Consider the following 56,298-nt stretch of genomic DNA (forward strand, 5'->3'; position numbering starts at 1 on the left):
CTTATCGGTGACTGGGTGCCAGCTGATTTGTATTCAGACATAGTAATTTCTATTTCAAAGGAAGATGACCAATATATAGTGTCAGTTTTTGATTTAGATGATCACGAAGAAGCTGAAGTATATGAAGTCAAATATGATAATTCAGAGTTATCATTCAATGTGCATTGGGCATCAAATGGCAGATTTATAAAGTACGGATTATTGTTGTCATCAGACACTACCGTCAGGCTAATTTATACATACAGTGGCCAAGAAACCTGGATAAGAAAAGAACCTTAACAAAACGCTCAAGAGTGACAAAGCGCATTAGCTACCTACAGGGTATGAAAACCTGACGTCCAAACTGTCTCGCGGCATTTTGGGCGCAGGTGTTTGCGTCCTTGTAATCAACATACGAAATTAGCGAGGTTTTGAGCTGGTATGACGAAAAATCGATTAAAGCTGGTGCTCAGAGTAGTACTACTTGCTGGGACAGCAATTTCCATGTTCTTTGTGCCTTGGATCTTGGTAAAGGCTTGGATATTGCCGTTACCTGATGGGGTTCAAGATCAATTGGACGAAGCTATTGGTCATGGATTTGATGGAGTGATTGTCTATGTCGGGCAGGCTGGCAAGCCGGCAGAGCTTTACGCCTCTGGGTGGCATGATAGGAAAAGCAGAATACCTGCTGATCCTAAGGCCTTATTTAAAATCGCTAGTATTAGCAAGCTATATGTCGCCGTTGCCGTCACCAAATTGGCTAGTGAAGGACGTTTGTCTTTAGATGAAACGCTTGCTGATTACTTTCCAGAACTTGTGGGGAGAATTGAGCATGCCGATAAGATCACCTTGAGATTTATGGCGCAGCACAGAAGTGGAATTCCCAATTTCACCGACAATCCTGGGTTTTGGCAAAACCCACCTGATAGTGGTGATCAAGCACTTGAATACGCACTTGATTTGCCTGCCAACTTTGAGCCTGATAAGGATTATGGCTATTCAAACACCAATTATTTTTTGCTTTCCAGAATCATTGAGGAAGTCGTGGGTTATAGCCGTCAGCAATATTTCAAGGAGGAGATCTTGCTGCCACTGGGGCTGAAAAATACCTTCGGTTCGCTCAGTGAAGTGAATATGGACGATGTGATGAGTGGCTACTATGTTGGTATTGAGTCAGACTTCAAGAGTGAGCACCAGGGAATGCTAGCTACAGCAGAGGACGTGGGTATATTTCTGCGGGCCTTGAACGATGGCAGATTGCTGAATGATGAAGAACAGGCGCTCTATTCCTCCATTTATGTGTATGAGCATACTGGTTTGGTTCCTGGTTATCAGAGTTTAGCCAAGTACCACAAAGACATTGATACCGTTGTTATTCAATTTAATAATACAACTGATTTCAATGGGTATGATTGGAATTTGGCGGAGATAATATACAGTCGGATTATCAAAATACTGAAAAATAGAGAAGACTCATAGCAAGGATTTTGATTAGTTTAATGCCGCTGAAAAATAGCCTGACACAGTAAGTGATTTTTATGCAACCCTTTGACACTCAGTTTACTCTTTCTCGACATTACCTCGCTGAGTGTTTTGATGAGTCTTTACCTTATGGTAAGAACCCGAATCCTAATTATCTGTTTCCGGCGTCATTTCTAGCTACCGGTGCGGGGTTACTGTTTTTTACCGAGCAACCTAAAGTATTCGGTGGCATGTTAATCGCTTTGGCTGTTTTGGAGCTCATTCATATACGGTTTCGCCGAGCCTGGTGGTTAAGGCGGCAGATGTGGGGGAGGAGTGCCGATAGCGAAGTGACATTGAACATCGATGAAGATGGAGTCCGAACCCAGAGCGCCTATGCGCAAACAGCGCTATTGTGGTCTGATATAGAGCGCGTCATAGAAACAGATTTAGGACTTATTCTGACAACACAATCCGGAGGTCAGCAGTACCTGTCCAAATCGCTATTTTCTACTGAATTGATAATCGAGATTGTTGCGAAAAGTGGTGATTAGGGTTCATTTTCAAAAATGGAGTCGCCAACCACCAGCAGGCTTTCATAAACTATATAGCCCAACCCGTGTTTAGCTAGACCTGAAACCAAGACTAGACACGCTTTTTCTTACCACCGCCGTCGCATCTGGAAATAGTCTGAAAGGGAAATAGTTATGAACTGGTAAATGCTGGGCACCTCTGCAGATATGGTTGCGGCCGTCGCTGTTGTGGTGTCTGTTGTTTATCTTGCGAAACTAATTGAGCAAAGTACCATAGCATCAAATAGTGAAACGGCCGTCGCATTGAGCGACGGTTCGACTATAGAACTCGGCGTTTGAGAGATAAGAGGTTAAATATAATGGCCTATAGTCATGAACAGTTATCTGATATTGAGTTAATTCGAGACGCGACTAAACACTATTCGCGAGGTGTCGACAGGCTAGACGCTGACATTATGAAGCTGGCCTATTGGCCGGAAGCCACCGACGAACATGGCGTGTTCAATGGCAATGCTTGGGATTTTTGTGATTTTTGTATGGAAGCGCACGTGGGCTGGCGCTCTACAATGCACTGCGTCTTTAACCACACGATCGAGTTGGATACAGATGGTATTCATGCTCGTGGTGAGTCATATAACGTTGCGTATCTGTTTAAGGCGGATACATCCCTGTTAGATACCTGGTACGGACGTTACCTGGATGAATACGAAAAACGTGGTGATGAGTGGCGTATTATCAGGAGAGTGTGTGTCCATGAGGGCTCCACCTCCAGCGAGAGCCCGAAGATGGAAATCGAGACGCAGGGATTCCGGCAAGGCTCGTTTGATCGTCCCTCTTCTAACAGGCCGGTTGGGCCCTAGTACACGCTAATCAAAAACGACGATCAATCCATCATAAGAGAGGCTGCATGAGTAGAAAACCCGCGTTTACTTCTTTCTCTGAAACAACTGCAGAGGATTGGGAGAATATATTCTCTGAACAAGCTTCAATGTATACAGAATTGCCGAATCGGATTATCGATCATCTGAAACTTTTGAAGGGTGACTTTTCCGGGTTCCCTGTAGATCGTCTGAACCATTGCCTGCAGACTGCGACACTGGCTCAAGAGGCCGATGAGAGTGAAGAGCACGTTGTCTGCGCGCTGCTTCATGATATTGGCGACACCCTGGCCAGTTTGAATCATGCGGATTTGGCCGCCACAATTTTGCAACCGTTCGTTTCTGAAGAGAATCACTGGATGGTTAAGCATCATGGTATTTTTCAGGGCTATCATTTCTTTCATCACATTGGCCTGGACCGAAATATGCGGGATCAGTTTAGGGGCAGCCCGAATTAACAGAGAACCGCGCATTTCGTGGAGAAGTATGATAACCCTGCCTTTGACCCGGGTAAAAAGGTACTGCCACTGGAGTTCTTTCAACCTTTAGTAACAAACGTTTTTAGTTCACCAAAGCATAGTCTTTACCCTACGGGAGTCGGCACGAACACATCAGGATCATGAGAGGATTCGTCAGTTTCTTTTGCTTTATCAAGGTGTCCTTGAAAGCAGAAATACTGTCGTTGTGCAGTGTGCTTCAACTTTCTCCCAAGCTCTATGCACTTGAAGAGCGCGATACTATTTTTCCTCAAAAGCTCTGGACGGAAATTCGAGTATTGAGAAGCATATTAGGTGGCCGTCTTTTAGTGCTGGTTGACGGCCAGTGGCAGCATTTGGACTCAAATACCTTGAAGCCTCAGACGCCACCAACAGAGCAGCAACAAACCCTGCTTTTGAGCGATGCTGTCAGCAATAATCCGGAAAGGTATGGGCGTATCGTGGGGCGAGAGGGCGAGGTCTACATAACTTCAACTGGAGTTGAGCTAACGCTTGACTGGAATACCTTGAAGATTACCCAATCCGGCACTGATACTAAATTCATTGGCCTCTTGTACAAAATCCACTATTTGCAATGGCTGGGTAACAAGCAGATTAACACTGGCCTTGGCATTGTTGGCCTGTTGGCTCTTTCATTGCTGGCCTACCATGGGTTTATCCTTTATACAAGAAGGCGGAGAGAGGCATCCTAACCAGCTTCCATTCTCGCTTGCAGATGTCCAACAAAACGCGGGCAGGTCAGGTTAGGCATGCTACAGTGCGCTGGGGTGTCAGGAATCGGAGCGCGTCTTCATATGAGTAACGAGCAACCCAACAATCCGTTGCATGGATTAACGTTGGAGATGGTTGTAACGAGCCTGCAAGAGCGCTATGGCTGGGACGGTCTGGCCCAGAGGATTGACATTAATTGCTTTAAAAATGACCCTTCCATTAAGTCATCACTGAAGTTTCTTAGAAAAACCCAATGGGCGAGGGATAAGGTTGAAAGTTTGTATATTTCGACACTTGAACAAAAGTCTCCTTGGGAAAGGGCGAAATAGCCGGATGTGCCTTCGCGCACTCACACCATATTATTGGGCAAGAGCCTGCTGTTGGGAGAAGTATGAAAGTATTGGTACGTAACCTGGATCGTGCAACGACCGAAAAAGAATTGAGTGAGCTGTTTCAAACCTTTGGCAGCGTTCAATCTTGTGATTTGATAATCGATAAAGTCAGTGGTGAATCCAAAGGCTTTGGCTTTATCGAAATGCCAAAGGTGGGGGAGGCAAAGAGCGCTATGAAAGCCCTTAATAACTCCACGTTGGGTAGTAACAAGATTCGGGTCAAAAAGGCGGAAGGCAAGGTTGATTAACAAGGTATCAGAAGCCAAAGTTAGTTGCTCCAATTGCAAGGCTTGTTGCTGCCGTTTAGAGGTCATGATTGTCACTGACACCGGCGTTCCTGATGTTCATGTTGCCGTCGACGAATGGGGTGCAGAAACTATGCTGCGTTTGGATGATGGCTGGTGCTCCGCTATAGATCGTGAAACCTTTTTGTGCACAATCTATGAGAACAGGCCTTTGATCTGCCGAGAATTTGAAATGGGCTCCTATGAATGTATTAGCGAAAGAAAGGAGCAGGGAGTCACTTCATGCTGATAGCAATTTACTCAAACCTGGACATACAAACGTTGGTAGGCAGAGTAGCTGAGTGCTGTGAGGTCAAAAATGCTGCCGATCAATAAGATATTTGGGCTGACTCTGGCGCTCATCGCTTGCTACGCCTGTTACCAAACACTGAGCCAAACCGGGATGATCTATCAGAATTTCACGGCGTTCTTCGAGTCAAGCGTCGCCATGGCCATTTTGGCTACCGCTGCTGTTTTGTTAGTACCCGTGTCGGTTTTGGCGCTGGCGTATCTGGTGAATTTAAATCAACGTAAGTACCTGATACTGCTGCCGCTCTCGCATGCTGCTATTTTGCTACCGGGATTTCTGTCTATCGTTGTAGTGGCTATCGTTCTCGTCTGGTGGTTTTCAAAATACGGCTCGACCGCAGGCTAAAGCGCTCCCAAGAAGCCTGTCAGAGGCGCCACGCGGCCTTCTGTGCCGGTTTCTGCAACATCAAGGCTCGTTAGCAGGGGTTCGCCGTTGCTGGCTTCGGCAATGGTTTTTTTACCTGTCGTGCGGCATGCGTAATGGCAACAGGCGAGTGGGTCTTTGTTTCAGGGGAACTATGTACATACCGAAGCATTTTGAAGTAACTGAACAGCAAGCTACGGCCGGACACTATTCATGACAGATCCAGTTTACAGTAGGCCCCTGATGGCGCCGACAAAGATTCGTGCAATCCTGTTTTTGCAGCCGATGAGCGTGGACCAATGCTAGATAAATATCCAGGCTATGCGGCGCTGGCGGAATGCGAGCAGGAAGGCAAAGACTTTGTAATTAAGTACCAGGATCGCGGGAGTGATGTCTTGCTTATGGCGCCTCATGCGGGCTCTATAGAGCCTAAAACCAGTGAAGTAGTATTGGCAATAGCCGGAGAGGAGATTTCTTACTATCTGTTCGAGGGCATAAAGCCATGCGGTAACTGGGATTTGCATATCACCAGCACTAACTTTGATGAGCCTCAAGCTGTGCGTCTGGCCCAGAACTGCCAGTCGGTGGTCACGATTCATGGCGAAGGTAGCGAGAGTATCGTGGCATTTCTTGGCGGACGGAATGTTGTTCTCAGAGATTCTATCGCCAACTCCCTTAACGATGCTGGCTTCGTCACCGGTCGGCACGACAATCCCCGTCTTCAGGGCGAATCGAAAAACAATATCTGCAATCGCTCCGCTAACGGTGCTGGTGTGCAGTTGGAGCTAGGCAGAGGCCTGCGCAGGCTGTTGTTTGGCTCTGACACGCTGGAAGGTCATTCAACAAGCACCGTGCAGCTCAAAAAATTTGCCGCTGCAGTAAGAAAGGGATTGAGACCGCCGCAAGCTACCTAGTCACCTACTGGTATCAAATTGGTTTGTACGCCCACGCCGTCATTACTTCCTACTCCGTGATCAATATAGCTTATTGCGTCATGAATAGTGGCAAACATGGTCTGCGGTGTAATGTAGATTTTTAGTGGCGAATTGAACAATGAATCCCTGACAGGACCAATAGCATTGGTAATGTAAAAGCACACATCCTGCTTGGACAGTGTCTCTATCAATTTTTGCATAGCGCGGATGGCAGTAGTGTCGATGCTGTTGACCGCCTCCGCATCGAAAATCACTGCCCTTAAAGCGTCAGGATTTTCACGCTGCTGCATCCAGCGGTAGATGCTCTGCACAAAATAGTCGGCATTTGCGAAAAAAAGCGGCGCGTCAAATCTAAAAATCAGAACGTCTTCGCGAATGATGACTTCGTCAAAACGGTCTACATTCCGAAACAGTTTGCCGTCCATGATGGCGCCCAATTCCGCCATATGAGGGCGCGCACTGTTGTATATGAGCTTGGCAATCGACAGGATAACGCCTGCCAGCAGCCCTTGCTGTACGCCCAGTAAAATTGTCAGCGCAAAGGTCACCAGCATCACAATAGCTTCGTTTCGGTTTTGAGACAGTAGCGACTTCATGTCATGGTATTTGAAAAGCCCATAAACCGAAATGACAATAATGCCTGCAAGCAGAGGTTTGGGTAGCGGGTAACTGGCGAATAGCGGAGTACAAAATAGCACGATGATGATGATCATAAACGACGAGACGACCGCGGATACCTGGGTGAGTGCCCCGGCTTTGACGAAAGCAGCGCTGCGCGAAAAACTTGCCGATACCGGAAATGCTTTGAAAAATGCGCCGACAAAGTTAGCAGCTCCCATGGCTATCAGTTCCTGATTGGGCTTTACAAAGAATTTGTCGGTAGGTTTTTCTTGCGCCTTACAAATCGACATGCTGCCGACATAACCCATTAAAGACACCGTAAACGCAGTGGGGATGAGCGCAACAAGTTGCTCCAGCGTAGGGGAGGGTACGCGGGGTAATGGCAGGCCTTGTGGGATGAAAGCAATGACCTCTATACCGTTGGCTTGCGCATTCCATATACCGGAACACAGCATGCCCACTATCAAGAGCAGCAGCGCACTGGGGAGTTTCGGAAACCAGCGCTGAAAGACCCACAGGAACGCAATGCCACAAGCGCTAACGGCAACAGTAAGCCAGTGCCAGCTTTCGTATGCGCCGACAAACTGCATAAGGCGGGTGACGGTATTTCGTCCCTCCACACTTACTCCCAATAAGCTCTCGAACTGACTGACGGTGATCACCACTGCAGCCGCGCAGGTGTATCCGAGAATGACCGGGTAAGACAGGAAGCTGGCTATAAAGCCGAATCTGATAAAGCCGAAGAAGGCCTGTATCAGTCCCACCATCAGGGTTAGTGAGATGGCCATTTCCAGGTACTGGTCACTACCCGGTTCAGCTAACAAGCTTAGGCCGGTAAGAATGAGTATCGAGTCTAGCGCGACAGGTCCGATAGAGAGTTTGTTTGAGGTGCCCAAAAGAGCGTAAATAATGGGCGGGATAATACAGGCGTAGAGGCCGTATTCAACTGGCAGGCCGGCAACCAGGGCGTAGGCCATGCTCTGGGGGATGAGCATGGCTGCGATAGTGATACCTGAGAGCAGATCTCCGCTAAAGGAACGTCGATTGTAACCCTCGAGCCAGCGCAGGCCTGGCAAATAGCGGTCGTTTAGTCGCATGGTGTTCTTGACGCTCCGGGCTCAGTTTTAGTCGCTTTACTGACGCCTGCTCGGTCAGCCTTACAGGGAAGCGACGTAATTGTAGCGCTGTGGTAGCCACCGCAGCAAATAGCTCGAAACATCGATCTTGTGACGGCCGAGAAATCTGTATACCGAATAGCAAAGTGGTAGAATTTTAGCAGCAGATGAACCACTGCAACGATACGTTTTGGGGAACAACGCTATGCCTAACTATAACTCGCTGGCTCAACGACGGAAGCGGTATTTGCCAGTTTTAGGTCTGGTGGTTGCTGTACTCGCCGTACCGGGAAAATCACAAAACAAGCTGGCAGAGCTTGACGGGCTGCCCGTGCAGCTGTCAGGTCAGGAGATATTGGAGGCCTTTGCCAATGTGCGCGATGATGCCACAGTGCAAGATGCAGCGGAAACGCGTGCTGTCAATTATTGGTACGCCGACGGCCGATTTGTTAATCGCTGGAGCAATGACAAGGACTCGGGCAGCGTAATCGGGTCTTGGCGTGTAAAGGGCGATCTGCGCTGTATTACTATTATCTCCGGGCTCCCCGACCGGTTGGGCCAGGAAAGCTGTAATCCGGTTTTTCGCAGAGGCAATGATTATATGTCATTTAACGCCGATGGCAGCGTGCACGGTATCCATGCCTTATCGGCGTTGCCGCTAGTCCCTAAATAGCGGAACATGATGCTTGGGTATCTGGCGAACAATGAGGAACGATGATTGTGTTAACTGGAGAATGCTTTTGCGGAGCCGTTAAGTACAAGATTGAGGGTGACCTCAACGCCATGTACTACTGCCATTGCTCTCAGTGTCGCAAACTGACAGGGTCATCATTTGCAACCAATGGATCGGTAGACGCCAGTCTTTTTACCGTAACCCGCGGGCAAACGCATTTGGATAAAGTGCCGTGGGCTGAGCATTTTCGCCACCATTGCAAAAAATGCCACAGTTGGGTTTACGGCGAATCTGAGTCTTATCCGGGTTTGATATTTATACCCTGCGGGACATTAAACGAAGCTCCTAATAGGCCAGTAGATCATCATGTGTGTGTCGCCTCAAAGGCGCAGTGGGTCACTATAAACGACGACTTGCCGCAATATGAAGGCCAGCAACCCACTCAGAGCCTGGCAGGTGATTGACGTCATGCCAACTTGCACTAGTGCTAATGAATAAAATAAACCCCAAGAAGCTATTGGGCAGTAAGTGGACTGCAGTGACGCCTATTAATCGGGAGAAGCACTTCATCGTAACCGAGGTTGAGTGTGATGAAGAGGATACGGTCATAGCCTGCTGTATAGAAGCCGTGATGTCTAAGCGGTCGATGATTATTGACTGGCATGATTTGAAGGATGAGGGGCAGTGGGCCCATGGCTGGTAGAGCTCAGAGGTATCAAAGTTCGAGGCAATAGAGGACCCTGCGCGTGAGCGGACAGTCTTTTCAAGACTAGAAAACGCTGACGCTTTTGGCGTGGTCATTAAGTTGGTTCAGATGGTGTTGACCTCACCAGGACAGCGCCCCAGAAAGAGTAATACTCGCCAGCCTTATCGAGGTCGTTGTTGTGGGGTGGGGGCGAGGTGTATAAGGCCGTTCCATAGGTTAGTCTGCGACGGGAGCGCTCAAGAGAGTGTACCTCTTGTACTCATTGTTTCATCGACGAGGATTGTTATGTTGTCCAGAAATGTCAGTATTTATCCACTGTTAGCGGCCGCTTTATTGCTGGCAGCAGGGTGCCAGGAGGATGCCTCAGTAGGCCCAGCTGCAGGTAGTTTTGATGAGGTTGGTTACGTCAATGTGCGACATGAACCTCAGCACCGGCACGAATTCGAAAATGAGGCGATAAGAATCTACGATGTGCTTTTACCGCCCGGATACGTAACCCTGCATCATGCTCATACCGAGGATACGATTTACCTTGTGGTGCGTGGTTCTACGTTGAGGACCAAGGCACTTATCGGGTCATCTTCGCTACCCATAGCGCTGCCGGTTCCTAGCGGGACTGTGCTTTGGAGCGCACATAAGGCAGAGCCAGTTGTTCACGAAGTGACCAACGAAGGCGACGGCGCTGCCAGGTTGGTTGGCGTAGAGCTGAAGTACGAACAGTCGGGGTTTACGCGTCCGGTTTTATCAAGTCAGGGTCTGCAGTTGGACGATACCTATGCCAAGGTTAGGGTGTATGACCTGACGCTCGAGCCCGGGGAGAGTACCGCTGAATTGGATATAGACTTCTCTGGGTTAATGATCGCTAAAACAGAAGCTTCTGTTACGATCAGTGGGGGGCAGCAATCCCGAACCGGCTCTTACGAGCCTGCGTCATGGGAGTTGCTGGAGGCACCGGGCAAGCTGATGATTACCAACGTGGGAATCTCCACATTTAATGCAATGCTGTATGAATACCCGTGAAGCTTCTGCCGGTCTGGAATCGAGAGCTTAGATGTGAGAGTAACACTTCGCACAATTTGGGTTTTGCTGGTTAGCCTGCCAAGAGTGTCTACTGCACAACAGAGCACTGCCCAATCTGATGCCCAAACCCAAATAGCTTGGCAAGCAGTTTTCGACGTAGTGGCATTCTGGCTTGAATAGGCAGGTTCCAAAGGTGGGCTTACCCGGGTTCCGTCAGACGCCTACCCTGAATACGGGCACGTGCAGGAGGGTGACACGCTGATGGTACAGCGACAACACGGCTTATGTCTGATGGAGTCGTTTTATAACCGCTGGCACAGCGCGCTAATGATGGCAGGCGTGGGGATGATGCCATGAACGACTATGGGGCCTGTCCCTGCGTTTTTCATGGAAACACCTCGTAGTCACCGGTGAGCAAGCAATGTGTTTCAAGGGGTGATCTATCGCTATAATAGGTGAGTGTTTTTGTGGTCAGGTGCAGTATCGCATTGACGGTACGTTGCGTGATGCCCGCTCCTGTCATTGCTCACGCTGCAGAAAGGCTTTTAGTTCTCAGGCGTCGGCATACGCGTTGGTGGATCCTGCCGATTTCAGCTGGCTCAGCGGTGAAGAACTGCTGACCTCCTATGCCAGTGAGCAGGGCTTTGGGCTGCAGTTCTGCAAGCTATGTGGGTCGACGCTCTGCGGCATCTATAACGATGAAGTCCATGGGGTCACCTTGGGGTGTTTGAACGGTGACCCGGATGTGGAGCTGGGCCGACATATTTATGTGGGGTCCAAGGCTTCATGGGAAGTCATCGCCACGGGCGTGCCTCAGTACATAGAAGATGCTGAATAGTGGTGGAATTTGGCAGAGCATCCGGTCTTGGATGAATTCCTGGCCGCTATGTTGGCCAGCGGTTAGCATTGTTATTACAGACTAAGGAGCAGCTTTACCCATGATCGACCATGTTTCGGTAGGCGTTATTGACCTGCACAAGGCAGCAGAGTTTTATCGTGCAGTATTTGCGCCATTGGGGGTTTCGCAGGTGATTGAAAAACCCGGCAGTATTGGGTTTGGCAAGAAATACCCGGAGTTCTGGATTAATGAACGCTCAAGCCTTGCTGTTCCAGGCTCTGACAATGGGACCCATGTTTGTCTGCGCGCTGCCTCAAAAGAGGTCGTGATCGAGTTCTACAATATTGCTATGGCTAACGGAGCGAGCAGCAGTGGGGAGCCCGGTTATCGCGAGGAGTATCGGGCGCCGGATTACCGCGATGCAACCCATCCCGGTTACTACGCAGCGTTCATTCGCGATCCGTATGAAAATCATGTAGAAGTGGTCACGTTTGTCACCCAGTAATACTGGGTGACAAATTTTCAACATAATGTGTTTGGACGTTTAATTGATGGAATTCTTGGCAGAGGAAACGGTGGCTTGTCCTTACTGTGGCGAGCAAATAGAGGTACTGATTGATGCGCAGGAGGCTGGCCAGAATTACATTGAAGATTGTCAGGTCTGCTGCCGACCGATTGTGTTTGTTGTTGCTGCCTGCGCGGATGGGTCTTTGGCCGTCTCTGTGCATAGCGAGGACGAGGCTGTCTGAAGTGATGTCAGGAATGCCGCAGTGCTAACAATAGAACCCTATACCGGTGCAGTGACAGATGCGCTCTGGCAGCTGTTGCTGGAGGCTGATCCTGACAGGGCGGCGGTTAGTCGCTATTTGGCAAGTGGTGAGATAGTGATTGCCTATTGGGAGCACGCCATTGTCGGGGTCGCCGTGCTTACCGCGCTTGACGGTGAGTATGAGTTGAGAAATATCTCGGTTGCAGGCTCTCACCAAGGCCGCGGTATTGCCAAAGCGCTTATCGCAGCAGTAAAGGCAAGAGCAACATCCCTGGGAGCCAATCGCCTGCTGGTAGGTACCGGTAACTCCAGTCTGGATCAGTTCGCGCTCTATCAAAAATCAGGTTTTCGGTTTGAGCGGATAGAGCGCGACTATTTTGCCGGCTATCAGCCGCCTATTTGTGAAAATGGCATTCGGTGTCTGGACAGAATTTGCCTATACGCTGACCTGAGCCAGTAGGCCGGAGCTGGAGGTCAGTTAGACTTTCAGTGCTGTGCACTGCGGTCCAGCACTAACTGCCAGCCCGCTTCGCCGGCGTGGAGTTGATACTCAAGTTGGCGTATGCCGCCACTGGGTGCGCTGTTGGTGTCACCCTGGTTATACACCGGATAGCGTCGCACCAGACGATTTCCCACGAGAGCAAATTCGTCATGGCCCATATAGCCTTGCGCCTCGGCCTCTTTGTTGCTCAACTCCGGTAGATAAATAGGGCTAAGGCTTTTGCCTGCATTGACCGCATAAGCGACCAGTGAGCCGTAACTGCCGCTGCCAGCTGAACTTATAGAGGTGTAAATTTCGGGCCAGCCATTGCCATCCAAATCTGCCATTTCCGTTTTGTTGGCAGTGCCATCGATGATGTCGCTAAAACTCGCTGGCCCATTGGCCAGACCATTAACTTGCAGCGCCAGGGTGTTGATGGAACCGGTAGCGGATGCCTTTACTGTGAAGCGCAACGATCCCCAGGTTAGGGTGCAGCCATCGCCTTTGGTGAGTGCGGTGGCATCGCAGCCAAGCGCTGGCATAGACCAATAGACGTAGAGGAACTGCTTGCCACTTTGAAAGATAAGGCCGTCCTTACCCAGACCGCGACGGCGATAGACGCGGCTGCCGTCCTGATCTGTGTAGTTACCCGGCGCGCTGTCTTCTGGCGACAAGTCTAGCAAGGGTATGTCGGTCTCGGACTCTATGGTGATATAGCCCTGACGTTGGGAGAAGCTGCATGGTGTAGTGCTGTTACGCGGTGCGCCGTATTCACTGACGAGCTCGCAGTGTGCCTGCACAGTGTCTGCTGTTGCCGTTTGATGTAGTGCTGTGATGAGCAGGGTGAGCAGTATCCTGCCGAGAGCTAGAGGGGATAGCTTAATAGGGTGTCTCCTGTGGTGTGTTACTGGCTTCGGCACCATAAGCTTAGTCCAGCGAGGACCATTGCCGCTCTGGATACAGCGCGACTGCCGGTGCAAACAGCCATTCGTCGCGGTAGGTCTTGCGGGCCAGATACTGTAGTAGTTTCTCGTCATTCAATTGCTCTGCTTCTATAGCGCTTACCAATGCTGTTTGTGCGCTATTGAGGTCGGCATAGACATGCCCCATCAGTTCGCCTATTTCCTCGGTCTCGATGCTGGCGAGAGCGGGGCCAAAGCGTTGCTGCCGGTCCATGCATTCGATCAGGCGTACAGCGTCACCGGCGCGCGATTTTGCAAAAGCGTTGTCAGTGCGCGTTAGCACATCACGGCGCAGGCTACCTATGGCCGCGCTGGCCAGTAAGTCAGGCGCCGTGTTGTTGGTCGGCATAGTTGGGCGCTCTATAGCAATACCCATCGCGTCAGCAATACCTTCACAGGTAGATCGGTCGGTGACATAGCGGTAGCACAGATACCATGCCAGTGATTCCTGCTCCGGCGGGTTTGCGCATACCGCATGTATGGGGATCATGCCGCGCACGTTTTGCTGGATGCGGTAGTACTGGGCTGAAAAACGTTGGTAGGGCAGGCCGGATTCCTGTTCGTAGAGTTTGAATAGTCCGTCCAGGCCGCCGCTGGGGTTCCAGAACTCGCGCACACAGATATTGCCCAGATCCTCCATGGGGTCGCCCCAATGCCCCCACTCCCAGTCGACCACGACGCTGACTTTGTCTTGCTGAAACATAAAGTTGACCGGTCCGGTATCGCCTTGCACCAGTGCCATATGCGGGACATCGGTTGGAATGTGCCGACGCAGCCACTGCACGCCATAGGTCAGTAGTGGGTCGGTATAGTTACTCAGAAAGCGTTTGAAGTTGCGCAGTTGCAGATCAAGGTCGCCCAGTGCCAGCTCCGCCGCGGTCTGAGGCTTTGGGCCCAGGACATCGCCAAGCCGGAGCTTGTCCACGTCCAGGCGGTGTAGGCGGGCGATCACGGTAATAAAGTCTTCCATGATGGCGCGCTGACGTTGCTGGTCTTCCAGCTTGTCGATATCCGAGCGGCCGCCATCGCGCGATAGCAGTGCGGCGCAGTGGACGTCGCTCCAGGCCAGTAATTGCGGCACAGGAATAGTCGTTTTGCTCAGGCTCTCGCAGATGCGGGCCTCCTTATGAAGCGAGGTGGCGCTACCGGCTATAGGATTGCGGTCGAGCCGCAGAAAGCCCTCGGTGACGGCTCCGTCGGGCGCCGTGATATCGACTACCCAGGCCTCGCGTCTGGCGATATGCCGCTCCAGGCGGGTAATAGAGCCACCTGCAGTTTGCTCTACCCATTGATATAGCCCGTCCGGTAGATCATGGAAAAATTCGCTCATGGGCAGGTCCGTCTATCGATCGTTGGTAAACGGATATATAGCCCCAGCGAGTTGGCAAGAACAACCCCAGAAGCGAAAATTGGCTTCCGCAGCGCATTCTTTAAGCGCTCTGGTTGGCATATTCAACCAATCGCGACTCTCAGCGCTGGCGTAGGGTGGTTACGTGGTAATCCTGTGGTCAAGCGAGTAGGCTTTCGTTCCCTCACGTACAGCATGGTCCGGGTGCCTTATGAACGAAGAACAACAGCAAGCCTTTGAAGACTTGATATACAGTTATGTCGGCAAGGTGGTGTGTCAGCGCATGCCAGCCAAGGACGCCGTTAATGAACCGATGATTCGTCATTGGGCGGAAGCCATTGGCGACAATAATCCAGCCTATTCAGACCCGCAGTGGGCGGCCGACAGCCAGCGTGGCAAGATGATTGCCCCGCCGGCCATGATGTATAGCTGGGGACAGGAAGGCTTTCCAGTGGTTGCACAGGGGCGTACGCCTGATGCGCAAAGTGAACTGGTAGAAAGGTTCAATGAAAACGGTTTCTTTGGCACTCTGGGTACCAATGTCAAGCAGGAGTACTTCAAGGAAGTCGGCATTGGTGACACGGTTTACATGGAAATGGTGGTGGATAATATTTCTGAACAAAAAGCGACCGGGCGCGGTATCGGCTACTTTTTTGAGACGCTGGCGACCTTCAGCGACCAGCATGGCGACCCGATTGGAACTCAGCGCTTCAGGGTTCTCAAGTTTATTCCGCCTGCAGAGCAGGCCGCGGCCAGTAGCAGTGATAACGACGAGGCGCTGGAAGTACCAACCCGCATAGCGTCGCCGCGAGGGCATGACAACAAGTGGTGGTGGGACGCCTGTGACGAAGGCAAAGTGCTGATTCAGCGCTGTAAGAACTGCCAGACTCTGCGGCATCCGCCGCGGCCCATGTGTGGTGAGTGCCAGTCTATGGAATGGGATTCCATAGAGTCGACCTTAGCAGGTGAGGTGCTCAGTTTCACCGAGCTGCACCACCCCAAGATTCCCGGCTACCAGTATCCGCTGGTATGCGCGGTGATCAAGTTGGCTGAAGGTACTAACCTGGTGGCCAATGTAGTGGGCTGTGAGCCTGAGGCGGTGCACATCGGCATGCAGCTGCAGGGTAAAGTCGAGCAGATAGACGCCAAGACCATGTTGCCGCAGTTTTACCCGGCCTGAGCCACAACGGAGAATCGAAATGAGTGAATACAACACACGCAATTACGACGAGGTCTCTGTAGGCGATAAGCTGGAGCCCCTGAATATAGATATCACTACTGGCCTGATTGTCAGCACTGCGCTGGCGACCCGCGACTATGAACCCGTGCATCATGACAAGGGAGTCGCGCAGTCCACTGGACTGCCCGATGTGTTTATGAACATCCTCACCAGTCAGAGTTTTATGACTCGCTTTGCCACTGACTGGAGCGGGCCTGAAGCAGTGGTCAAGTCACTTGATATACGTCTGGGTGCGCCTAATGTGCCGGGCATGGTAATGACTGTGACCGGCGAGATAACTGCCAAGGATGATGCCAGTGGCATCGTCGACGTTGCCATCGTCGGCGAAAACAATATTTGGGGCATGCATATGCAGGGCACCGTTCAACTGGCATTGCCACAGGGAGCCTGAGTCATGGTTGCGAACATAAAAGATAAGGCGGTTATTGTTGGCGTTGGTAACACTGAGTTCAGCAAGAATTCTGGTGTGTCAGAGTTGTCGCTTGCGGTGCAGGCGATTAAAACAGCGCTGGATGATGCCGGTCTGACGCCGGCTGACGTGGACGGCATGGCGACTTTTACGATGGACACCAGCGATGAAATTGAAGTCGCCCGCGCGCTGGGCGTCGGCAATATGAGTTTCTACGGTCGCGCTCACTACGGTGGTGGTGCAGCAACGTCGACGTTGCATCAGGCGACGATGGCAGTGGCTACCGGCATGGCAGAGACAGTGGTGTGCTACCGGGCTCTAAACGGCCGCTCCGGACACCGCTTTTCCGGCGGTGTGTCAGGCGATATTACGACTGCTGATGCAATTCACTGGGGTTGGTATATGCCCTATGGTTTGCTGACTCCAGCCAGTTGGGTAGGCATGTTTACCCAGCGTTGGATGCACAACACCGGCATTGGTAAGGACGCGTTGTATGAAGTGGCCAAGAGCGCTCGTGATTACGGCGCCAATAACCCGGCCGCCTTCTTCCACGGCCAGACGTTTGATCGCGCCGAGTATGATGCCCAGCGCATGATTAGCACGCCGTTGCAGCTGTTTGATTGCTGTCAGGAGAGCGATGGGGGCTCTGCAGTCATTGTTACCACCCCTGAGCGCGCTCGTGATCTGAAGCAGCCTGGTGTCGCTATACGCGGCGTGGCGCAGTGCGCTGCCAAGGATCAGGAGCAAATGACGTCCTTTTATCGGGACGAGTTTGCGGCAATTCCAGAAATGGAGATCGCGGCGAGTGATGCTTATGCTCAGAGCGGTCTGACGGCGGCTGATATCGACGCGGCGGTGATCTACGATGCTTTCAGCCCTATTGTGCTTTGGCAGCTGGAGGCCTGGGGCTTTTGTGGCGCCGGTGAATCTGGCGACTTCGTCAAGGACGGCGCTCTGCGCAGGGACGGTCGGTTGCCGACTAACACCCACGGTGGTCAGCTCAGCGAAGCCTATATCCATGGCGTCAATGGGATTGTAGAAGCCACGCGTTTGGTGCGCGGTACCTCGGTTAACCAACCGGACAAAACCGTAAACCATGCTTTGGTTACCTCTGGCGTGGGTATTCCCACCGGTGGTGCAGTGCTGGGTAAGCTGGACCTGTAGTCCGGCTCCAAAACGCTTTCGCAGCTGCTAAAACTGTTCAATCGGTCTATGCTGTTACTTTGCATTAACGGGGGTAGATAGCAGTGGCGACAGTAACAGGCAAGGTAGTAGTACTGACCGGTGGTGCGGGAGATATTGCCCGGGTCGCGGCCAAGCGCTTTTTGGCCGGCGGTGCCAGCGTTATGCTGGTGGACCTGGACGCAGACAAGCTCGCGGCTGTGTGCAGCGAACTGGATTCAAAAGATGTGGCTCATTGCGCTGCCGATGTAACAGACCTGGCCGACACCCAGCGTTATATCAAGGCGGCGGTAGAACGCTTTGGCCGCATCGATGTTTTACTGGCTAACGCGGGTATAGAAGGGCAGGTCGCTCCTGTTTCGGAATACGACCCCGACGTTTTCCGCAAAGTTCTGGACGTTAATGTGACGGGCCCGTTTCTGGGTATTCGTGAGGTGTTTCCGGTAATGGCCGCTAATGGCGGCGGCAGTATTGTCATTACTTCTTCTATAGCTGGCCTGCGTGGGTCCCCCGGTCTGTCTGCCTATAACGCCAGTAAGCACGCGGTTATTGGTCTGATGCGCTCCACGGCTGTAGAGGGCGGACCGCTAAACATCCGCGTCAATACCATCAATCCGTCCCCCGTAGAAGGTCGCATGATACGGTCGCTGGAAGAGGGCAATATGCCTGATGCGCCTGAAGCCGTGCGCGAAATTATGGAGGCGAGTATTCCCCTGCGTCGTTATGCAGTGCCGGAAGACGTGGTTAACCTGATGATGTTTCTTGCAGGGGATGAGAGTCAGTTTCTGACCGGTGCTGTGTATCCGGTCGATGGCGGCATGAGTGCCTGATTATCACGTGGCGACAAGTCGGGGGTTAGGTTGAGCATGAGTCGGCGCAGCTTTATGAATCTGGTAGGTGCAGCGGCGCTGAGCTCTGGCACTTTGGCTGCAGGGGCGGGTGGTTTCAGAGTGCGTACGATTACAGCGGGGGTGGAGCTGGGCGGCCGTGACGACCTTCCGCGTTTGGATCAGGCAGCGGCCTTTCTGGAACGCGGCAAAGCGCTATTTGGTGAACAGTGGGAAGTGCAAACCACACGTATCGCCACCCAACCGCTGGCGCAATACTTACCCGACTGGCGGCAACCACAGGCTATGGCGAAGCTGGTAGAGCTGGATAACTGGGCGCAGGCGCGCAACAACATGCTGAGCGTGGGGCCGGTTTTGACCGGCACTGAGAACGCGCAGGGTTTTGGTGAGTGGGCTGCTGAGTTAGTAACGCGGACCGCCAATACCAGCTTTTCCTGTTTTGCAGCAGCTCCCGGCGCAGGTCCACAGCCTGAGACTATCAATGCCAGCGCAGAAGCGATCGTTGCCATCGCTGCCAATACCCCCGGTGGTGAAGGCAACTTCAGATTTTGTGCCACGGCCAATTGTCCATCGGGAACACCGTTTTTCCCCGCCGCCTGGCACAGCGGCGAGCCAGCGTTTACGATTGGGCTGGAGTCGCCTTTGGTGTTGCTGGCCGCATTGCAGGATGCAGAGTCTCCAATTGGGATGGACCAGCGGCTACGTGCGGCTCTTAACCGGTCGCTGGCGCCAGTGGACGCTCTGGCACGGCAATTGGCCAGCGATACCGGCTGGCACTACCGTGGCATCGACACATCGCCGGCACCCGGGTTGCAATCGAGTATTGGTGCGGTGATTGAGCGCGTGAGCGGTGTCCCTTTTGGTGCGCCGGGCACGCTGCAGGCCTGCGCCAAAATTACCGCGGTACTCAAGGATCTTGATGTGATGACTAGTGGCTACTGTGGGCTGATGTTGCCGGTGCTGGAAGATACAGTGTTGGCGCAACGCGCAGATGAAGGCCGCTATAGTGTGCAGGAATTACTTTTGTATTCCAGCGTTTGCGGCACCGGCCTTGATGTAGTGCCGGTACCTGGTGACAGCTCGGTAAGCACTATCGCTGCCATCATAACGGATATGGCGGCATTGTCGGTAAGATACACCAAGCCATTATCGGTCAGGTTGTTTCCCGTGCCGGGTAAAGCGGCGGGGGAGCGGGTCGAGTTTAACAACCCGCACCTTACCGCGTGTAATGTGATGCCTTTGGGATAGTCTTGCTGAAACGACGCCTAGCGATGCTGGGGCATGCCCAGGCCGTGAGTGGCAACCAGTCCGCGCAGTACTTCAACGACGCCGCCACCGAAGGTGTTAATCAGCGCACGGCGATGCTCATGCTCCAGGTCGCCCTGCAATACGGTACCTTCGCTGTCAGCATTAATGGACGCATGCGGTCCGATGACATCCATCATTAATTTGGCCAATTCCAGCATGACTTCAGTGCCGTAGACCTTCAGCGCAGAAGGGAAAACAGGGTCAATTTCACCGTTATCCAACTGCCAGGACATGCGAGCATTCATCACGCGTATCGCTTCCAGGTGCGAGTAAACTTCGGCCAGGTTGCGTTGCACAGTTTTGTCGTCTATGACTCGCTCACCATTGGGTCCGCGCGCTTCGCGAGCCCAGTCCAGGCAGCGATCAAATAGCTTCCAGCCCTGAATGGCCCATGCTGCCAGTCCCACGCGCTCGTGGTTTAGTTGGCTGGTGATCAAGCGCCAGCCACCGTTCTCACTGCCGATGATCATATCTTCTGGGACTATGACATCGGTGTAGTAAGACACGTTGGTGCGCACGCTGCCGATGGTGTGGATTGGGCTGTAGGAAAAGCCAGGATCTTTGGTGTCTACCACCAGGATAGAGATACCTTTGTGCTTGCGGACAGTGGTGTCGGTGCGCGCCGCCAGAAATACATAGTCGGCGGCTTCGGCTGAACTGGTATAGACCTTGTTGCCGTTAACCACATAGTGATCACCGGTTTTCACGGCTGCTGTTGCCAGTGAGGCGAGGTCGGTTCCAGCTGCAGGTTCGGTATAACCAATACAGAAATGCGTTTCTCCTGCGGCGATGCCTGGCAGAAAGCGGTTTTTCTGCGCTTCGGTGCCGTGATCCATAATGGCGGGGCCGACAGTGTTAAGAGTTACAAAGGGAGTGGGTGCACCGGCTAGCAGAGATTCTTCAAATCGAATCAGCTGTTCGCTCTGGGTCAAGCCACGCCCGCCATACTGCTCTGGCCAGCCAATGGCCAGCATGCCGTCTTTACCCTGCTGCCGTATTAGATCTTTGTAGAGGTCGCCGCCTTCGGCGCTGCGCAGTCCCTCGCGATATTCTGGCTTAATGAGCTGGGTGAAGTAGCTGCGCAGTTCGCGACGCAGTTCTCTCTGGCTCTCTGTGTAGTCTACAAACATGTGGCTTTCCTGTGGGCCTAGTGGCCTGCTGTTTCCAAGATGTGGATATTCTTATTGATTTTGAATTCAAATTCAACTATTTTTACGTCCCATGAGTCAAAGTACTGCCACCGAGTTCGACACCAGCCAGACGCGCAGTGCGCGGGGTGCCGCCGCGCGAGCCAATATCAAGCGTGCGGCATTGAATGTGCTGGAGCAGGTCGGCTATCACAAAATGCGTATCGCAGACGTTACCCGTGAAGCCGGTGTTGCTCAGGGTTTGTTCTATCACTACTTCAAAGACCTCAAGACGCTGACGATTGAGGTGCTGACTGACTTTGCGAACCCCGCCACAGATGTGGAGACGATTGAAAAAGACGTGCCGCGCGGTGACTGGTATGCCCGCATTTATGCGCACAACCACTTGGTGGTTAGCAGTTATGCCAACCGGCCGGGGGTGATGCGTTGCCTGTTGCAGATGGCGGACGAAGACGCAGAATTCTCTGACCTGCTGCGCACCGCTTATCGCGAACAGCTGATGTGGCTGGTTAAGTTAATGCCGCGCATGTTCCCCGGGGTTCGCTTCAAGCGCGGCCAGGCACTGATGGTTGTTTATAGCCTGGCCGGTATTGGTGAAGGCCTGCTGCGCGAATATTTTGTCAATAACAGCGCTACTTTGCACAACAGTAAACTGCAGGTGGACGATATTACCGAATTACTGACGACTATGTTTTACCGCGCCCTGTTTCTGGAGCATCCTCCGGCCAAGGCGCTAAAATACACCCGAAACCTGGCTGCTATGGCGGGCCATGATGAGAAGAGAGAACTATGAACTTTGATTTCAGCGAAGACCAGTTAGCGATTCGTGAGCTGGCGTATCAAATATTTACCGATAGCGCCACGGACGAGTCGTTACTCAAACTTGCACGCAGCGGCGGCACATACGACGACTCACTCTGGAGCACTCTGGCAGAGCAGGGGTTACTGGGTATTGCCATCCCCGAGGCTTTCGGCGGCAGTGGCTTAGGTTTTGTCGAGCTGTGCCTGATACTCGAAGAGCAGGGGCGCCGTGTGGCGCCTACGCCGCTATTCAGCAGCCTGGTGCTGGGTGGCCTGCCGCTGGCCAACTATGGCAGCGACGAGCAACAGCAGCAGTGGCTGGGCGCGCTGGCTACCGGCAGCGTCAAGCTGACTGCGGCGATTGCTGAGGTGGGTATGAACCCGGCATTGGCAACCGCGGTAACAGCCACCGCAGAGGGTGATGGCTGGGTGTTATCTGGTAAACGTGCGGTAGTGCCTGATGGTTCTGTCGCCGATTGCATATTGGTTCCGGCGGTTGATGCGGACGGGAAAACCTCAGTATTTCTGGTGGAAACCGCTACTGCCGGGGTTGCGCTCACGGGTGTGAATATCAGCCTACTGGGTGAGCGTGCGGCGCATCTGGAACTGAACAAGGTGTCGGTTGCGGCAACCGCGCTACTGGGGAGTGTCGGTCAGGGGCAGGAAATTGTTGACTGGATTGAAGAGCACGCCAATGTTGCGCACTGTGCGCTGCAGGTAGGGGTTACCGAGGAAGCAATGAAGCGCACTGCGGCCTACCTGAGTGAGCGCGAGCAGTTTGGCGTACCTCTGGGTTCGTTTCAGGCCCTCGCTATGCGTATGGCAGACAGCTATATCGATGTAGAAGCGATGCGTTCGACTTACTGGCTGGCCTTATGGCGGCTCAGTGAAGGTCTGCCCGCGAGTGCTGAAGTACGCGCCGCCAAGTGGTGGGCCTGCGATGCTGCAGCAAGAGTTGTTCAGACGGCGCAGCATCATCATGGTGGTATCGGAGCCGATCTGGACTACCCGATACATCGCTTCTTCCTGAATGCCAAGCACATTGCTTACACGCTGGGGAATGGCAGCACGCAGTTGGACCGTCTCGGTGAGTTACTGGCCAGCGACGATTCCATTGGTTTTCACGCACTGGAGCTATAAATATGTCACAGCCAGCAAGAATAAAACCGCCCATGGGTCACGACAATGCCTGGTGGTGGGAAATGGCCGCCGACGATAAATTGGGCATTCAACGTTGCTCGGGTTGCCAGACTTTGCGTCATCCGCCACGGCCGATGTGCGGCGATTGTCGTAGCACCGAGTGGGACGCGGTGGAAGCCAGCGGCAAAGGCACTATCTGTAGCTATACCGTACTCACGCATCCGCAGTTTCCGGGCTACGAGTATCCGTTGATTATCATTTTGGTTGATCTTGAGGAAGGTACGCGTCTCACATCTCAACTGGTAGGTTGCGAGCCAGAAGAGGCTGACTTTGGGTTGGCTGTGGAAATGGTTATCCAGGAAGACCCGGATGGCTTCAAATTACCTGTATTCAAGCTGGCGGAGGCTTCCTGATGCCTATTTCTCTTAAAAATGAAGCCGCGATAGCCGGTATCGGAATGACAGAGTTCTCCAAAAACTCTGGGAGATCTGAACTACAGTTAGCCGCGGAATCTATCAAAGCCGCCTGTGATGATGCTGGTATCAGCCCGTCGGAAATTGATGGTCTGGTCAGCTACACACTGGATTCTACCGACGAGATAGAAGTCGCTCGTGCCGTTGGCGCTAATGACCTGACTATGTTTAGTCGCATTAATTATGGTGGCGGTGCTGCAGTAGGCACTATTCATCAGGCCGCTATGGCGATAGCCACCGGACAGGCTACCACCGTGGTCTGCTGGCGTGCCATGAATGGTCGTTCGGGAAAGCGCATGGGGCAGGGTGTGTCCGGTGACGTAACCTCTAGTGATCTGGTTCACTGGTCTTGGTATATGCCTTACGGCATGCTGGTACCGGGTTCCTGGATATCGATGATCGCCAACAAGTATATGAATGAGTACGGCGTCACTCGTGAAGACCTTGGTCGAGTGGCCATTTCGCAGCGTAACTATGCGCTGAATAACCCGCGCGCCTATGGTTACGGTAAGCCTTTGACCATGGAAGAGTACATGGACTCGAAGATGATCGCGTCTCCATTGTGTCTGTACGATTTCTGTCAGGAAACTGATGGCGGTTGCGCGATTCTGGTGACCAGTGCCGAGCGGGCTCGTGATTTGAAGCAAAAGCCAGCGGTTATTCGTGGTGTATGTCAGGCCTCCACGCGTGGTCAGGAACAGATGACGAGTTACTACCGTGAGGAACTGATGTCGCTGCCGGAGATGGAGCTGGCAGCGGACCTGGTTTATAAGCAGGCGGGTCTCGGTCCTGATGACATTGATGCGGCATGCCTCTACGACGCGTTTACGTCTGAAATCATCATGCAGCTTGAGAGCTTCGGTTTTGCCAAGCGTGGCGAAGGGGTGGACATGGTGCGCGATGGTGCCTTGGATATCGACGGACGTTTACCCAACAATACCCACGGAGGCTTAATATCTGAAGCCTATATTCACGGCATGAATAATATTGCTGAGGGTGTACGTTTGGTGCGGGGAGACTCTACCGGACAGCCGAGTAAAAATGTCGAGCATGTTTTGGTAAGCAGTGGTGTTGGAGTTCCCACCGGCGCTTTGATACTGGGACAAGGCTGATTGAGAGCAGCCCCTGACGTTTGCGTCGGGGGCGTCAGTGTTGCGGCAGGTGTTCCTGGCGGTGTGGTATTACCAACGCGGCCAATAGTAATAGAACCAGAACCAGCAAACAGAAGTACTCCGCTGCCGCATATGTGCCGAAGAAATCCAGGCCCAGACTGAACATGGCGGGGCCAATGGCGCTGGCGAACACCATAATAGAGGTGCATAGCCCGCTTATTTCTCCCAGATGCAGGGGCCCGAAATTGCGGATGAAGGCCAGGTTGGAAATTACCGACCAGAGCCCGCCGGAGCCGCCAAAGCCGGCAACCAATAGCCAGTAACCCCAATCTGCTTCCAGATTCAGTAATCCAATTGCTCCCATGATGAAGCCGCCTAGCATGATGACCAGGAATGGTTTTAGGCGGCGGCTGTCTGCCAGCCAACCAGCCAATAAGTTTACCGAGGTGGCGGCGATAGCCACCGGCAGGAAGTAGGCGAAGGCCTGTTCAGGCGTGCGTCCAGCACCATCAAAAATAGATATGATATGAAAGGTAACTGCAGTGCCAAATAGCGCGTGTATGGACAGGCTGAGCGCGAATATCCAGAATACTGGGCTGCGGCGCGCGTCTTCCAGGGTAGTGCTGGGCGGGGTTTGGGACTCCGATGTGTCATCGTCGGCGGTAGCTCCATCGATCAGGACACCGCAGCTTGCAGGGCTGTCGCGTAATAGCAAGTAGGAGAATACGGCGAACCCGGCGCAAGCAAGCGCTAGTCCCATGAGTGCTCCGCTCCAGCCCCAGGTTAATATCAATGCAGCGAGACCCAGCGGCGCCAACGAAAAACCGAGGCTGACAAATATGCCGCGCACGCTGCTGACCAGCCCACGGCGTTTTTCAAACCAGACTAATAGTACGTTGCGCGAAGCGCTGGTTAGAACACCCTGACCGAAGAAGCGCACGCCAAAATAGCCAATCATGATCAGGATAAAGCCGACCGGAGCGGAACCGCCCAGCGCTTCGGAGAGCCAGGCAGTGGCGGCGATATAGATCAGCATGAGAGCAAGAGCCAGACTGGCCAGGGTGGTCATAGTGCGTCCGCCCCAGCGATCGTACCAACGCCCTGCTCGGGTAAGTAGTAGCGCAGACCCTACTGTACCGATGAGGTAAGCCATCGAGAGCTGTGTGCGGGTTAGTCCGAGAGCGTCGATCAGGGCATCGGTGAAAACCGCCATGCCCATGGTCTGGCCGGGGATGCTAAAGAGGAACCCGAGCGTGCTAACCAGCCAAATTACCCAACCGTAGAAGAAGGGTATGCGACGTATATCAAAGGGCCAGTTGGGAGCCGGCGAGGGCATTTTCACAGGCGCGCTATTTTAGCGCTGTGTCGCTGTGACGCAAGCGACTTAGCATAAAGCTCTGGGGCATCAGCGTGCATGGTTCACAATCAGGGCGGGAAAGTGCTGTAAAAGCGCGGCTGCGATCACAGTTCCCAAGTCGCAGGGTGTTGGCGATCGAGGATCGGGGCTAGATTGTAGTCATGGAAAAAGGAGAATAAAAGATGAGCATTATGACAGGAGCCGATGTCGGCGCTGACTGGGTCGTTGCGGCCGATGTCAAAGTAGTTACCAAGGATCCGGAGAACAGTGATTTGTATGAGTGGTCGCTGGAGTATTCGGAAGCAACCGGTCGCGAAGCCGATCGGGTTGGGCGCGCCAGTACCCGACAGCAGGAAACCAAACAACCCCGCTAAACCTGAAGGGCAGAATGAATTCTGCCCTTCAGGTTTATGCCCGGTGCTACTGGGGCGGTACGGTAAAGCCGTCCTGCACAGGAACATGGTCGGCAGTAAAGTACTCTGACAATGACGTGTGCAGATCTTCCACTGCCCATTTGCCACCCTTGGGATTGTTGTAACGCGGTCCAAAGCTGGGACGCAGAATCACATCTACCTGATCCCCCCATACCACCATGACTTCACCAGAAATATGTCCAGCTTCGGGTGAGGTGAGGTAGCCAACCAGTGGTGCAACGTTTTCAGGATTAAATGCGTCAAAACCATCATCCGGTGCCGCAAACAGTTGTGCGGTCATGCCAGAGTTGGTCATATCAGTACGCGCGCGGGGCATGATCACATTGCAGGTAACGCCATACTTGATCATCAACTGGGCGGCGCCCATAGTCATGGCGACAATGCCGGACTTGGCGGGAGCATAGTTAGCCTGGCCCGCAGAGCCAAAGATGGCCGCTTCTGAAGAAGTGCTGATCAGACGACCATAGATTTCCTCACCGGCTTTAGCTTTACCGCGCCAGTATTTAGTAGCGTTGCGCATATTGACGAAGTGACCGCGCAGATGAACCCGTACGACCGAATCAAATTGCTCATCGTCCATGCCAAAGATGGTTTGGTCACGGCAGAAGCCTGCATTGTTAACCATGATGTTAACGTCACCAAAGGTATCCAGCGCAGTCTTGAACAAGGTGGCCGCATCGTTGGTATCGGCACAATCGCCCAGTACCAGGGTTGCTTTGGCACCCAATGCTTCTATATCAGCAATGGTTTCCTCTGCGGCGGTGACAGCATCGGGTATATCGATGTCACTGATGACGATATTGGCGCCCTGGCTGGCCAGTTGCAGGGCCTCTTCACGACCCAGTCCGCGTCCGGCGCCGGTGATAATGGCGGTTCTGCCTTCCAATGATCCCATTATTATACTCCTGTCATATTTGGTTCAATTTGAATCGTGTTACTGCGCAGCTGCCCTATGACACCCTGGCTGGGTGACGACAACGGAGCTGCGCGCATGTCTTGCATTAGCTACAGACGCTCGATAATAGTTCCAGTGCCGTTTGAAGCACCACAGCACATAGTAATCAGAGCGGTACTTTTATCCTGACGCTCCATTTCTATCAACGCTTCGCCGATCAAACGTGCACCGGTAGAGCCGACCGGGTGGCCCATGGCAATGGCGCCGCCCTTGCAGTTAACCTTGTCCATGTCGGCATTGAACACGCGCTGCCAAGACAATACGACGGAAGCGAAGGCTTCGTTGATTTCGACGATATCGATATCGTTCATGTTCATGCCGGTTTTCTTGAACAGCAGTTCGGTGGCGTTCACCGGTCCGTCCAATAGGTAGTAAGGATCGCTACCAGCAACCACACCTTGGATAATTCTGGCGCGAGGCTTGAGTCCGCGAGCCTTGGCTTCGTCGGCGCTCATCCACAGTACTGCGGCAGAACCGTCAGAGACCTGAGAAGAGGTTCCAGCGGTGTGAATACCGCCCTCAGAGAGGACTCTGAGATTGGCCAGACTGTCCATAGTGGTTTCGCGCATGCCCTGGTCACGGCTAACCAATTTGGTCTCGCCAGTCGGTTGGCCATCGGCCCCGATAACCGGGGCCTCTACTGGAACTACTTGTGTAAACCAGCCATTGTCCCAGCCTTCGATAGCGCGAGTGTGTGAACGCACTGCGAGCTCGTCGATATCCTGGCGGGTAATGCCGCGGTTTTTGGCAATACGCTCGGCTGCGTCAAACTGGCTTTGAGCACCGTCGGGGTAGGGCCAGTCATCGGTCATAAAGTAACCCGGGCCGTTGATGGCGCTGGCACCGAGGCCAACCCGGCTCATGGCTTCAACACCACCGGCGATACCGATATTGCATTGGCCTGCGGCTATCAGTGCCGACATAATATGGTTGGCGGTCTGGGCTGAGCCACACTGGGTATCAATGGTAGAACAGCCAGCGGTGTAGGCTTGGCCCAGCTGCAGCCAGGCGTTCTTAGCCAGGTTGTTGGACTGTTCACCGGCTTGGGTGACACAGCCAGCATAGGCCTGCTCGACGTCAGCGGCGTCCACGTCATTGCGCTCCAGCAAAGCCCGGTAGGACTCTGCTAGCAATTTCACCGCGTGAACACCGCTGAGATCACCCACTATGGGCTTGCCGCGGCCAATTGGGGTACGGACTACGTCTACAATTACTGCTTCTGCCATGAGTGTGGCTCCTTACATTAAAACGAACATGAGTTCATAGACTACGGCCGGACGTTCATCCTGACCGACGACGTGGATATTGGTTTCCATGGTGATGGTGGTCTTGTGATCCTGCACGTCTACCGCTTTGACGCGACTGCGTTGATGGATTTCGCTGTCGACTGGCACAGCACCGGTAAACCGCAGCTTGTTAGAGCCGTAGTTGACGATATTGCTCCAGCCTTCGATATTGCCAATTGCATCACCGCCACCCGCCATTGCGGGCTGCAATGACAAGGTCAAAAAGCCGTGGGCGATAGTGGTGCCAAAAGGGCTCTCTTTGGCGCAGCGCTCAACGTCTACGTGTATCCACTGGTGGTCGCCAGTGAGCTCAGCGAAGTCGTTGATCATCTTCTGGTCAACCTTGACGCTCTGGCTCCAGCCGCCAAATTCGGCGCTGATCAGGGTTTCCAGTGCAGCAAGGTCCTTGTAATGTAATTTGCTCATAGTATGTTGTGGCTTCCGGTTGTCGGGAGTTATGGAGAGTTGTCGCAGACTACCTGCTTGAGGGGCGCGATATAATAACAAAAACGGCCTCTTCGGGTGGTAAAAAGGACAGCACAGCGAGTGGAGTAAGGGAGTGGTTAACGTGCTTGAACCAGGAACATTGCAGTTATCAGTATTAGATCAGTCATTTGTGCGGCCAGGGGGCGGCGCGCAGGTGGCATTGGCAGAGACGCTGGAGGTGGCCCAGCTCTGTGAGAGTCTGGGATATCTGCGCTTCTGGGTGTCTGAGCACCATAACACCAGCCTGCTGGCGGGTAGTTCACCGGAAGTTTTGTTAGCCGCCATCGGCGCGGCTACTAGTCATATCCGCATTGGTTCTGGCGGCATTATGCTGCCGCATTACAGCGCTTATAAAGTGGCGGAGAATTTTTCGTTGTTAGCCAATCTGTATCCCGGTCGTATTGACCTGGGAGTAGGGCGGGCACCGGGAGCGGATATGGCGACTGCTGTAGCGCTGGCCACTGATGGCCGTCCCAAATTTGAGCGCTTCCCGCAGTTGGTAGAAGAGTTGGGACATTATCTGTGGTCAGACAGTGCCAAGCCCAAGGTGTGTCCGCCGCCACCGAAGGATCTGCCGATCTGGATGTTGGGCAGTAGCCCCGACAGTGCCTGGCTGGCCGGCGAGTTGGGCCTACCCTATACCGTAGCGCTGTTTATTAACCCGCTGGCAGGTCCTGATATGATTGCCGGCTACCGGCGTCAGTTCAAACCGTCAGCGTTATGGCCACGCTCGCATGCGATGGTGGCTATTACCGTACTGTGTGCTGATACCGAGGCCGAGGCGCTGGCCTTGGAAAAGGCGGCAGATGTTAACTACCTGGCCTTCGTCACACGTGGACCGCACATCGATTATGTCGACCCCGCCGCGGCAGCAGCACATCAGTTCACCCAGCAGGAGCTGGCGTTTCTATCGCGCAATGAGGGATCCAGAGCGGTGGGAACACCCGAACAGGTGCGAGAGAAGATAGAGCATCTGGCGGCCAGGCATGATGCGGATGAAGTGATGATCGTCAGTAACAGCTATTACCTGGAAGATCGTATGCGTTCATTCAGCTTGGTCTCCGAAGCCTTTGCTTTGTCGAAGCGAGCTGCCGCCTAATTTAACACCAGTACATCTGAATGAGTGTGGTCGAGAATTCGTTCACTGGTGTTACCAACCACAGTACCTCTTAGGCCGGCACGTCCGACTGTGCCTATGATTATCAGGTCGGCGTCGATATCGGCCGCCGTACTGGCAATCACTTCTGCTGCGCCGCCCTCCACCACATGTATGTGTTCATTGGGCACGCCACAGGCGTCTGCCAAATTTTCAATGTCGGGAACTTGATTCCGGTCGCTGTAAGCATTGATGAAATGCGGATCGGCCCCGTAGGCCTCGCTGAACTGTTGCGCGAAGCTGATAATCTGATTGTTCAACTTGATGTGAGCAATGTCTTTGGAAAAGGTATTGATAGCGGCAAGGACGCGGCGGTTCTTCCAGTTGTGAAAGTCTTTCACCAGCAGTACGGGGCAGGGCGACAACCTTAGCAGGGTCCAATCTGAAGTCCCGCGCATCTCCCGGTCTACATCGCGATGATCTTTGGTGCCCTTAAAAACCATGGAGGCCGAGCAACGCGCTGCGGCAGATACGACCTGCTGGTGCCAGTTGTGGCCAATCTCGACTTCGCCGCTGGCGTCGATGCCACTTTCTTCGGCGCTGTCTATCAATAGCCTGTGCGACTCCATGCATGCTTGTTGTTGGCTTTGATCGGCTTCGCGGGCTCCAGTTTCTTCAATGCAGGTATACAGGTGCAGTCGCGCACCGGTCAGCTGAGCTGAATGTAGGGCGCGGGCAAAGGCGGGTTGAGTGGTGGTGGTTGGATCGACGATCACCATTATTTTATCAAGTGACATTGCGGCTCTCCGACTGGAGCTGGTGAAATACGCTAAGTTGCCTGCTATCTTGCCTGTCGGGGCGATAATATGAATTGATACGTATCAAGAGTTGTCGGCCTAAGCCTTTGCGGCATGCACTGTTTCGATTGCAGAACCTGATTAAAGGAGTAGTAAACGATGTTATTGGAAGGAAAGATTGTCATTGTGTCGGGCATAGGGCCAGGACTGGGGATGGAATTGTCCACTCTTTGCGCACGTGAAGGTGCGGCTGGAGTGGTGCTGGCGGCTCGCACCGTTGCCAAACTGGATATAGCCGAGGCAGAGATTGCGGCGTTGGGTGGCAGCACCCGCGTGTTGAAAGTGCCCACTGATATTACCCAGGAGGACCAGTGTCAGGCGCTGGCCGACGCCACCGTGGCTGAATTCGGTCGTATTGATTGCCTCATTAACAGTGCTTTTGACCCCTGCGTATACGACCCCGCGGCAGAGGCCAAGCTGGATGACTGGCGCTTTACCATGGACGTCAATTTCTATGGCACAGTGGCGTTGACTCAAGCCTGTGTGCAGCACATGAAGCAATCTGGAGGTGGCTCTGTGGTGATGATCGCGACGATGGTTGAGCGCAAACCGATGCTCTTACAGGGTGGCTATGCGGCCAGCAAGGCGGCCCTGCATGCCGCCACCAAGCATCTGGCGCTAGAGCTGGGCGGTGACAATATCCGCTTCAACAGCTGCAACATGGGCTGGATGTGGGGGCCCAACGTACAGGGCTATATTGCCGGACGGGCGCTAGCCACGGGTGTTGCTGAGGAGGAACTGATTGCTGATATTTGCGAGAACATTCCGCTCGGGTTCATTCCCGAAGATGGCGACTGCGCCAAGGCGGCCATCTTTTTTGCCTCGGATTACTCAAAGGTGATAACCGGTGCCGCGCTGGACGTCAATGGTGGCGAATTCATGATGGTCTGAGGCTATAATAGCCGCCGTTTTTTATACCGGCGCGAGCGATTGGCGCGCCCATCAATGAGGTAATAAGTATGTCCAATGTAGAACTGGAAGCCGCTGTTTTTCGACGTTTGTTGACCCACCTTGATAGCCGCAAGGACGTGCAGAATATTGAGCTTATGAACTTGGCCGGGTTTTGCCGTAACTGTCTGTCAAAATGGTATGTGGCGGCGGCGGAAGAAGCTGGAGAGAGTGTCGACCTGGAGCAGGCCAGAGAGATGGTCTACGGCATGCCCTATGCCGAGTGGAAAGAAAAGCACCAAACCGAAGCGACTCCAGAGCAGCGCGCCGCTTTCGAAAAAAGTCACTGAGCGCCGCCGTATAGCCTTATTGGATTGGCGGCGCAGAGGCTGCGCCAGCGAGTCTACAGCGGGCCGTAGGGAAGAAAGCGGTTAATACTGTTTTCGCGGATCCACTGCAGCAGTGTTTTATCCAGGCGTTCACCGCGTTGGCGCAATAATTTGGCCATCGGAATCACCGGGGAGGTTGCGCCTGCTTCGCAATCGGGCAGCGCTTCGGCGACGGTAAAAAATCGAATCAGGTGCAATAACAGGTCATTGTCGAAGGCTGCCAGAGTCTCCGCCCAGGCCACAGGCTCCACTTTTAGCAGCGGCCTCAGCTCGCTCAGAGCGGTCTCATCAAACATTTCTGCCAGCTGCGGTAGCTGGTTTTGCTGACTAAAGCTGGCGTAGCGCGGCAATAGTTCCGGCTTTATCTCTAGCGTTGCGACGGTTGCCGCGGCGTTCGGGTCCCAGGTTCCCAGTGACATGGTGTCATTACCTCTTTAACGAGGGCGAGAGTATACCTGCTTTGACAGAGTTGGCTACGCGGCGATATTTTTATCGGCGTCGCGGCTCAGTTCGCGCAAGTAGCGAAAGCGGGTCGAGTAGGGCTCGGTGAGCTGACGCCGGGTGCGCTGCAGAAAGCTGCCAAAGTCTTCCTCCGTGTTTTCAGTGCTGCTGAGCTGGGTGCGTAAACCGCTCCAGCTATCGCCTAACATTGAGGCGCTCTCCAGAGTAGCCTGAACCACAAACAATTCTGCCAGAACCAAATCTCCGACGGCGCGTTCTGCGCGAGCGCGCAGGGTATTGTTTTCTGCTGTATTCATGACATCTCTCTCATCAAAACCTGTATCCAGGCACCAAAATTGAACATCTCTAACGCTTTAGGAACCCGCCACGCACCAATGCAGGGCAAAGACGCGGCGATTCTAGTGGTTTTGGCCCGCGGTGCAAGTCAATTAGTGTAGATAATGCAGAAACCGTACCAAAGTCACATTACCGGAGTGTTAAGCCCTGGATTTTCGTAGTTTCGGCGTAGTGCACGATAGTCTTTCAGCGACCACTGCGGCTTCACCACTGATCTCATATCGGGGCTACTCAGGCTGAATCCATAATCTGAAGTTTGAATAAGGCTGCGCCGATAAAGACTGCTCAATGTCGATGTGTTCTTCGGTTTACTGCTGACGCCGTAGACCAGCCCGGCTAATACCATGCGCTCTTCCTGCGTGGATTTTTCCCTGGCGCGGGAGCATCTCATCTGCGCTTCGATGACTGTAATTGCAAAACCTCAGGCAACACCTGTCCTCTTGCGCCCGAGGGCCTGTTGGTGCCAATAACTTGAGACAGGGTAGAGGCAATATCAACAGTCTCGATCTCGCGAAAAACCCGCTGCGACTTTAAACCAGCTCCGGCAAAGATCACCGGTACATAAGTATCGTAGCGCCACGGCGAGCCATGCGTAACGGCAACGGTTAAACCATCAAAATCATTGATGAACCAGTTCGGTTCGAACACTATAAAAACATCACCCGAGCGACGTGGGTTATGGCTGTTCAGTATCAGCCGGTTGATATCTGTATCGGCAACCTGACCATTCATAAGTGCCGTAGTTGAAAGCGCGAGACTTACTCCTTCAAACATCATCATTTCGCGTGCAACGGCCTTCTCAACCGCAGCCTGATTCAGCCCCTGATCGCGGATCAGCTGCCGATTCAGATAGATATAGGGTGGGAAGAACTTCTGTATCAACTCACCACCAATACCAAATTTCTGTTTCAGGTTCACAATGCCAGCTGCTGTGTCCCAGTTATCAGGCGTGACATAACCTGCCTCGATACCGTATTCGTTTAGCAGCGGCGGTACCTCCGGGCTACCATGGTCTGCGGATAACACCACAAGAGTATTCTTTAGTCCCACCTTATGATCCACGTACGCCAGTAAATCAGCCAGTGTACGGTCGAGCCGCAGCAAATTGTCTTCTGCTTCGAGACTCGACGGACCGAACAAGTGGCCCACATAGTCCGTCGAAGAAAAACTCACCGATAAATAGTCAGTAACAGCATCTTCTCCAATGGCCTCGTTGTCGATCAGCTGTTTGGCAAACTCCAGTGTCAGCTCGTCACCTGCGGGAGAAACGGTAAGCTGGGTGGTAAAATACTTACCGTCACCCGGGCCGTAAGGGTGCGGAAACACGCGGCCATAGTCTCCCAAATTTGTCTCCCAGGCCTGATCGTCCGCATCAGCATGAGTGTACGCGGAAGGTTCAAGCATCAGCTCCCAGTTTTGGTTTGCATAACGCTGGGCCGGCTGCTTCGCATTGAATTCGCTGACCCATTGGGGATACTGATCGTAATAAAAAGAACTGGTGACAAACTCGCCGGTTGCCTTGGAAAACCAGAAAGCCTTACCCGCATGGCCGGCCATCGAAACCGCGCCACGATCCTTAACAGAGACACCGAATATTTTAGCTGTATTTGCGGTGTGAATGGCTAGTTCATCACTAAATGTCGACACTAGCATTGCAGCTGGTGAACGACCATCACTGCGCGCCACGCGCTGTGTGGGGTCAATTTCAGTTGCCTTGTCCACATCAGCACCCTTCGTCAGCAAAGGGTACCGGCTATCTTCGATGTTATAGGTCATCTCACCGGACTCTCGGTCAAACCATATATTGGCGATAAGCCCGTGATCAGCAGGGTAAGCGCCTGTTGCCAACGTTGCATGACCGACTATGGTTTCGGTATTGGAGTGCGCATGATGGGCGTTCTCATAAACCACGCCCTCACTTAACAGATAACGAAAACCACCTTTACCCATCTTCTCAAGGTAACGTGCCGGCAGATCCCCGCGGAGTTGGTCAACGGTTATTTGCAGCACCAGGCGCGGTGGTTTGTCAGCCGCCGTAGAGACTAACGGCACCATCAGGCTCAAAAGAGTCAGAAGAGGAAGGATAGTTTTTGCCATGATGCTGCACCTGGTTATTTGTCCATGCGAAATAATTGAGGACCGAAGCGGACGGTCCTCAAACATGAATTTCAGCTTATCCGTTCTCAGCCAGAGCAGCAAACCAACTCCACTACTAGTGGCTAACCGCGGAGTTATTCTGGGTCGCCTCGGAGACTCGCTAATTCACTTGAGCAGCTTCATCCAGCTGCAACATATGACGTTCAGACGCTTGCCAAGAGAGCTTTATTTGGCTTTAGAATCCTTTGCTGAATCGCCTTTCTCAAGTTTATCTCAGATGTCAGACACTCCGAAACTGAGTGACCGCTGTGTGGTCAAATCAGACTTACTTGAGTCTAAACCTGAATCAGGTCGTATGAATGACAGGCGCGGCATTGAGCAGCACATCCGCTGTGCGTGCTGGTAGTGGATTGACGTCATTCGAATGTCACACATCCGGCGAAAGCCAGCGTTTCAGCAGGTCCGCTTTCACCTGACAATGGTAGTTAGTTTCTCTTGCGCTTCATGGCGCCTAGCCCCAGTAGCGCGGAACCGAATAGCCAAGCGGCGGCCGGAAGTGGGACCTGTGGAACATAAACAACTTCAAGCTTGAAGGTTTCAGTGGTCGGCGACTGGTTAATGTCGTAGCGTGAATGCTGGGCTGTGTTTCTGCCAGAGGCGCCACAGCAAACAACATTCGAACCGAAGGAAAAAAGCTCAGCCTTGAACCACAACTCGGTTCCACCGAGTAAGCTCGTCGGAAGCGCATCATAGAGGCCACCCGAGTTGGCTGCACCATAGGCCGGTGTAGTGACATTGAGGAGTTCGACCCATGTTGCCCCGTCCTTGGAACCATAGAAATAATTGTGTCCCTCGCTGTAAGCCCAGTGAAACGTCGGGTTGTTAGTCCGCACGTTAGCAGCAGCGACGGTCTCAGTTCCGAAATCGAATTTGTATGTGATGACGCCTGGCGTTGTGGCTCCCTCTGTTGCCCCGCCGGTGACAGGTATATACGCGCGAACGGTAGACTCTGAATACAGGGTCGCGTTAGTGACGCTATGTATGTAGGTCTGGGCGTTGGAGTCGTACGGATTAGAGTAAGAGTAACTAAAGTCGAACGGACCTGCAGTTGTAGCAGCGAATGCCGGGAGGACCGAACCCATAAACGTAAAAACAGCAAGTGTGTGTAGTAACTTCATATCGCCCCTTCTATGTGAATACATTGACAGCAAGTTTCAATTTCACGGTTGTGAAAGCTCATGCAGAGAGTATGCACAATTCGTGCCAGCGTAATGAAATCAATGGGTTAGCGAACACTGAATTAGCGAAGTGTAAAATAACCTGACAAAAAAAGGGGGTATTTGGATCCGGTGATAGTTTTCCGTAACCGGCGAGGGCCTTATGCCGTTAGGCGCCAGTCAGGCAAATTTCTGTTGGGTGTAGCGTGTCCCAACTAGGGCAGTGCAAACGCCAGATACTGATCCCCACTGGCAGTGCCCAGCTTGCCTCCGCTGCAGACCACCACCAGATACTGGCGTCCATTGATCATGTAGGTGGACGGTGTGCTATAGCCGGCCGCGGGTAACTGGTACTCCCACAGAATTTCTCCGTTGTCCTGATCGAAGGCCCGCAGTTTTTCGTCCGGCGTGGCAGCAATAAACACGAGGCCGCTCGCCGTGGCGATAGAGCCGCCGTAATTGCGGGTGCCGGTAATGGGTATGCCTTCGGCAGTCAGCTGTGGGAATTCACCCAGCGGTACCTGCCACAGGCGTTTACCGCTGTTGAGATTAACTGCGGTTAAGGTGCCCCAGGGTGGCTTGTTGGCTGGATAACCGCGGTCATCGAGAAAATCAGCGTAGCCGTTAAACATGTAGACCGTCTCGTTCTCGCTTTTATGCGCGCTACTGCTGCCCGCGGTCTGCTCGCGGCCGCTATCGGTAGCCTGCCACAGGTATTCAAGCACCGCGCTGCGTTCGTGATCTGGCAGATTGCCAAACGGCATCATGCGGCCCTTGCCTCTAACGATAGTGCTCATTGCAGCTTTCTTGTTGGTGCGCTTGGCGAGATCGGTCAATGGCGGGGCATAGGGATAGAAACCTTCGAAGTTAACGCCGTGGCAGCCGGCGCAGTGTTTGCGATAAACGAAGCTGCCAAACCCGGGCCGGTCGCCAGCGGGTGCTTGCACCGGGCCAATGCTGATGCGGTGTGTGGTTTCTGTAGCGTTAATAAAGTAGATGCCAGTGGCGGCATTGACGCTACCGCCGCCCCAGTTGGCGCCGCCGTAAAAGCCGGGGAAAAAAATGGTGGGCTTGAGTCCGATCGGGCGCATATAGGCGAAGGGCTGTGACGCCTCGTATAGCTTGGTGACATAAGCATTGGCGCTGGCTGAGATATCGGTTATTTGATCTGGTGTGAAGGCCTGGCGTGTAAAAGGTTCTGGCAGGGTAACGCGTGGCTGGGTGGGGTAGGCAAGCTCACCGGGTACATCCGAAGCCGGCACGGGAACCTCTTCGATCGGAAATATCGGCTTGCCCGTATTGCGGTCCAGTAAATACAGCACGCCCTGTTTTGAGGCCTGCACCAGCGCGGGAATTGTCTTACCGTTTTGAGTAATGTTAACCAGAGTTGGTGCCGAGCTCAGGTCACGGTCCCAGATATCATGATGTACTGCTTGATAGTGCCAGATGCGCTTACCGGTAGTCGCATTCAGCGCAATGATTGAGTTGCCGAACAGGTTGGCGCCGTGACGCTGAGAACCGTCGAAGTCCGGGGTGGGAGAGCCGGTGGGTACAAAAACTACGCCATTGTCTTTGTCGACACTCAAGCCTGCCCAGGCATTGGCGCCGCCAGCACTGCGCCAGGCGCCTTCCGGCCAGGTGTCATAACCAAACTCGCCGGGATGGGGGATAGTGTGAAAAGACCATACCAGTCGGCCGCTGCGCACGTTGTAGGCGCGAATGTCGCCGGGCGCTGCGCCTTCGCCTTCTGTGACTGCACTGCCCAGAATAATCAGGTCGCCGTAAATGACACCGGGGGAGGGTGAGTAGACAGAGATTTTGTCAGGCTCGCGGCCCAGACCCTGGCGCAGATCGACGACGCCTTTGTCTCCGAACCCTTGAATCAGTTTACCAGTGCGCGCGTTCAGTGCGTACATATTGTGCGAGGCGTTGAAAAACAGACGTTGGTCGTCATCATGCTGCCAATAGGTGACGCCGCGCATGTAGGAGCCCAGCAGTCCTTCTTCCTCGGCAAACGGGTCGAAGGTCCACAGTTCAGCCCCGGTTTCGGCGTTAATGGCAAACACATGATGTAAGGGGTTGCGGCCGTAGAGTATGTCGTCGATCACGATCGGGTTGAGTTGCAGTTCTGAGCTGGAGAACAGTTCAGCCCCTTTGGCGCTCGCGTAACTCCAGACGGGCTTTAGCTGCTGTACGTTGCCGCGATGGATTTGTGTCAGTGTCGAAAATTTGGCATTGCCGTCATCGCCACCGGCAACCTCCCAGGTCGCAGAGGGTGCGGCAAGAGCGGCGCTCGTAAGCAGCAATAATACGAGTGCGTGCCAACGGAAAATTAGAGAGTGCAGGGACATAGGTTTGTTGGCTCATTGGTTTAAGCGCATTATTGGCGTCAGCTGCAGTGATGGCAACCGCAACTCGGCGGCAGTGGCGCTGATGGTTGAACCATTGGCAAAAGAATGGATGAGAGGATAGGGGAGCAGAGTCAGTGGAGTTGGCACAGTTAGCAGAAATAGAGGCCATTAAGGCTCTCAAGGCGCGTTACTTCAGGACCCCGGATACCAAGCAGTGGCAGGCTTGGGGCGAATGCTTTACCGAGGATGTTCAGGCCAGCTTCGACGGTGCTGATAGCAGTTTCGACTTCAGCTCACGCGAGGGCCCGGTCAACACCAATGCGGCGCTGTTGGCTGATGTTCCAGGCTAGACCGCCAAGCCCCGATTGGACTTGCCAGAGTATGTTGGCATAATCACGGCCTTTAGCGGGTATTCGCGAATAGCGGGCAGCAGCCGGTTAAACGCCTCAAGAGGACAGGTTCTATGAAGTTAGGCGTTAGTCAAATGAGTTTCGGCAGTCGTGCGCAGCTCAATATGGATTTGATCAAGCATGCTGAGAACCTCGGCTTTCATTCGGTGTGGACGGCAGAGGCTTATGGTAGCGATGCAGTGTCCACCGCCAGTTGGATATTGGCACAGACCAGCAAAATCAATGTGGGTACTGCCATTATGCAGATGCCCGCGCGCACGCCGGCGATGGCGGCCATGACAGCGATGACTCTGGATCATCTGTCAGGCGGCCGCTTTATTATGGGCCTGGGCCCGTCTGGACCGCAGGTGGCCGAGGGCTGGCACGGTCAAATATACGGCAAGCCGTTGACGCGCACCCGCGAGTACATCGGCATCATTCGTCAGATACTAGCCCGCCAGGCTCCACTGGAGCATGAGGGCGAGTTTTATCATATTCCCAATCACGAAACCGGCAGCACCGGCCTCGGTAAGCCGCTGAAGAGTATTTTGCACGGCAACCCCGATTTGCCAATCTATACCGCGTCCATTAGTCCCAACGGATTACGCTGTGCGGCCGAATGCGCAGACGGAGTATTTCCAATGATGCTCAAGCCTGAGACGTATGATGAGGTGCTCAAACCATTTCTGGATGAGGGGTTCGCCCGCGCGGGCGGCGGTAAAAGCAAGGCCGATTTTACGGTGGCTCCTGGCGTTTCCTGCCTGGTGGGCGACTATGATAAGTTTGCTCCGATGGTGAAGGCCAACATGGCGCTTTATATTGGTGGTATGGGCGCGCGTGGCAAGAATTTTTATAATGATCTTGCCAAACGCATGGGCTACGTTGATGCAGCGGTGGAAATTCAGGATCATTATCTTGCGGGTAATAAGGATGCCGCGATTGCCGCTGTGCCGGATGACCTGGTGGACGCGGTGCACCTGATTGGTCCGGAGGAGAAAATCCGTGAGCGGGCTAAAGTGTGGAAGGCAAGTGGTGAGCGTGGTGAAGTTGATCTGATGATGGTGGGAACTATGCAAACCGAGGCATTGGATATTCTGGCGGACGAGCTACTTTAGTGGTTGCTTCACAGATCAACCACAGTCAACGGGTATATCTTTGTGCCATCAATGGCAAAGGTTCGGGTTAATGGTTAGCATGAGTTTTGAAGGTCGAGGTAGTGCAGGTTTTGCGGCTTAAGAAATATGGCTGGATAGCATTCGCACCGTTACTGCTCGCCGGTTGCGCGGGGCAACGCACGGTGGAGACTGAAGTGGGCGGGCGCCTGGTCTGCGACACTATGTTTCTGTATGAAATGTGTGCGCAGGACCTGACCGGTAATGGTCAGGTGGATCTGCTCTACTTCTCTGATACCAACGAAATTTTCATGTACCGCGAAGGTACCGCAGACATTGTCACACAAGTTTTGCCCTTACACAGGTGTGCAGTGCCCATGCCGCCCGACACTCTGGATTACAGCACACGACTGATGTACGCCACAGATGATATGGGGACTATGGAGCGGCTCGATCTCAAGCGTCGATTGATCAGCAACTACCTGAATGAAAGACCGGTTATTGATGAATGTCTTGAGAGTCACGACGGGCCTGCCGAAGGGCCCGAGCAGGACGACTTCGGCGAAGATGACGACATGGTAGACTTTTAGGGCTGCAGCTGCTCAAGAGCATAGCTGAGCACGCTTAGGGCCTCGACCCGCTCGGCGTAGGCCTCTACAAACAATTTACCGACAATCATACCCTCGCTATTGACCACAAATATGCCCGGATGAGGAATGCCGTAGGCACGTTCGCCCGGCTGATAGTCTGTGTTGAGGATGCCCAGTGCAGCAACACTGGCAGCGTCGATGTCGGACAGCAGCGGGTAGGTGATACCCTCTGCTTCAACAAATGCCTGCTGTAGCTCGGGCGCGTCATATGTCATTGCCACCACGCTGATGCCGGCGGCTTTAAAAGCTTCTAGATTTTCTTGCAACTGGACCAGCTGCTTCATGCAGTAAGGTCACCAGTCTACCGAACGGTTGGCGATAAAAATCATACCTTTGTCTGGAATAAACTCGCTAATGTTGGTGACATGGCGATCGCCTAGCTGCGTCATCAGTGGTGGGAATGTGCTGCCGATGGCCAGGCCGGGATCAAAGCTGTCGTTGTCTGCGCTAACAAACATATCTTTTGTGATCGCGTCTTTGGCAAACTCTATGAGATTGCCGCGAAAGACAAAACCTACCACCAGCAAAGTCACCACGGTGCCCAAAAGAGCCTTCAGTAAAGTTTTCATATGGGGACCCGAATTGTCGCCTGAGTTCATCACAGTATACTCCAGCGGGCTGGAGTATACAGCGGGGGCGGGTGACAATGCCGGACTACTAAGAACTACTGCGGAGAGAGTAATGGACAGACGTGACATGCTCAAAGGCGTTGCAGCAACGGGTGTGGCAGGGGTCGCCGCGGCGCTATTAATGCCTTTGGTTAATGCCAGCGAACAGCCCCAGGGCCAAGCGGATCAAGCCTTTGCCGAGCTATTGCAGGCACTGAAAGAGATTGATAGTGGCTTTACGGACCCCAAGTGGCAGCTGCGCACGTCGGCAGACCAGGCTGAAGCGCGGCGTTTGTTGCTGCATGTGCTCACGCATGCTATCCAGACCTGGTTCGAGGCAGACGCGGCACGCCCGTTTTTTGTCTCATTTATTAACCGACACAAGAAGATGTTGGGCGATAATCCTGATGCTCGCTACCATCAGGCAGTCATTAGCGCTGATCACAGCTACCGAATTTATGGCAATCTGGCTCAGGCTACCTACACGAGTTTCACGGTGGAGACAGGTGTGGGGGGCGAGGGACAGGGTCTGGGTGCGACACTGAACGATACCGAGTTTGAAGCGGACGCTGACGGCAACTATGAAATTATTGCCAGTGTGAACAAGGTGGACGGCAATTGGCTGCCACTGGCGCCGGGAGCGGCCAGCATTACTACCCGTCATTACTACGAGCGCGAGCTAAGTATTAACAACGACCAGCTACATCACATTCCGATTGCTATAGAGGCGCTGCATGACGCTGGCGTCAGGCCGGCGCCAAGCGACAGCAACGTCGCTGCGGGTATCCGGCGTGTCACCGCGTTCGTCAGGGGCAATGTGGTGAACCTGGACAATAGCAACAGCCCTGAGTGGGTGTCGCGTATCCCCAATCAGTTTGTGCCGCCGCGTAAAGACAACAGCAATGAAGAGATTGCCTATGCCGCCAAGGACAACGTTTATGCAATGGCGCCGTTCTTGTTGCGCCAGGACCAGGCGCTGGTTATACGGGGGCGCTGGCCGCGCTGTCGGTTCGCCAGTGTGTTGTTGCATAATCAGCTGCTGCAAACCTTTGATTACGAAACCCGCACGATCTCCCTTAATCGCAAGCAGACTCAGTTGGAGGCCGACGGCAGCTTTACTATTGTGGTCGCGCATCGCGATCCGGGTATGCCCAATTGGCTCGATACAGAGGGGCGTCAATTCGGCATTATTTTCTGGCGTTTTCAGTTGCCAGAAGAAGCGATCGAGCCCTTGCGTACAGAAATTATTCCGCTCCCAGCGTAGTGCTTAATGGACTCTTGAGGTGTGGGTCAGATGGACTCTCTGACAACGTTTTCAGGCGAGCTATAAAGGGTCCTCAAATAATGCCTGTTTCTTCTCCAAAATCGACTTTATTGCAGACAATGGCATCATTTTTGACGAAGAAGAGGCCGTTTTCGCACAATATTTAGATCCTCTGATTAGATTGATTCCAGCCCTGACGCACAGGCCCTAAATGCCTCTCAAAAGCCGTCGGCATGGCCCCTCTGTGCCCCCAAGTGACAATTTTTGTCAGTTTGATTGGTAGTAAAGAGGGATGTCACGTTGCGATGTTCGAAACTTCTGTGGCATGTGTCACGGATTAGCTCCCGGATGCCCCTAAAGTACTGATTTTGCTGGCCATGGTATGTTTCTTGCTCCCATTATCCCTAGGTACTGAAAGATATATGCACTCGTGCACCGACACAGGCCGGTGACGAAAAAGGGGATTCAAGCGTTCATGAATGGGCATAGCAACATACCTGCAGCGTTAGCCGAGTCGTGGTTGGGCCTTCTGTGCCAGACCATGCCGGGCATTGCTCGGGCGGCTGTGTTTCCGCTGCAGTCGACATCACGTGAACCGGTTGCTAGTGCCTCTTGGCCTGAAGCCGGAGCGATCGACTTGCCGATGCGAGGCGTGGCTGGTAAAGCTCTGTCGAGAATGCAGCCAGTAGTGAGCTGTCAGGACACACCAGGAAGCGGACAAGAGTTGGGCATGTACATTGCCTGCCCCATCGTTCTGGGTGGTCAGTTGCTGGGTGTGATCGCAGTCGAGACCAATAGCGCCGATCAGAGTCAGCAGCGAACCGTGTTGCAGATGCTCAATTGGGGCAGTCTGTGGTTGCAGTTGATTTTGCAGAGCGAGGGCAGTGGGCCTGCGCTATCTGCGGAATATCAACGGGTGTTGGGCGTAGCATTGAGCGCGCAGGACCTGACGGCGGCTTGCACTGCAGCAGCCACTGAACTAGCCAAGGTGTTGGGCGCAGAGCGCGTCAGCATAGGAATACGCGCGGGTGTGCGGATACGTCTTCAATCACTGTCAGACAATGCCAGTTTCGACCCACGTGCCAATCTGGTGCGTCGTATTGAAGCTGCTATGGATGAATGCCTGACGAGTGCGAGTGCATTGATCCACCCACGTTTGGATACCGATGGCGATGTTGCTGAGGCACATTCAGCATTGTGCCGCGAGTCTGAAGCGGGCGGCTGTCTGTCGTTGCCTCTGGCTGACGCAGATGCTGCGATTGGCGTGCTTACTGTTGAGAGCCCAGCCGGCAAAACGTTTGATGAGTCCGTTGTTGAGCGACTTTCGCAATTGGTGACCCTGTTGACCCCGATACTGGGCATGCTGCAGCAACGCGAGCGCTCAAGTCTCAGCCGCCTGCTGGACCGCGTTGGACGCGTGCTGGGTTGGACCGGCGAACACGGCCGCACTCGACGCCGCATCGCTATTAGCTGCGCTGCTCTAATAGTTTTGGTTGCAACCTTGCTGCCTGCTGATTATCGAGTGGCCAGTAATGCAGTGCTTGAAGGGACTGAGCAGCGTGTTGTGGTGGCGCCGATGGATGGTTTTCTCGAGTCCGTTTCTGCGCGACCAGGTGACACCGTTACCGCAGGTCAGATACTGGGTACGCTTGAGGATCAGGATCTCCTAATGGAGAAACTGCGCTGGGAGAGCGAGCGCGCTCAACTACAGCGCGAGCACCGGGAAGCTCTGGCAGACCGTGAACGTGCCAAAATCGGCATACTATCGGCGCGTATTCGTCAGGCTGACGCGCAGTTGATGTTGCTTGAACAGCAACTTAAGCGTACCGAATTTGTTGCGCCCTATGCTGGGGTTATTGTGCATGGCGATCCCAGTCAAAAGCTGGGGGCACCGGTAGAGCGTGGAGAGGTGCTGTTTACAGTGGCGCCTCTGAGAGACTATCGCGTAGTGCTTTCTGTTGATGAGCGCGATATCGGCGCTATCGTTACCGGGCAATCTGGCCAGTTGGTGCTGGCAGCGCAGCCGGATCAGGTTCTACCACTATCGGTTACTACCATTACCCCGGTTTCCAAAGCGGAGGCGGGTAGCAATATGTTTCGCGTGGAGGCTGCTCTTGAGGCACCTTTGGAACAGTTGCGTCCAGGTCTGCAAGGAGTCGCAAAGGTAGAAATTGGACGTCGCAGTCGACTTTGGCTGTGGACTCACACATTTACGGACTGGCTACAGCTGATGCTGTGGACCGTGTTGGGATAGGGGGCGGCGATGAATCAATCTAGCGCTACCGACGCCTGGCAACAGATTGCTCAACTCAAGCCTTGCTTGCGTGCTCACGTAAGCGTGGAAGAGCGCACCTACCGTGGCCAACAGTGGTATGTGTTGAATAATCAAAGTACGGCTCAGCATTTTCGTTTTCCAGCAGCGGCATACCGTGTCATCAGCGAATTGCAGGGCGAGCTGGCACTGAGTGAAATTCTTTCCAAGTTGCAACAGCAGGCTGCTGGCCAAGCTCCCTCTGAAGCTGAACTGGTAGGACTAATGAATCAGCTGCAGGGTAACGACCTGGTCAGCTTTGATGTGGCGCCTAACTACGAGGGGCTAGAGGCAAGGCGCAGCAGTCGCAAGCAAATGCAAATCAAGCAGCGCTTGATGGCACCGCTTTCGATGCGTTTTAGCTTGTGCGACCCAGACGCTTTTCTGGTGCGCACGCTACCGTTGGTCAGCGGCCTATTCACTCGCACCGCAGGCTATATATGGTTGCTGGCAGTGATGGCAGCCCTGATTGTGGCGGGTATGCATTGGCAGGCCCTGGCAGGCGAAGTGATGGGAGCGGTAGCAGCACCGCACAACATCGCTGCTATGGCCGTGTGTTTTACCCTGCTGAAAGTCTTACATGAGCTTGGGCACGCCTATGCTACACGTGTGCACGGTGGCGAAGTACATAATATGGGTGTGGGCTTTCTGGTGTTGGTTCCGGTGCCTTTTGTAGACGCATCGGCTGCTACCTCACTGCCATGGAAGCACCAAAGATTGCTGGTAGGTGCAGCCGGTATGCTGGTAGAACTGTTTATCGCAGCGCTTGCTGTATTTCTTTGGGTATTGGTCGAGCCCGGTGTGGTACGCGAAATCACTTGTCTGATTATCTTTATCGCCAGCCTGTCTACGATTTTATTTAACGCCAACCCGCTGCTCAAGTTTGATGGCTACTACATGCTGGTCGATTGGCTTGAACTGCCCAATTTGTCCACACGTGCCGGGCGCTGGTACGGCTATGTGGTCCGCAAATATGCCTTTGGCGTTGCCGATGCTGAATCACCGGCCAGTAGCGCTGGTGAACAACGTTGGTACGCGGTTTATGGATTAGCATCTTTTCTGTACCGCCTGTTCGTCGCTGCGGCAATCATCTTGTTTATAGCCGGTAAGTTCTTCCTTTTTGGTGTCATTCTCGCTATCTGGGTCAGCATAACGATGCTGCTACTGCCGATCGTAAAGTATGCGCAGTATCTCATGCAGAGCCCATTACTGGCGCAGCGCCGCCCGCGCGCAATGCTGGTTAGTAGCGCTGTTATGACTGCAATTTTACTCAGTGTGTTCTATATGCCGGTACCCTCATGGACACGCGTTGAGGGGGTTATTTGGTTGCCGGAGCAGGCTCACGTGAGAGCCTCGGTGAACGGCGACCTCACCACAGTAATGGCCCGGCCGGGCCAACTGGTTGAAGAAAACACGGTGCTATTTCGCAGCGAGGACCCTCTTCTCAGTGCGCAGGTAGAGATACTGCGTGCCCAGCACGCGGAACTTAAGGCTCGGCACTACGCAGCGCAGGAAGAGAACTGGATAGAGGCCAGCAATCTCAGTGATCAACTGGCGGATGTGAGCGCGGAGCTAGAACACGCTGAGAAACAGTTACAACAGCTCGATGTCGTTAGCCCTCGTCGTGGCCGTTTTATGGCACCAAATCATCGACGTCTTCCAGGTTCCTATGTACGTCAGGGTGACATTCTGGGATATGTGGCCGCCAGTAATGCGATGCCTGTGGTGCGCCTGGTTGTCACTCAGGAAAGTGTGGGTAAGGTGCGCAGCGAGTTAGGCGAGGTAGAAGTCAGATTTTCCGGAAACCGTGTGCCCGCTGCCTCCGCTACTGTGGCGCGCGAAGTGCCAGCTGCAGCTTCCATGCTGCCCAGTAAGGTTCTGGGGAGTGCCGGCGGTGGCGTGATTATGGTTAGCGCTACTGACAAGAGTGGTCTGACCAGCGACCAGCAATTATTCCAGTTTGAGATACAGCTGCTTGAAGACCGTCCGGGCAGCTTTTTTGGTGAGCGAGTACAGGTGCGGTTCGACCACGGTAGCGAAACGCTTGCCGTACAGATATTCAGAATGGGACGTCAGTTGTTCCTTTCCAGTTTTGGTATTTAACAATGATGGATACACAGAGCAAAAATACAAACAGGGTGAATCTACTATGAGAATTCTAACCAAGACCAGAATCAGGCAGTTGATTGTGGTTTCTCTGGCGCTGGCGCTACAGCTGACTGCGCTGGCCAGGGCAGAAAGTATTCTTAGTCCGCTGGACTGTGTGCTTGAGCCATCCGAGGTGGTTGAAGTGAGTAGCGCTGTAGAAGGTGTTATCGAGCAGATACATGTTGACCGCAACGATATGGTTAAGAAGGGCCAGCTGCTGGTGGAGCTTGACGATGAAGTTGAAACTACGCAGGTAGAACTGGCTGCCGCCCGAGCAAATCTGAGAACCAATATTGATCTGATGGAAACCGAGCTAAAGTTCAACAAGCGTAATGAAGATCGTCTGGCTCAGTTGTATGCCACTAATACCATTTCGCTTCATATTAAGGACGAAGCGGAAACAGATACCAAAAAGTCCGCCTTGCAATTGAAAAATGCGCGCGAGGCTCAGCAGTTGGCGCGACTTGAACTGGCGAAAGCTAAGGCAATTTTGGAACTGCGCTCCATGCACAGTCCAATTGATGGCGTGATCGTCGCGCGGCATAAGGTGGCTGGCGAGTTTGTTGAAGATCAATCTATTCTGCGTATTGCTCAGCTTGATCCTTTGGTTGTAGAGGTCATTGTGCCTGGCGAGCGTTTTGGCACAATTAAGGAAGGTATGCTGGTTGAGGTTGTACCTGAGCACAACGGCAAGCAAGCGCTTATGGCGCGGGTCACCATGGTTGATCGAGTGATCGATCCTTCCAGTGGTACCTTTGATGTGCGCGCAGAGCTAGAGAATGACGATTACTCTATCCCTAGCGGGCTGCATTGCACCGCACAGTTTACCGATGAGCCTTACCCCGAAGCGGCGATCGCTGAAGTTAGTGCAGCCGACGCATCAGAAGTGTCGGAAGACGCAGCGCTGCTTATGCCTGCTACTCAAGACGCAGAGCAGCAGGTTGAGGCGGCACCGATGATGCATGTGGTCGATAACAAGTCCTGTCTTGAAGAATCCGCCTCGCGATTTTCGGTGACCGCGTTGGCGGAAGAAAACAGTCTCTCCCTGGATGATCTGGAAGCTGCTGTTCTTGCAAGTGGTTACTACGACGTCGTAAGACTAGAGGGAGCCCGCGGCTCCAGATTGGCTCTCGGTGTTTTCTCCTCCGAGGCCAGTGCATTGAAAATGCAGCGTTTGATGTCAGACAAAGGGATAGAGGCGGAGGTAAAAGAGCTGCCTCGAAAGTCGGCCACCAAGTGTGCGGATGGAATGTCCTACGCCGCTTTGACGCAGGTCCAGTAACCCGGAGTTTCTATGAAACGTAAGCCCGTGCTTAACAATGAAAACCGCTTCCAGCTAGAATTGTTGGAGCCTCGGTTGTTGTTTTCTGCGGACTGGGGTGGCGTGTTTGCACCTGACGTTAACGAAGACCCTGACTACAACGATGGTGGCATAGATTCTCTGCCCAAAGTATTACCGTTGGCTATTGCGCAACAGCAGGCAGAGCCGCGTCATGAACTGGTGATAGTCGATACGCAAACTCCTGATCACGAGTTAATGCTCAGCGACATATACGCACAACAGTCATCTGGAAGAACGCTCGACGTGTTGCTATTGGATTCCGAGCGCGATGGTATTGAGCAGATCAGTGAGGCACTCGCTGGTTACGACAGCCTTGATGCCATTCACATCGTTTCGCACGCCGAAGACGGAGCGGTGCAACTGGGTGACGGTTGGCTGGATGCAGCAACTTTAAACGCCGCTGGTGATGCCATAGGAAATTGGTCCCACGCACTTGATGAAGGTGCCGACCTGCTTTTTTACGGTTGTGATCTTGCTGCCAGTGATACCGGGGTATCACTGCTGCAGTCCCTCGCGGGAATGACAGGCGCCGATGTTGCGGCCAGTACTGATCGCACGGGTGCCAGTGAGCTGGGCGGTGATTGGATCTTTGAGTATGTCAGCGGTGATGTAGAAACAGAGCTTGCCTTTAGCAGTGTGCTGCAAGCCAGGTTCGATAATGTACTGGCACCCAATAGCAATCCCTATTTGGTAGGACTCAACGCAAGCCATAATTATACGGAGGGTGATGGTCCGCTGGTGCTGGATTCCTCGCTGACGATAGGCGATGTTGAACTGAACGCGCTGGATGGTGGCAATGGTAACTATGCAGGTTTGGTGGTAACCCTGGCTCGCGCTGGCGGACCCAATGCGGAAGATGTTTTTGGATTCAATAATGGCGGTGGAGAGACGGTTTCAGGCAATGAACTCTTGCGTAATGGCAATCGCGTGGGGTACTGGGACACGGGTGTGCCGGGTCAGTTGACCATGACCTTCACCGACGATAATGGCTCTTTCGTTGGAAGCGACCATTTTAGTCACTACTTTGAGCGGATTACTTATCAGAATGCTGGCAGCCTGCCCACCGGCGGTATTGCGATCGAGTGGACTGTTACTGACGGTAATACCGGCAGCCAGGGAACCGGCGGTGTTGGCAGTGTTACTGGTAGCGTGAGTATTACAACCCTTGGATTTAACGACGCGCCGACTCTGGGCAACGCAGAATCTGTGGTGACCCTGATCGAGAATACCGGTGGTGTTGCGCTGTATGCGGCCGTCGAAGTCATAGATGCCGAGCTGGATTCCTATGATGCCGGTGTTGGTAACTATGCCGGTGCCCAGTTTTCGATTGCGCGCTCGGGCGCGCCCAACGCCGAAGATTTGTTCAGTTTTTCCGACGGCAATGGCATCAGCCTGGTCGGTAACGAGTTACACAAAGCAGGGTCTGCCATAGCGAGTTTTGATACGTCGGTAGCCGGTTCTCTGATGATCACCTATACCGATGCCAACGGCCAGAACCCGACTGCGGCAGATGTGGATGCCATCCAACGCCAGATCATTTATGACACGGCCAACGATATGCCGCAGAGCAGTGTGCTACTGGACTGGAGTCTCACTGATGGCAATGCGGGTACCGAACAGGGTAATGGCGGAGCAGGCGTTACAGTGGGTAGCACTACCGTAGCGATAATTCCCAGGAATGACGCTCCGGTCTTCAATAATCTCGATGATACGCCGATCTATGCTGAAGGTGGCACCAGGGTGTTGCTTGATACGGATGTCAGCATTACTGATGCTGAGACTGATACTCTGAACGGCGGTAACGGCGACTATGATAGGGCCGTATTGACCCTCGCTCGCAGCGGCGCAAGCAATGCTGAGGATGTGTTTGGCTTTGTCGACGGCCCAGGCATTACCTTGTCCGGTAGCAACCTGATCAAAAACTTGAAGGTGATAGGCACCTTCGATACGACTGCACCCGGGCAGTTGACTGTGACCTTCACCAGCGCCAATGGCGAGATTGCCACGACCGCTGACGTCACCACGGTGGCGCGTCAAATAACCTATCTCAATACCAGCGAGGCCGCTGCGACCAGCGTACAGATAGACTGGTCAATGCAGGATGCCGTTGATAATAGCTGGTGGCACCATGACTGGTCCGAACGCGTAGAGCTGACTTTCGATAACCTCGCCAGTTTTGAAGACCTGGAAGATTTTCCGGTGCTTTTGCGCCTGACGGGGTCCGATGTTGATTTTGATCTTATTCGCAACGGCGGTGCCGACATCAGGTTTGTTGATGGCGACGGCACCTTACTGGAATATGAGATCGAGAGCTGGAATGACACCACCGAAACCGCCACCGTTTGGGTTCGTGTGCCTACCATTGATCAGTTGTCTAACACCGATTCGATCACTATGTACTTTGGTAACCCCTCAGCAGGTTCCGTATCGGTTCCGGCCAATGTGTGGGCGACAGATTATGTAGGCGTATGGCACCTGGGCGAAACCGTCACCGACGAGCAGGTTGGCGGTGTTCACGTTGATTCGGCGTCTGGCTTTAACGGAACTCAACATAATAATGACGATACGCTTGGACAGATTGGCACAGGTCAGGCGTTTGATGACAAAGCAGACGTCATCACGGTTGGTGATTATGACGCTCTGACGTTTACGGACGGACTAAATGACAAAGCTTTCTCTATGTCGGCGTGGATATCCCCCGAGCAAGACGACGGAGTGATTTTTGGCAAGCTAAATGGAGAGTACGAATACGAGTTGTTCATCGAGAATGAGGATCTTGCTATAGCGCTCTATGACACCGCTGGCGATTATATCGGGATCTATACCACCGACAAACTGCCACTTGGAAGCTGGCAGTACGTCACCGCGACTTATGACGGTAGCGGCGCTATGGCAGGCCTAAAACTCTATATTGACGGCACTGAACTGACAGGGGGTGAACTTTCTGCCTGGAGCTCTGGTACCTATGATGGCATGAGCAATACTGGGGAGGCTGCTCGTATTGGAGGGTATTCAGAGGTTGACGATCAATGGGATTTTGATGGAGAAATTGATGAAGTGCGCGTTTCCAATACGGTACGTTCAGCTGACTGGGTAGAGGCCTCTTGGCTATCGCAGCGCAGCGGCGCCAGCTTTGTTAGTTTTGGTGCCGTAGAGCGTTCGCAGGATGCTGGTGGTATTGCCACGGGTACGGGTGCCATCACAGTGACGATAGCCACCGAAAATGATGCCCCACTGCTAAGCGGGCTGGACGCTACGCCGACTTATGTAGAGGGACTTACTCCGGTAATTCTGGATAGTACCGTCTCTATCGCAGATATAGAGCTCGATACCCTCAACAATGGTGATGGCGATTATAGCGGCGCCTCACTCACTTTGAGCCGGGCGGTGACAGTCAGCGGCGACGATGTGTTCAGTTTTGTGGCAGGCAATGATATCAGTCAGTTGGGCAACGACTTGCTGAAGAATGGAAACGTTATCGCCAGCTTCGACGTCAGCACGCCAGGACAGTTACTGCTTACCTTCACTAATGCCAATGGCGAAATTCCTACCACAGCTGATGTCAACGCCATTGCAGGGCAGATTGCCTACAGCAACAGCAGTGATGTGCCGCCGGCAAGTGTGCAGGTTGACTGGACCTTCAGTGATGGCAATGTTTTGGCGCAAGGCAGTGGGGGTGCGTTGCAGGACTCGGGTAGCATAACCGTTCAGATTACAGCCCAGAATGATGCTCCTGTATTTACCTCATTGGACGATAATCCGACCTTTCGGGAACTCCCGCCACCATTTGTTTCGTTTCTTGTTCAGTTTGATGTTGATGTCAGTATCAGCGATCCGGAGCTGGATGCACTCAATGGCGGCTTGGGTAACTATGCTGGCGCGACTTTGACAATCGCGCGTGACGGCGGCAGGAATCCGGATGACTATTTCTTCATTTTGACTGACAACGGCATTACCTTTGATGGAGCCAACCTCAATAAGGGTGGCTCCGCGCTGGCGAGTTTTGACCGCAGCGTGCCCGGCCAGCTGACTATTACCTTTAATACAGCGACCACGGCCGAGGTCAACGACGTCTTGCGGCAGACGCTTTACGGCAATAGCAATGAGCTGGCGCCTGCTTCAGTCGACATGGAACTAACCTTCAACGATGGCAATATTCTTGCCCAAGGCCAGGGCAGTGACGCCAGTACCAGCGGCATCGTCACAGTCAATATTCAGAACTATAACGAGCTCCCGGTATTTGGCGGTCTTGACGCATTGCCTGGGTTTATAGAGGACACCAGTGCGATTGTGATGGACAGCAATGTGTCCATAAGCGATGTCGAGTTGGATGTGGCTAATAATGGCAACGGCGACTACAACGGCGCCAGCCTGAAGCTGGTGCGCGCAGTAGCAGCCAATAGCGATGACGTGTTTGGTTTTGTCGATGGTAATGGCATAACACTGGACAGCGGCAACCTTGTCAAGAATGGGCAGGTAATAGCCAGCTTCGATACCAGTGTTGCCGGCGAGTTAACCATCACCTACACCAATGGCAATGGCGAGACTCCCACTACCGCCGATGCCACTGCGATAGCGCGCCAATTGACTTATAGTAACAGCAGCGACTTGCCACCGGCCGGAGTCCAGATAGACTGGGAATTTAACGACGGGGTTGCTCCTGGCTGGGGTTTCGCGGGTGTGAGTGCAGTTAACGGCAGCGTCAATATTGCCATTACTTCGATTAACGAAGATCCGACGCTGAATGGACTTGATGCGACGCCTACTTTCATAGAAGACCAGGCGGCAGTGGTGCTCGATAGCAGCCTCGCAATAGCAGACCCGGAGCTGGATAGCCTCAATGGAGGTAGCGGTGATTACAATGGCGCCACCCTCACTCTGGTGCGCGATTTGGCGGCCAATCCAGACGACATTTTCGGCTTTAACGCCGGCAGTGGTATCAGCCTTATAGGTAGTAGCTTGGTTAAGAACGGGCAGAGTATTGCCAGCTTCGATACCAGTGTTGCCGGTCAGTTGAGCATCACCTATACCAATGCCAATGGCGAGACGCCTACTACGGCAGATATTAATGCGATCGCGCAGCAGCTGACCTACAGTAATAGTAGCGATTTGCCGCCGACGCACGTGCATATTAATTGGACGTTTAGTGATGGCAATGTAACTGGCCAAGGTGTCGGTGGGGTTTTAACCGCAAACAGTTCAATGACAGTAGCGCTGGTCGGGATTAATGAAACGCCAGGATTCACCAATCTGAATGCGACGCCAACTTTTTCCGAGGGCGGTGTCGCCGTAGTGCTTGACCCGGATGTAGTGCTGGTAGATAAGGAGCTGGATGGGCGCAATGGGGGCAGCGGTAATTACAGTGGTGCGGTTCTTAGTCTTGTACGTACCGGCGGTGCCAATGCAGAGGATATTTTTGGATTTAATAACGGTAATGGCATTAGTCTGGTTGGATCGAGCCTGCTAAAGAATGGCGAAGTGATTGCCAGTTTTGATACCAGCGTTGCAGGACGTGTGGATATCACGTTCACCAGGTCTAATGGCGAGATACCGAATACGGCCGATGCAGTTGCTATTGCGCGTCAGATTACCTATAGCAACAGTAGTGAAGCGCCGGAGACCTCGGTCTCGATCGACTGGACACTGGACGACGGTGGCGCACCCGCCTGGATGCATCAGGATTGGGAAGAAAGGGTCGAGATCTCATTGGACAACCTGGCCAGCTCCGAAGAGCTGAACGATTTCCCCGTGTTGATCAAGTTGAACGGTCTGGATATCGATTTTGACACGATAGCAGCCAATGGAGCAGATCTTCGCTTCACCGATGTCGACGGTGAGGTATTGTCATACGAAATAGATAGCTGGGATGATGTCGCTGAAACTGGCGCGGTTTGGGTGAAAGTAACCCATCTTGAACAGAATAGTGATAGCAATTTCATTTATATGTATCACAACAATCCAGACGCGGCAGATGACCAGGATGCGGCGCAAGTCTGGACGGACAGTTTAGGTGTATGGCACCTTGATGAAGACCCAGGCCCAGGTCTGGCAGATCAAATACTGGACTCCGCGGGCACGGCGAACCATGGTACGGCAGGCGCGTCCCACGGCACTGACGACAGCGTTGGTGGCAACGTGGGCGACGCGATAAAGTTCGACGCGATCGGTGATCATATAGGTGTAGGCGCCACTGATCTCGGTAGTAGCTTCACGATTGAGGCATGGATAAAGCCAGATTCAGCTCATGCAGGGTCTATGACAATTATTGCCAATACGCCCATTGGCTCCGATATGAATGGTTTTAGATTTTTCTTCAGGGGTGATGCTGGAAACCCTGATGACGGGCAGTTGCGTTTTGAGACCGGTAACACCCTAACCAGTAACACAGGTACCTCACTTGCAGGGGTTATCGATTTTGACCAGTGGAACCATGTTGCGGTTGAAGTGGATCGCGATGCGGGTTGGGTACGTATCTATCACAACGGCGTCGACGTCACAGATAGCAATACTGTATTGACTGGTTTCTCGACTAACAGCGATTTTGATATCGGTCAAATGGAGGGAGGAGGGTTTGATTTTTCCGGTTCTATTGATGAGCTGCGGATTGCCAATGTAGCTCGCTCAGCAGATTGGATCGAAGCCTCATACTTGTCTCAAAGCAGCGGCTTTGCCTTTGCCAGTCTTGGTAGCGCGCTCAGTTACACTGATTTTGCCGACAATAAGTCGGTGACGCAGGCCAACTCGGTCATTATCGCTGGAGTTAATGACCAGCCGGGTATGGTTGGCCTTGACGCATCGCCAAACTTTACCGAAGACCAGCCTGCGATAGTGATGGATTCCAGTGTCACAATTACAGATCTTGAACTCGATAGCCTTAATGGCGGTAATGGTGACTACACTGGCGCGAGCCTGACGCTGGCGCGTAATATCACCGCTAACCCAGACGATGTGTTTGGCTTTGTCGATGACAATGGTATTAGCCTGTCTGGCAGCAATCTGCTCAAGGGCGGCGATATCATTGCCAGCTTTGATACCAGTGTGGCGGGCGAGCTAACGATTACCTTCACCAACCCGACGAGTGCCGTGGCGACCACCGCCGATGTGAACGCGATTGCCCAGCAGCTCACTTACAGCAACACTAATGATCAGCCGCCGGTGAGTGTGCAGATCGACTGGGACCTGAGTGACGGCAACGTTACCGATCAGGGCTCCGGTGGCCCCTTGGGTGCGAGTGGTTCGATTACAATAGGAATAACTTCGGCCAATGAAAACCCAACTTTCAGTGGATTAGATGGGGCCCCGACCTTTATTGAGGACCAGGCTGCTGTCATCCTGGATAGCGATGTTACGATTGCTGACCCGGAACTCGATAGCCTTAATGGCGGTAATGGTGACTATACTGGCGCGAGCCTTACACTGGCCCGCAACCTGGCAGCGAATCCCGAAGACGTGTTTGGCTTCGCAACGGGTAATGGCATCAGCCTCAGCGGCGGCAACCTGCTCAAGGGCGGCGATATCATTGCCAGCTTTGATACCAGCGTGGCGGGTGAGCTAACGATTACTTTCGCCAGTCCCGCTACTGCCGTGGCGACTACTGCGGATGTGAACGCGATTGCGCAACAACTGACGTACAGCAACACCAACGACCTGCCGCCAGCCAGTGTGCAGATCAACTGGGATCTGAGCGATGGCAACGGTACGGCGCAAGGCACCGGTGGCGCACTGG

The 56,298-nt window shown here is 53.3% G+C and carries 56 protein-coding genes (1 of these 56 running past the window's edge); 40 read left to right on the top strand and 16 right to left on the bottom strand.

Features of this window, described 5'->3' with window-relative positions; all coding sequences use genetic code 11:
- The 11 genes from EYC98_RS19960 to EYC98_RS20010 form a co-directional block, all read left to right on the top strand.
- Nucleotides 1–279, top strand: partial view of a hypothetical protein gene (locus EYC98_RS19960; RefSeq protein ID WP_279247164.1) — the 3' portion only. The gene continues 36 nt to the left of window position 1, outside the view; the window shows 279 of its 315 coding nt (coding positions 37–315); its start codon lies beyond the left edge, outside the window; it ends in the stop codon at nucleotides 277–279.
- A 141-nt stretch (nucleotides 280–420) separates the two neighbouring features.
- Nucleotides 421–1,458 (top strand): serine hydrolase domain-containing protein, encoded by a 1,038-nt coding sequence (locus tag EYC98_RS19965; RefSeq protein ID WP_279247165.1) that lies wholly within the window; start codon nucleotides 421–423, stop codon nucleotides 1,456–1,458.
- A gap of 59 nt (nucleotides 1,459–1,517) precedes the next feature.
- Nucleotides 1,518–1,994, top strand: a complete 477-nt coding sequence (locus tag EYC98_RS19970) for a YcxB family protein (protein ID WP_279247166.1) — start codon at nucleotides 1,518–1,520, stop codon at nucleotides 1,992–1,994.
- 338 nt (nucleotides 1,995–2,332) lie between these two features.
- The gene (locus tag EYC98_RS19975) at nucleotides 2,333–2,833 is read left to right on the top strand and encodes a nuclear transport factor 2 family protein (protein WP_279247167.1); all 501 of its coding nucleotides are present in this window, start codon (nucleotides 2,333–2,335) and stop codon (nucleotides 2,831–2,833) included.
- Between the two features lie 47 nt (nucleotides 2,834–2,880).
- Nucleotides 2,881–3,309, top strand: a complete 429-nt coding sequence (locus EYC98_RS19980) for an HD domain-containing protein (protein WP_279247168.1) — start codon at nucleotides 2,881–2,883, stop codon at nucleotides 3,307–3,309.
- A 203-nt stretch (nucleotides 3,310–3,512) separates the two neighbouring features.
- Nucleotides 3,513–4,040 carry a hypothetical protein gene (locus EYC98_RS19985; protein ID WP_279247169.1) on the top strand — a complete coding sequence of 176 codons (528 nt, stop codon included), beginning with the start codon at nucleotides 3,513–3,515 and terminating at the stop codon, nucleotides 4,038–4,040.
- Nucleotides 4,041–4,142: 102 nt separating this feature from the next.
- Nucleotides 4,143–4,388: a VF530 family protein gene (locus tag EYC98_RS19990; RefSeq protein WP_279247170.1), complete on the top strand. Its 246-nt coding sequence runs from the start codon at nucleotides 4,143–4,145 to the stop codon at nucleotides 4,386–4,388.
- A 62-nt stretch (nucleotides 4,389–4,450) separates the two neighbouring features.
- A complete protein-coding gene (locus EYC98_RS19995) occupies nucleotides 4,451–4,699 on the top strand; it encodes an RNA recognition motif domain-containing protein (RefSeq protein WP_279247171.1) in 249 nt (82 codons plus the stop codon).
- Nucleotides 4,692–4,985 carry a YkgJ family cysteine cluster protein gene (locus EYC98_RS20000; protein WP_279247172.1) on the top strand — a complete coding sequence of 98 codons (294 nt, stop codon included), beginning with the start codon at nucleotides 4,692–4,694 and terminating at the stop codon, nucleotides 4,983–4,985. Before EYC98_RS19995 ends, EYC98_RS20000 begins: the two co-directional genes overlap by 8 nt.
- 69 nt (nucleotides 4,986–5,054) lie before the next feature.
- Complete coding sequence (locus tag EYC98_RS20005; protein WP_279247173.1) at nucleotides 5,055–5,390, top strand: hypothetical protein; 336 nt, start codon at nucleotides 5,055–5,057, stop codon at nucleotides 5,388–5,390.
- Nucleotides 5,391–5,707: 317 nt separating this feature from the next.
- Nucleotides 5,708–6,322, top strand: coding sequence for a poly-gamma-glutamate hydrolase family protein (locus EYC98_RS20010; RefSeq protein WP_279247174.1), 615 nt, complete (start codon nucleotides 5,708–5,710; stop codon nucleotides 6,320–6,322).
- Here EYC98_RS20010 and EYC98_RS20015 read toward each other — a convergent pair.
- A complete protein-coding gene (locus EYC98_RS20015) occupies nucleotides 6,319–8,061 on the bottom strand; it encodes a SulP family inorganic anion transporter (RefSeq protein ID WP_279247175.1) in 1,743 nt (580 codons plus the stop codon). The two genes, EYC98_RS20010 and EYC98_RS20015, sit on opposite strands and share 4 nt — an antisense overlap.
- Before the next feature lie 223 nt (nucleotides 8,062–8,284).
- Here EYC98_RS20015 and EYC98_RS20020 point away from each other — a divergent pair, with 223 nt between their 5' ends.
- The 8 genes from EYC98_RS20020 to EYC98_RS20050 all read left to right on the top strand — a co-directional run bounded on the left by EYC98_RS20020 (nucleotide 8,285) and on the right by EYC98_RS20050 (nucleotide 12,545).
- Nucleotides 8,285–8,752 carry a hypothetical protein gene (locus EYC98_RS20020; protein ID WP_279247176.1) on the top strand — a complete coding sequence of 156 codons (468 nt, stop codon included), beginning with the start codon at nucleotides 8,285–8,287 and terminating at the stop codon, nucleotides 8,750–8,752.
- A gap of 41 nt (nucleotides 8,753–8,793) precedes the next feature.
- Nucleotides 8,794–9,216 carry a GFA family protein gene (locus EYC98_RS21820; protein WP_478219252.1) on the top strand — a complete coding sequence of 141 codons (423 nt, stop codon included), beginning with the start codon at nucleotides 8,794–8,796 and terminating at the stop codon, nucleotides 9,214–9,216.
- A 26-nt stretch (nucleotides 9,217–9,242) separates the two neighbouring features.
- Entirely contained in the window at nucleotides 9,243–9,455 is a 213-nt protein-coding gene (locus EYC98_RS20025) for a TIGR02450 family Trp-rich protein (RefSeq protein WP_279247177.1), read from the top strand.
- 288 nt (nucleotides 9,456–9,743) lie between these two features.
- Nucleotides 9,744–10,478 carry a cupin domain-containing protein gene (locus EYC98_RS20030; RefSeq protein WP_279247178.1) on the top strand — a complete coding sequence of 245 codons (735 nt, stop codon included), beginning with the start codon at nucleotides 9,744–9,746 and terminating at the stop codon, nucleotides 10,476–10,478.
- A gap of 451 nt (nucleotides 10,479–10,929) precedes the next feature.
- Nucleotides 10,930–11,316 carry a GFA family protein gene (locus EYC98_RS20035; protein WP_478219253.1) on the top strand — a complete coding sequence of 129 codons (387 nt, stop codon included), beginning with the start codon at nucleotides 10,930–10,932 and terminating at the stop codon, nucleotides 11,314–11,316.
- 100 nt (nucleotides 11,317–11,416) lie between these two features.
- Complete coding sequence (locus EYC98_RS20040; RefSeq protein ID WP_279247180.1) at nucleotides 11,417–11,821, top strand: VOC family protein; 405 nt, start codon at nucleotides 11,417–11,419, stop codon at nucleotides 11,819–11,821.
- 46 nt (nucleotides 11,822–11,867) lie between these two features.
- Nucleotides 11,868–12,065, top strand: coding sequence for a CPXCG motif-containing cysteine-rich protein (locus EYC98_RS20045; RefSeq protein WP_279247181.1), 198 nt, complete (start codon nucleotides 11,868–11,870; stop codon nucleotides 12,063–12,065).
- A gap of 21 nt (nucleotides 12,066–12,086) precedes the next feature.
- Nucleotides 12,087–12,545, top strand: a complete 459-nt coding sequence (locus EYC98_RS20050) for a GNAT family N-acetyltransferase (RefSeq protein WP_279247182.1) — start codon at nucleotides 12,087–12,089, stop codon at nucleotides 12,543–12,545.
- 26 nt (nucleotides 12,546–12,571) lie between these two features.
- Here the strand turns inward: EYC98_RS20050 and EYC98_RS20055 are convergent, their stop codons facing one another.
- A complete protein-coding gene (locus EYC98_RS20055) occupies nucleotides 12,572–13,366 on the bottom strand; it encodes a hypothetical protein (RefSeq protein WP_279247183.1) in 795 nt (264 codons plus the stop codon).
- A 127-nt stretch (nucleotides 13,367–13,493) separates the two neighbouring features.
- Complete coding sequence (locus tag EYC98_RS20060) at nucleotides 13,494–14,858, bottom strand: phosphotransferase family protein (protein WP_279247184.1); 1,365 nt, start codon at nucleotides 14,856–14,858, stop codon at nucleotides 13,494–13,496.
- Nucleotides 14,859–15,087: 229 nt separating this feature from the next.
- On the opposite strand from EYC98_RS20060, the gene EYC98_RS20065 reads away from it, so the two are divergent.
- The 5 genes from EYC98_RS20065 to EYC98_RS20085 all read left to right on the top strand — a co-directional run bounded on the left by EYC98_RS20065 (nucleotide 15,088) and on the right by EYC98_RS20085 (nucleotide 19,803).
- Entirely contained in the window at nucleotides 15,088–16,056 is a 969-nt protein-coding gene (locus tag EYC98_RS20065; RefSeq protein WP_279247185.1) for a bifunctional MaoC family dehydratase N-terminal/OB-fold nucleic acid binding domain-containing protein, read from the top strand.
- A 19-nt stretch (nucleotides 16,057–16,075) separates the two neighbouring features.
- A complete protein-coding gene (locus tag EYC98_RS20070) occupies nucleotides 16,076–16,507 on the top strand; it encodes a hotdog family protein (protein WP_279247186.1) in 432 nt (143 codons plus the stop codon).
- Nucleotides 16,508–16,510: 3 nt separating this feature from the next.
- Nucleotides 16,511–17,689, top strand: coding sequence for a lipid-transfer protein (locus EYC98_RS20075; RefSeq protein WP_279247187.1), 1,179 nt, complete (start codon nucleotides 16,511–16,513; stop codon nucleotides 17,687–17,689).
- 83 nt (nucleotides 17,690–17,772) lie between these two features.
- Complete coding sequence (locus EYC98_RS20080; protein WP_279247188.1) at nucleotides 17,773–18,537, top strand: SDR family NAD(P)-dependent oxidoreductase; 765 nt, start codon at nucleotides 17,773–17,775, stop codon at nucleotides 18,535–18,537.
- 36 nt (nucleotides 18,538–18,573) lie between these two features.
- Nucleotides 18,574–19,803 (top strand): DUF711 family protein, encoded by a 1,230-nt coding sequence (locus EYC98_RS20085; RefSeq protein ID WP_279247189.1) that lies wholly within the window; start codon nucleotides 18,574–18,576, stop codon nucleotides 19,801–19,803.
- Between the two features lie 17 nt (nucleotides 19,804–19,820).
- Here the strand turns inward: EYC98_RS20085 and EYC98_RS20090 are convergent, their stop codons facing one another.
- On the bottom strand, nucleotides 19,821–20,993 hold the full coding sequence (locus EYC98_RS20090) for an acyl-CoA dehydrogenase family protein (protein ID WP_279247190.1): 1,173 nt from the start codon (nucleotides 20,991–20,993) through the stop codon (nucleotides 19,821–19,823).
- A gap of 91 nt (nucleotides 20,994–21,084) precedes the next feature.
- Between EYC98_RS20090 and EYC98_RS20095 the strand changes: the two genes are divergently transcribed.
- The 4 genes from EYC98_RS20095 to EYC98_RS20110 are packed head-to-tail and all read left to right on the top strand — an operon-like array spanning nucleotide 21,085 to nucleotide 24,537.
- Entirely contained in the window at nucleotides 21,085–21,804 is a 720-nt protein-coding gene (locus tag EYC98_RS20095; RefSeq protein ID WP_279247191.1) for a TetR/AcrR family transcriptional regulator, read from the top strand.
- Complete coding sequence (locus EYC98_RS20100; protein WP_279247192.1) at nucleotides 21,801–22,952, top strand: acyl-CoA dehydrogenase family protein; 1,152 nt, start codon at nucleotides 21,801–21,803, stop codon at nucleotides 22,950–22,952. The genes EYC98_RS20095 and EYC98_RS20100 overlap by 4 nt, the downstream gene beginning before the upstream one ends.
- Nucleotides 22,953–22,954: 2 nt before the next feature.
- Entirely contained in the window at nucleotides 22,955–23,365 is a 411-nt protein-coding gene (locus tag EYC98_RS20105; RefSeq protein WP_279247193.1) for a Zn-ribbon domain-containing OB-fold protein, read from the top strand.
- On the top strand, nucleotides 23,365–24,537 hold the full coding sequence (locus EYC98_RS20110; RefSeq protein WP_279247194.1) for a lipid-transfer protein: 1,173 nt from the start codon (nucleotides 23,365–23,367) through the stop codon (nucleotides 24,535–24,537). Before EYC98_RS20105 ends, EYC98_RS20110 begins: the two co-directional genes overlap by 1 nt.
- 34 nt (nucleotides 24,538–24,571) lie before the next feature.
- Here EYC98_RS20110 and EYC98_RS20115 read toward each other — a convergent pair whose 3' ends face one another.
- Nucleotides 24,572–25,873, bottom strand: a complete 1,302-nt coding sequence (locus tag EYC98_RS20115; protein WP_279247224.1) for an MFS transporter — start codon at nucleotides 25,871–25,873, stop codon at nucleotides 24,572–24,574.
- Between the two features lie 203 nt (nucleotides 25,874–26,076).
- Between EYC98_RS20115 and EYC98_RS20120 the strand changes: the two genes are divergently transcribed.
- The gene (locus EYC98_RS20120) at nucleotides 26,077–26,268 is read left to right on the top strand and encodes a hypothetical protein (RefSeq protein WP_279247195.1); all 192 of its coding nucleotides are present in this window, start codon (nucleotides 26,077–26,079) and stop codon (nucleotides 26,266–26,268) included.
- A 46-nt stretch (nucleotides 26,269–26,314) separates the two neighbouring features.
- On the opposite strand, the gene EYC98_RS20125 is transcribed toward EYC98_RS20120, so the two are convergent.
- From EYC98_RS20125 to EYC98_RS20135, 3 genes are all read right to left on the bottom strand, one after another.
- On the bottom strand, nucleotides 26,315–27,223 hold the full coding sequence (locus EYC98_RS20125; protein ID WP_279247196.1) for an SDR family NAD(P)-dependent oxidoreductase: 909 nt from the start codon (nucleotides 27,221–27,223) through the stop codon (nucleotides 26,315–26,317).
- A 110-nt stretch (nucleotides 27,224–27,333) separates the two neighbouring features.
- The gene (locus EYC98_RS20130; RefSeq protein WP_279247197.1) at nucleotides 27,334–28,509 is read right to left on the bottom strand and encodes a steroid 3-ketoacyl-CoA thiolase; all 1,176 of its coding nucleotides are present in this window, start codon (nucleotides 28,507–28,509) and stop codon (nucleotides 27,334–27,336) included.
- A 12-nt stretch (nucleotides 28,510–28,521) separates the two neighbouring features.
- Nucleotides 28,522–28,995, bottom strand: coding sequence for a MaoC family dehydratase (locus EYC98_RS20135; RefSeq protein WP_279247198.1), 474 nt, complete (start codon nucleotides 28,993–28,995; stop codon nucleotides 28,522–28,524).
- A 142-nt stretch (nucleotides 28,996–29,137) separates the two neighbouring features.
- Between EYC98_RS20135 and EYC98_RS20140 the strand changes: the two genes are divergently transcribed.
- Entirely contained in the window at nucleotides 29,138–30,154 is a 1,017-nt protein-coding gene (locus EYC98_RS20140; RefSeq protein ID WP_279247199.1) for an LLM class flavin-dependent oxidoreductase, read from the top strand.
- On the opposite strand, the gene EYC98_RS20145 is transcribed toward EYC98_RS20140, so the two are convergent.
- On the bottom strand, nucleotides 30,151–30,948 hold the full coding sequence (locus EYC98_RS20145; protein ID WP_279247200.1) for a universal stress protein: 798 nt from the start codon (nucleotides 30,946–30,948) through the stop codon (nucleotides 30,151–30,153). The genes EYC98_RS20140 and EYC98_RS20145 overlap by 4 nt on opposite strands.
- A 159-nt stretch (nucleotides 30,949–31,107) precedes the next feature.
- Here EYC98_RS20145 and EYC98_RS20150 point away from each other — a divergent pair, with 159 nt between their 5' ends.
- Both EYC98_RS20150 and EYC98_RS20155 read left to right on the top strand, forming a co-directional pair.
- Nucleotides 31,108–31,899 carry an SDR family oxidoreductase gene (locus EYC98_RS20150; protein ID WP_279247201.1) on the top strand — a complete coding sequence of 264 codons (792 nt, stop codon included), beginning with the start codon at nucleotides 31,108–31,110 and terminating at the stop codon, nucleotides 31,897–31,899.
- Nucleotides 31,900–31,967: 68 nt separating this feature from the next.
- Entirely contained in the window at nucleotides 31,968–32,246 is a 279-nt protein-coding gene (locus tag EYC98_RS20155; RefSeq protein WP_279247202.1) for a DUF1244 domain-containing protein, read from the top strand.
- Between the two features lie 53 nt (nucleotides 32,247–32,299).
- On the opposite strand, the gene EYC98_RS20160 is transcribed toward EYC98_RS20155, so the two are convergent.
- From EYC98_RS20160 to EYC98_RS20180, 5 genes are all read right to left on the bottom strand, one after another.
- A complete protein-coding gene (locus EYC98_RS20160; RefSeq protein WP_279247203.1) occupies nucleotides 32,300–32,704 on the bottom strand; it encodes a hypothetical protein in 405 nt (134 codons plus the stop codon).
- A 54-nt stretch (nucleotides 32,705–32,758) separates the two neighbouring features.
- Entirely contained in the window at nucleotides 32,759–33,043 is a 285-nt protein-coding gene (locus EYC98_RS20165) for a hypothetical protein (protein WP_279247204.1), read from the bottom strand.
- Nucleotides 33,044–33,470: 427 nt separating this feature from the next.
- On the bottom strand, nucleotides 33,471–35,180 hold the full coding sequence (locus tag EYC98_RS20170; RefSeq protein ID WP_279247205.1) for an alkaline phosphatase family protein: 1,710 nt from the start codon (nucleotides 35,178–35,180) through the stop codon (nucleotides 33,471–33,473).
- A gap of 485 nt (nucleotides 35,181–35,665) precedes the next feature.
- A complete protein-coding gene (locus EYC98_RS20175) occupies nucleotides 35,666–36,358 on the bottom strand; it encodes a VPLPA-CTERM sorting domain-containing protein (RefSeq protein WP_279247206.1) in 693 nt (230 codons plus the stop codon).
- A 254-nt stretch (nucleotides 36,359–36,612) separates the two neighbouring features.
- Nucleotides 36,613–38,748, bottom strand: coding sequence for an outer membrane protein assembly factor BamB family protein (locus tag EYC98_RS20180; protein WP_279247207.1), 2,136 nt, complete (start codon nucleotides 38,746–38,748; stop codon nucleotides 36,613–36,615).
- A 134-nt stretch (nucleotides 38,749–38,882) separates the two neighbouring features.
- On the opposite strand from EYC98_RS20180, the gene EYC98_RS20185 reads away from it, so the two are divergent.
- The 3 genes from EYC98_RS20185 to EYC98_RS20195 all read left to right on the top strand — a co-directional run bounded on the left by EYC98_RS20185 (nucleotide 38,883) and on the right by EYC98_RS20195 (nucleotide 40,839).
- Nucleotides 38,883–39,098 carry a nuclear transport factor 2 family protein gene (locus EYC98_RS20185; RefSeq protein ID WP_279247208.1) on the top strand — a complete coding sequence of 72 codons (216 nt, stop codon included), beginning with the start codon at nucleotides 38,883–38,885 and terminating at the stop codon, nucleotides 39,096–39,098.
- A 113-nt stretch (nucleotides 39,099–39,211) separates the two neighbouring features.
- Entirely contained in the window at nucleotides 39,212–40,252 is a 1,041-nt protein-coding gene (locus tag EYC98_RS20190; RefSeq protein ID WP_279247209.1) for an LLM class F420-dependent oxidoreductase, read from the top strand.
- A gap of 86 nt (nucleotides 40,253–40,338) precedes the next feature.
- Entirely contained in the window at nucleotides 40,339–40,839 is a 501-nt protein-coding gene (locus EYC98_RS20195) for a hypothetical protein (RefSeq protein WP_279247210.1), read from the top strand.
- Here the strand turns inward: EYC98_RS20195 and EYC98_RS20200 are convergent.
- The gene (locus EYC98_RS20200) at nucleotides 40,836–41,183 is read right to left on the bottom strand and encodes a redoxin domain-containing protein (protein ID WP_279247211.1); all 348 of its coding nucleotides are present in this window, start codon (nucleotides 41,181–41,183) and stop codon (nucleotides 40,836–40,838) included. The two genes, EYC98_RS20195 and EYC98_RS20200, sit on opposite strands and share 4 nt — an antisense overlap.
- Before the next feature lie 9 nt (nucleotides 41,184–41,192).
- The gene (locus tag EYC98_RS20205) at nucleotides 41,193–41,468 is read right to left on the bottom strand and encodes a hypothetical protein (protein ID WP_279247212.1); all 276 of its coding nucleotides are present in this window, start codon (nucleotides 41,466–41,468) and stop codon (nucleotides 41,193–41,195) included.
- Between the two features lie 112 nt (nucleotides 41,469–41,580).
- On the opposite strand from EYC98_RS20205, the gene EYC98_RS20210 reads away from it, so the two are divergent.
- From EYC98_RS20210 to EYC98_RS20230, 5 genes are all read left to right on the top strand, one after another.
- Nucleotides 41,581–42,771 carry a DUF1214 domain-containing protein gene (locus tag EYC98_RS20210; RefSeq protein WP_279247213.1) on the top strand — a complete coding sequence of 397 codons (1,191 nt, stop codon included), beginning with the start codon at nucleotides 41,581–41,583 and terminating at the stop codon, nucleotides 42,769–42,771.
- A gap of 475 nt (nucleotides 42,772–43,246) precedes the next feature.
- A complete protein-coding gene (locus EYC98_RS20215) occupies nucleotides 43,247–45,025 on the top strand; it encodes an efflux RND transporter periplasmic adaptor subunit (protein ID WP_279247214.1) in 1,779 nt (592 codons plus the stop codon).
- Between the two features lie 9 nt (nucleotides 45,026–45,034).
- Nucleotides 45,035–47,185, top strand: a complete 2,151-nt coding sequence (locus EYC98_RS20220; protein ID WP_279247215.1) for a hypothetical protein — start codon at nucleotides 45,035–45,037, stop codon at nucleotides 47,183–47,185.
- A gap of 46 nt (nucleotides 47,186–47,231) precedes the next feature.
- Entirely contained in the window at nucleotides 47,232–48,512 is a 1,281-nt protein-coding gene (locus tag EYC98_RS20225) for an efflux RND transporter periplasmic adaptor subunit (protein ID WP_279247216.1), read from the top strand.
- Nucleotides 48,513–48,524: 12 nt separating this feature from the next.
- Nucleotides 48,525–56,298, top strand: a 7,774-nt coding sequence (locus tag EYC98_RS20230) for a DUF2341 domain-containing protein (protein ID WP_279247217.1), incomplete at its 3' end; no start/stop codon positions are given.

Origin of the sequence: Candidatus Litorirhabdus singularis (assembly GCF_026262625.1) — a bacterium.
Classification (GTDB): domain Bacteria; phylum Pseudomonadota; class Gammaproteobacteria; order Pseudomonadales; family Halieaceae; genus Litorirhabdus; species Litorirhabdus singularis.

Excerpts from the sequence above, each read along its gene's own strand:
- EYC98_RS19965 (WP_279247165.1), top strand. The coding sequence starts at position 421 with ATGACGAAAAATCGATTAAAGCTGGTGCTCAGAGTAGTACTACTTGCT.
- EYC98_RS19970 (WP_279247166.1), top strand. The coding sequence starts at position 1,518 with ATGCAACCCTTTGACACTCAGTTTACTCTTTCTCGACATTACCTCGCT.
- EYC98_RS19975 (WP_279247167.1), top strand. The coding sequence starts at position 2,333 with ATGGCCTATAGTCATGAACAGTTATCTGATATTGAGTTAATTCGAGAC.
- EYC98_RS19980 (WP_279247168.1), top strand. The coding sequence starts at position 2,881 with ATGAGTAGAAAACCCGCGTTTACTTCTTTCTCTGAAACAACTGCAGAG.
- EYC98_RS19990 (WP_279247170.1), top strand. The coding sequence starts at position 4,143 with ATGAGTAACGAGCAACCCAACAATCCGTTGCATGGATTAACGTTGGAG.
- EYC98_RS19995 (WP_279247171.1), top strand. The coding sequence starts at position 4,451 with ATGAAAGTATTGGTACGTAACCTGGATCGTGCAACGACCGAAAAAGAA.
- EYC98_RS20005 (WP_279247173.1), top strand. The coding sequence starts at position 5,055 with ATGCTGCCGATCAATAAGATATTTGGGCTGACTCTGGCGCTCATCGCT.
- EYC98_RS20010 (WP_279247174.1), top strand. The coding sequence starts at position 5,708 with ATGCTAGATAAATATCCAGGCTATGCGGCGCTGGCGGAATGCGAGCAG.
- EYC98_RS20015 (WP_279247175.1), bottom strand. The coding sequence starts at position 8,061 with ATGCGACTAAACGACCGCTATTTGCCAGGCCTGCGCTGGCTCGAGGGT.
- EYC98_RS20020 (WP_279247176.1), top strand. The coding sequence starts at position 8,285 with ATGCCTAACTATAACTCGCTGGCTCAACGACGGAAGCGGTATTTGCCA.
- EYC98_RS21820 (WP_478219252.1), top strand. The coding sequence starts at position 8,794 with ATGATTGTGTTAACTGGAGAATGCTTTTGCGGAGCCGTTAAGTACAAG.
- EYC98_RS20025 (WP_279247177.1), top strand. The coding sequence starts at position 9,243 with ATGAATAAAATAAACCCCAAGAAGCTATTGGGCAGTAAGTGGACTGCA.
- EYC98_RS20030 (WP_279247178.1), top strand. The coding sequence starts at position 9,744 with ATGTTGTCCAGAAATGTCAGTATTTATCCACTGTTAGCGGCCGCTTTA.
- EYC98_RS20040 (WP_279247180.1), top strand. The coding sequence starts at position 11,417 with ATGATCGACCATGTTTCGGTAGGCGTTATTGACCTGCACAAGGCAGCA.
- EYC98_RS20045 (WP_279247181.1), top strand. The coding sequence starts at position 11,868 with ATGGAATTCTTGGCAGAGGAAACGGTGGCTTGTCCTTACTGTGGCGAG.
- EYC98_RS20060 (WP_279247184.1), bottom strand. The coding sequence starts at position 14,858 with ATGAGCGAATTTTTCCATGATCTACCGGACGGGCTATATCAATGGGTA.
- EYC98_RS20065 (WP_279247185.1), top strand. The coding sequence starts at position 15,088 with ATGAACGAAGAACAACAGCAAGCCTTTGAAGACTTGATATACAGTTAT.
- EYC98_RS20070 (WP_279247186.1), top strand. The coding sequence starts at position 16,076 with ATGAGTGAATACAACACACGCAATTACGACGAGGTCTCTGTAGGCGAT.
- EYC98_RS20075 (WP_279247187.1), top strand. The coding sequence starts at position 16,511 with ATGGTTGCGAACATAAAAGATAAGGCGGTTATTGTTGGCGTTGGTAAC.
- EYC98_RS20085 (WP_279247189.1), top strand. The coding sequence starts at position 18,574 with ATGAGTCGGCGCAGCTTTATGAATCTGGTAGGTGCAGCGGCGCTGAGC.
- EYC98_RS20090 (WP_279247190.1), bottom strand. The coding sequence starts at position 20,993 with ATGTTTGTAGACTACACAGAGAGCCAGAGAGAACTGCGTCGCGAACTG.
- EYC98_RS20095 (WP_279247191.1), top strand. The coding sequence starts at position 21,085 with ATGAGTCAAAGTACTGCCACCGAGTTCGACACCAGCCAGACGCGCAGT.
- EYC98_RS20100 (WP_279247192.1), top strand. The coding sequence starts at position 21,801 with ATGAACTTTGATTTCAGCGAAGACCAGTTAGCGATTCGTGAGCTGGCG.
- EYC98_RS20105 (WP_279247193.1), top strand. The coding sequence starts at position 22,955 with ATGTCACAGCCAGCAAGAATAAAACCGCCCATGGGTCACGACAATGCC.
- EYC98_RS20110 (WP_279247194.1), top strand. The coding sequence starts at position 23,365 with ATGCCTATTTCTCTTAAAAATGAAGCCGCGATAGCCGGTATCGGAATG.
- EYC98_RS20115 (WP_279247224.1), bottom strand. The coding sequence starts at position 25,873 with ATGCCCTCGCCGGCTCCCAACTGGCCCTTTGATATACGTCGCATACCC.
- EYC98_RS20120 (WP_279247195.1), top strand. The coding sequence starts at position 26,077 with ATGAGCATTATGACAGGAGCCGATGTCGGCGCTGACTGGGTCGTTGCG.
- EYC98_RS20125 (WP_279247196.1), bottom strand. The coding sequence starts at position 27,223 with ATGGGATCATTGGAAGGCAGAACCGCCATTATCACCGGCGCCGGACGC.
- EYC98_RS20130 (WP_279247197.1), bottom strand. The coding sequence starts at position 28,509 with ATGGCAGAAGCAGTAATTGTAGACGTAGTCCGTACCCCAATTGGCCGC.
- EYC98_RS20135 (WP_279247198.1), bottom strand. The coding sequence starts at position 28,995 with ATGAGCAAATTACATTACAAGGACCTTGCTGCACTGGAAACCCTGATC.
- EYC98_RS20145 (WP_279247200.1), bottom strand. The coding sequence starts at position 30,948 with ATGTCACTTGATAAAATAATGGTGATCGTCGATCCAACCACCACCACT.
- EYC98_RS20150 (WP_279247201.1), top strand. The coding sequence starts at position 31,108 with ATGTTATTGGAAGGAAAGATTGTCATTGTGTCGGGCATAGGGCCAGGA.
- EYC98_RS20155 (WP_279247202.1), top strand. The coding sequence starts at position 31,968 with ATGTCCAATGTAGAACTGGAAGCCGCTGTTTTTCGACGTTTGTTGACC.
- EYC98_RS20160 (WP_279247203.1), bottom strand. The coding sequence starts at position 32,704 with ATGTCACTGGGAACCTGGGACCCGAACGCCGCGGCAACCGTCGCAACG.
- EYC98_RS20165 (WP_279247204.1), bottom strand. The coding sequence starts at position 33,043 with ATGAATACAGCAGAAAACAATACCCTGCGCGCTCGCGCAGAACGCGCC.
- EYC98_RS20170 (WP_279247205.1), bottom strand. The coding sequence starts at position 35,180 with ATGGCAAAAACTATCCTTCCTCTTCTGACTCTTTTGAGCCTGATGGTG.
- EYC98_RS20175 (WP_279247206.1), bottom strand. The coding sequence starts at position 36,358 with ATGAAGTTACTACACACACTTGCTGTTTTTACGTTTATGGGTTCGGTC.
- EYC98_RS20180 (WP_279247207.1), bottom strand. The coding sequence starts at position 38,748 with ATGTCCCTGCACTCTCTAATTTTCCGTTGGCACGCACTCGTATTATTG.
- EYC98_RS20190 (WP_279247209.1), top strand. The coding sequence starts at position 39,212 with ATGAAGTTAGGCGTTAGTCAAATGAGTTTCGGCAGTCGTGCGCAGCTC.
- EYC98_RS20200 (WP_279247211.1), bottom strand. The coding sequence starts at position 41,183 with ATGAAGCAGCTGGTCCAGTTGCAAGAAAATCTAGAAGCTTTTAAAGCC.
- EYC98_RS20205 (WP_279247212.1), bottom strand. The coding sequence starts at position 41,468 with ATGAAAACTTTACTGAAGGCTCTTTTGGGCACCGTGGTGACTTTGCTG.
- EYC98_RS20210 (WP_279247213.1), top strand. The coding sequence starts at position 41,581 with ATGGACAGACGTGACATGCTCAAAGGCGTTGCAGCAACGGGTGTGGCA.
- EYC98_RS20215 (WP_279247214.1), top strand. The coding sequence starts at position 43,247 with ATGAATGGGCATAGCAACATACCTGCAGCGTTAGCCGAGTCGTGGTTG.
- EYC98_RS20220 (WP_279247215.1), top strand. The coding sequence starts at position 45,035 with ATGAATCAATCTAGCGCTACCGACGCCTGGCAACAGATTGCTCAACTC.
- EYC98_RS20225 (WP_279247216.1), top strand. The coding sequence starts at position 47,232 with ATGAGAATTCTAACCAAGACCAGAATCAGGCAGTTGATTGTGGTTTCT.